Annotated in this window: 57 protein-coding genes, 1 tRNA gene and 1 pseudogene (1 of these 59 running past the window's edge); 25 read left to right on the top strand and 34 right to left on the bottom strand. The window is 68.0% G+C overall.

Going from position 1 to position 55,751, the window contains the following annotated elements:
- The 4 genes from VF592_RS02085 to VF592_RS02070 all read right to left on the bottom strand — a co-directional run.
- Positions 1-184: the start of a zinc-dependent alcohol dehydrogenase gene (locus VF592_RS02085; protein WP_331003940.1), read on the bottom strand. Its footprint begins 1,004 nt before the window's first position; the window shows 184 of its 1,188 coding nt (coding positions 1-184); the start codon lies at positions 182-184; its stop codon lies off the left edge, out of view.
- Positions 184-768: an SRPBCC family protein gene (locus tag VF592_RS02080; protein ID WP_331003939.1), complete on the bottom strand. Its 585-nt coding sequence runs from the start codon at positions 766-768 to the stop codon at positions 184-186. Before VF592_RS02080 ends, VF592_RS02085 begins: the two co-directional genes overlap by 1 nt.
- 91 nt (positions 769-859) lie before the next feature.
- Positions 860-1,240: an HIRAN domain-containing protein gene (locus tag VF592_RS02075; protein WP_331003938.1), complete on the bottom strand. Its 381-nt coding sequence runs from the start codon at positions 1,238-1,240 to the stop codon at positions 860-862.
- A 147-nt stretch (positions 1,241-1,387) separates the two neighbouring features.
- Positions 1,388-1,474: transfer RNA gene (locus tag VF592_RS02070), tRNA-Tyr, on the bottom strand.
- Between the two features lie 142 nt (positions 1,475-1,616).
- On the opposite strand from VF592_RS02070, the gene VF592_RS02065 reads away from it, so the two are divergent.
- Together VF592_RS02065 and rlmB are read left to right on the top strand one after the other, a co-directional pair.
- Positions 1,617-3,209, top strand: a complete 1,593-nt coding sequence (locus VF592_RS02065) for a M20/M25/M40 family metallo-hydrolase (protein ID WP_414714135.1) — start codon at positions 1,617-1,619, stop codon at positions 3,207-3,209.
- Positions 3,209-3,955: a 23S rRNA (guanosine(2251)-2'-O)-methyltransferase RlmB gene (gene rlmB / locus VF592_RS02060; protein WP_331003937.1), complete on the top strand. Its 747-nt coding sequence runs from the start codon at positions 3,209-3,211 to the stop codon at positions 3,953-3,955. The genes VF592_RS02065 and rlmB overlap by 1 nt, the downstream gene beginning before the upstream one ends.
- Positions 3,956-4,164: 209 nt before the next feature.
- Here rlmB and VF592_RS02055 read toward each other — a convergent pair whose 3' ends face one another.
- A complete protein-coding gene (locus VF592_RS02055) occupies positions 4,165-4,482 on the bottom strand; it encodes a 2Fe-2S iron-sulfur cluster-binding protein (RefSeq protein ID WP_331003936.1) in 318 nt (105 codons plus the stop codon).
- Between the two features lie 60 nt (positions 4,483-4,542).
- On the opposite strand from VF592_RS02055, the gene VF592_RS02050 reads away from it, so the two are divergent.
- A complete protein-coding gene (locus tag VF592_RS02050; RefSeq protein ID WP_331003935.1) occupies positions 4,543-5,172 on the top strand; it encodes a DNA-3-methyladenine glycosylase 2 family protein in 630 nt (209 codons plus the stop codon).
- A gap of 103 nt (positions 5,173-5,275) precedes the next feature.
- On the opposite strand, the gene VF592_RS02045 is transcribed toward VF592_RS02050, so the two are convergent.
- Together VF592_RS02045 and VF592_RS02040 are read right to left on the bottom strand one after the other, a co-directional pair.
- The gene (locus VF592_RS02045; protein ID WP_331003934.1) at positions 5,276-6,058 is read right to left on the bottom strand and encodes a helix-turn-helix domain-containing protein; all 783 of its coding nucleotides are present in this window, start codon (positions 6,056-6,058) and stop codon (positions 5,276-5,278) included.
- 240 nt (positions 6,059-6,298) lie between these two features.
- On the bottom strand, positions 6,299-6,718 hold the full coding sequence (locus tag VF592_RS02040) for a DUF2147 domain-containing protein (protein WP_331003933.1): 420 nt from the start codon (positions 6,716-6,718) through the stop codon (positions 6,299-6,301).
- A 78-nt stretch (positions 6,719-6,796) separates the two neighbouring features.
- Here VF592_RS02040 and VF592_RS02035 point away from each other — a divergent pair, with 78 nt between their 5' ends.
- From VF592_RS02035 to VF592_RS02025, 3 genes are read left to right on the top strand one after another with little or no spacing between them, the layout of a single operon-like run.
- On the top strand, positions 6,797-8,122 hold the full coding sequence (locus VF592_RS02035) for an Nramp family divalent metal transporter (protein WP_331003932.1): 1,326 nt from the start codon (positions 6,797-6,799) through the stop codon (positions 8,120-8,122).
- A complete protein-coding gene (locus VF592_RS02030; protein ID WP_331003931.1) occupies positions 8,119-9,747 on the top strand; it encodes an alpha-D-glucose phosphate-specific phosphoglucomutase in 1,629 nt (542 codons plus the stop codon). Before VF592_RS02035 ends, VF592_RS02030 begins: the two co-directional genes overlap by 4 nt.
- Positions 9,744-11,024 carry a dicarboxylate/amino acid:cation symporter gene (locus VF592_RS02025; protein ID WP_331003930.1) on the top strand — a complete coding sequence of 427 codons (1,281 nt, stop codon included), beginning with the start codon at positions 9,744-9,746 and terminating at the stop codon, positions 11,022-11,024. Before VF592_RS02030 ends, VF592_RS02025 begins: the two co-directional genes overlap by 4 nt.
- Here VF592_RS02025 and VF592_RS02020 read toward each other — a convergent pair.
- Positions 11,021-12,586: an acyl-CoA synthetase gene (locus VF592_RS02020; protein ID WP_331003929.1), complete on the bottom strand. Its 1,566-nt coding sequence runs from the start codon at positions 12,584-12,586 to the stop codon at positions 11,021-11,023. The two genes, VF592_RS02025 and VF592_RS02020, sit on opposite strands and share 4 nt — an antisense overlap.
- A 64-nt stretch (positions 12,587-12,650) precedes the next feature.
- Between VF592_RS02020 and VF592_RS02015 the strand changes: the two genes are divergently transcribed.
- Genes VF592_RS02015 through VF592_RS02005 form a run of 3 tightly spaced genes read left to right on the top strand, consistent with a single transcriptional unit; the run spans position 12,651 to position 15,810 of the window.
- Complete coding sequence (locus tag VF592_RS02015; protein WP_331003928.1) at positions 12,651-13,217, top strand: TetR/AcrR family transcriptional regulator; 567 nt, start codon at positions 12,651-12,653, stop codon at positions 13,215-13,217.
- Positions 13,214-14,182, top strand: coding sequence for an NADPH:quinone oxidoreductase family protein (locus VF592_RS02010; RefSeq protein ID WP_331003927.1), 969 nt, complete (start codon positions 13,214-13,216; stop codon positions 14,180-14,182). The genes VF592_RS02015 and VF592_RS02010 overlap by 4 nt, the downstream gene beginning before the upstream one ends.
- Before the next feature lie 11 nt (positions 14,183-14,193).
- Positions 14,194-15,810 (top strand): choline dehydrogenase, encoded by a 1,617-nt coding sequence (locus VF592_RS02005; protein ID WP_331003926.1) that lies wholly within the window; start codon positions 14,194-14,196, stop codon positions 15,808-15,810.
- Here the strand turns inward: VF592_RS02005 and VF592_RS02000 are convergent.
- Positions 15,807-17,507, bottom strand: a complete 1,701-nt coding sequence (locus VF592_RS02000; RefSeq protein ID WP_331003925.1) for a class I adenylate-forming enzyme family protein — start codon at positions 17,505-17,507, stop codon at positions 15,807-15,809. The two genes, VF592_RS02005 and VF592_RS02000, sit on opposite strands and share 4 nt — an antisense overlap.
- A 68-nt stretch (positions 17,508-17,575) precedes the next feature.
- On the opposite strand from VF592_RS02000, the gene lgt reads away from it, so the two are divergent.
- The 6 genes from lgt (at position 17,576) to VF592_RS01970 (ending at position 23,526) form a co-directional block, all read left to right on the top strand.
- Positions 17,576-18,454: a prolipoprotein diacylglyceryl transferase gene (gene lgt / locus VF592_RS01995; protein WP_331003924.1), complete on the top strand. Its 879-nt coding sequence runs from the start codon at positions 17,576-17,578 to the stop codon at positions 18,452-18,454.
- A 94-nt stretch (positions 18,455-18,548) separates the two neighbouring features.
- On the top strand, positions 18,549-19,514 hold the full coding sequence (locus VF592_RS01990) for a class I SAM-dependent methyltransferase (protein WP_331003945.1): 966 nt from the start codon (positions 18,549-18,551) through the stop codon (positions 19,512-19,514).
- A complete protein-coding gene (locus VF592_RS01985) occupies positions 19,511-20,020 on the top strand; it encodes a GNAT family N-acetyltransferase (RefSeq protein WP_331003923.1) in 510 nt (169 codons plus the stop codon). Before VF592_RS01990 ends, VF592_RS01985 begins: the two co-directional genes overlap by 4 nt.
- A complete protein-coding gene (gene pgeF / locus VF592_RS01980; RefSeq protein WP_331003922.1) occupies positions 20,017-20,778 on the top strand; it encodes a peptidoglycan editing factor PgeF in 762 nt (253 codons plus the stop codon). Before VF592_RS01985 ends, pgeF begins: the two co-directional genes overlap by 4 nt.
- Positions 20,779-20,996: 218 nt before the next feature.
- Positions 20,997-22,349, top strand: a complete 1,353-nt coding sequence (locus VF592_RS01975) for a cystathionine gamma-synthase family protein (RefSeq protein WP_331003921.1) — start codon at positions 20,997-20,999, stop codon at positions 22,347-22,349.
- Between the two features lie 4 nt (positions 22,350-22,353).
- Positions 22,354-23,526: an NAD(P)/FAD-dependent oxidoreductase gene (locus VF592_RS01970; RefSeq protein WP_331003944.1), complete on the top strand. Its 1,173-nt coding sequence runs from the start codon at positions 22,354-22,356 to the stop codon at positions 23,524-23,526.
- A gap of 1 nt (position 23,527) precedes the next feature.
- On the opposite strand, the gene VF592_RS01965 is transcribed toward VF592_RS01970, so the two are convergent.
- Together VF592_RS01965 and murA are read right to left on the bottom strand one after the other, a co-directional pair.
- Complete coding sequence (locus VF592_RS01965) at positions 23,528-23,734, bottom strand: hypothetical protein (RefSeq protein WP_331003920.1); 207 nt, start codon at positions 23,732-23,734, stop codon at positions 23,528-23,530.
- Between the two features lie 95 nt (positions 23,735-23,829).
- Positions 23,830-25,113, bottom strand: coding sequence for a UDP-N-acetylglucosamine 1-carboxyvinyltransferase (murA, locus tag VF592_RS01960; protein WP_331003919.1), 1,284 nt, complete (start codon positions 25,111-25,113; stop codon positions 23,830-23,832).
- 169 nt (positions 25,114-25,282) lie between these two features.
- Between murA and VF592_RS01955 the strand changes: the two genes are divergently transcribed.
- Complete coding sequence (locus tag VF592_RS01955) at positions 25,283-25,972, top strand: Crp/Fnr family transcriptional regulator (protein WP_331003918.1); 690 nt, start codon at positions 25,283-25,285, stop codon at positions 25,970-25,972.
- 118 nt (positions 25,973-26,090) lie between these two features.
- Here VF592_RS01955 and clpS read toward each other — a convergent pair whose 3' ends face one another.
- From clpS to VF592_RS01930, 5 genes are all read right to left on the bottom strand, one after another.
- The gene (gene clpS, locus VF592_RS01950; RefSeq protein WP_331003943.1) at positions 26,091-26,423 is read right to left on the bottom strand and encodes an ATP-dependent Clp protease adapter ClpS; all 333 of its coding nucleotides are present in this window, start codon (positions 26,421-26,423) and stop codon (positions 26,091-26,093) included.
- A gap of 137 nt (positions 26,424-26,560) precedes the next feature.
- The gene (locus VF592_RS01945; protein WP_331003917.1) at positions 26,561-27,247 is read right to left on the bottom strand and encodes a phasin family protein; all 687 of its coding nucleotides are present in this window, start codon (positions 27,245-27,247) and stop codon (positions 26,561-26,563) included.
- Positions 27,248-27,379: 132 nt separating this feature from the next.
- Positions 27,380-28,354 (bottom strand): glycosyltransferase family 2 protein, encoded by a 975-nt coding sequence (locus VF592_RS01940; RefSeq protein ID WP_331003916.1) that lies wholly within the window; start codon positions 28,352-28,354, stop codon positions 27,380-27,382.
- A gap of 1 nt (position 28,355) precedes the next feature.
- Entirely contained in the window at positions 28,356-29,132 is a 777-nt protein-coding gene (locus VF592_RS01935) for a hypothetical protein (protein WP_331003915.1), read from the bottom strand.
- 34 nt (positions 29,133-29,166) lie between these two features.
- A complete protein-coding gene (locus VF592_RS01930; RefSeq protein WP_331003914.1) occupies positions 29,167-30,894 on the bottom strand; it encodes a class I poly(R)-hydroxyalkanoic acid synthase in 1,728 nt (575 codons plus the stop codon).
- A gap of 117 nt (positions 30,895-31,011) precedes the next feature.
- Between VF592_RS01930 and VF592_RS01925 the strand changes: the two genes are divergently transcribed.
- On the top strand, positions 31,012-32,229 hold the full coding sequence (locus VF592_RS01925) for an LL-diaminopimelate aminotransferase (RefSeq protein WP_331003913.1): 1,218 nt from the start codon (positions 31,012-31,014) through the stop codon (positions 32,227-32,229).
- Between the two features lie 254 nt (positions 32,230-32,483).
- Here the strand turns inward: VF592_RS01925 and VF592_RS01920 are convergent, their stop codons facing one another.
- Positions 32,484-33,785 carry a cation:proton antiporter gene (locus VF592_RS01920; RefSeq protein ID WP_331003912.1) on the bottom strand — a complete coding sequence of 434 codons (1,302 nt, stop codon included), beginning with the start codon at positions 33,783-33,785 and terminating at the stop codon, positions 32,484-32,486.
- Positions 33,786-34,141: 356 nt separating this feature from the next.
- On the opposite strand from VF592_RS01920, the gene VF592_RS01915 reads away from it, so the two are divergent.
- Entirely contained in the window at positions 34,142-34,585 is a 444-nt protein-coding gene (locus VF592_RS01915; protein WP_331003911.1) for a thioesterase family protein, read from the top strand.
- Between the two features lie 254 nt (positions 34,586-34,839).
- Here the strand turns inward: VF592_RS01915 and VF592_RS01910 are convergent, their stop codons facing one another.
- Positions 34,840-35,307 carry a helix-turn-helix domain-containing protein gene (locus VF592_RS01910; protein WP_331003910.1) on the bottom strand — a complete coding sequence of 156 codons (468 nt, stop codon included), beginning with the start codon at positions 35,305-35,307 and terminating at the stop codon, positions 34,840-34,842.
- A gap of 135 nt (positions 35,308-35,442) precedes the next feature.
- Between VF592_RS01910 and VF592_RS01905 the strand changes: the two genes are divergently transcribed.
- Positions 35,443-35,799, top strand: a complete 357-nt coding sequence (locus VF592_RS01905; protein ID WP_331003909.1) for a CC_3452 family protein — start codon at positions 35,443-35,445, stop codon at positions 35,797-35,799.
- A gap of 49 nt (positions 35,800-35,848) precedes the next feature.
- A complete protein-coding gene (locus VF592_RS01900; protein ID WP_331003908.1) occupies positions 35,849-37,963 on the top strand; it encodes a bifunctional (p)ppGpp synthetase/guanosine-3',5'-bis(diphosphate) 3'-pyrophosphohydrolase in 2,115 nt (704 codons plus the stop codon).
- Positions 37,964-38,010: 47 nt separating this feature from the next.
- Here the strand turns inward: VF592_RS01900 and VF592_RS01895 are convergent, their stop codons facing one another.
- The 4 genes from VF592_RS01895 to VF592_RS01880 form a co-directional block, all read right to left on the bottom strand.
- Positions 38,011-38,244 (bottom strand): hypothetical protein, encoded by a 234-nt coding sequence (locus tag VF592_RS01895; RefSeq protein ID WP_331003907.1) that lies wholly within the window; start codon positions 38,242-38,244, stop codon positions 38,011-38,013.
- A 180-nt stretch (positions 38,245-38,424) separates the two neighbouring features.
- On the bottom strand, positions 38,425-39,036 hold the full coding sequence (locus VF592_RS01890; RefSeq protein WP_331003906.1) for an OmpA family protein: 612 nt from the start codon (positions 39,034-39,036) through the stop codon (positions 38,425-38,427).
- A complete protein-coding gene (locus tag VF592_RS01885) occupies positions 39,033-39,641 on the bottom strand; it encodes a hypothetical protein (protein WP_331003905.1) in 609 nt (202 codons plus the stop codon). Before VF592_RS01885 ends, VF592_RS01890 begins: the two co-directional genes overlap by 4 nt.
- Before the next feature lie 155 nt (positions 39,642-39,796).
- On the bottom strand, positions 39,797-40,222 hold the full coding sequence (locus VF592_RS01880; RefSeq protein ID WP_331003904.1) for a DUF805 domain-containing protein: 426 nt from the start codon (positions 40,220-40,222) through the stop codon (positions 39,797-39,799).
- A gap of 354 nt (positions 40,223-40,576) precedes the next feature.
- Between VF592_RS01880 and VF592_RS01875 the strand changes: the two genes are divergently transcribed.
- The gene (locus VF592_RS01875) at positions 40,577-40,978 is read left to right on the top strand and encodes a BLUF domain-containing protein (protein ID WP_331003903.1); all 402 of its coding nucleotides are present in this window, start codon (positions 40,577-40,579) and stop codon (positions 40,976-40,978) included.
- A gap of 83 nt (positions 40,979-41,061) precedes the next feature.
- Positions 41,062-42,123: an NAD(P)H-binding protein gene (locus VF592_RS01870; protein WP_331003902.1), complete on the top strand. Its 1,062-nt coding sequence runs from the start codon at positions 41,062-41,064 to the stop codon at positions 42,121-42,123.
- A 117-nt stretch (positions 42,124-42,240) separates the two neighbouring features.
- Here the strand turns inward: VF592_RS01870 and VF592_RS14320 are convergent.
- The 4 genes and pseudogenes from VF592_RS14320 to VF592_RS01845 all read right to left on the bottom strand — a co-directional run bounded on the left by VF592_RS14320 (position 42,241) and on the right by VF592_RS01845 (position 47,445).
- Positions 42,241-42,956: pseudogene (locus VF592_RS14320) on the bottom strand (IS6 family transposase).
- A 228-nt stretch (positions 42,957-43,184) separates the two neighbouring features.
- A complete protein-coding gene (locus tag VF592_RS01855) occupies positions 43,185-43,427 on the bottom strand; it encodes a hypothetical protein (RefSeq protein ID WP_331003899.1) in 243 nt (80 codons plus the stop codon).
- A gap of 14 nt (positions 43,428-43,441) precedes the next feature.
- The gene (locus VF592_RS01850) at positions 43,442-45,349 is read right to left on the bottom strand and encodes a peptidase M61 (RefSeq protein ID WP_331003898.1); all 1,908 of its coding nucleotides are present in this window, start codon (positions 45,347-45,349) and stop codon (positions 43,442-43,444) included.
- Complete coding sequence (locus VF592_RS01845) at positions 45,346-47,445, bottom strand: family 1 glycosylhydrolase (protein WP_331003897.1); 2,100 nt, start codon at positions 47,443-47,445, stop codon at positions 45,346-45,348. Before VF592_RS01845 ends, VF592_RS01850 begins: the two co-directional genes overlap by 4 nt.
- 192 nt (positions 47,446-47,637) lie before the next feature.
- Here VF592_RS01845 and VF592_RS01840 point away from each other — a divergent pair, with 192 nt between their 5' ends.
- On the top strand, positions 47,638-48,393 hold the full coding sequence (locus VF592_RS01840; protein ID WP_331003896.1) for a Crp/Fnr family transcriptional regulator: 756 nt from the start codon (positions 47,638-47,640) through the stop codon (positions 48,391-48,393).
- A 621-nt stretch (positions 48,394-49,014) separates the two neighbouring features.
- A complete protein-coding gene (locus tag VF592_RS01835; RefSeq protein WP_331003895.1) occupies positions 49,015-49,239 on the top strand; it encodes a hypothetical protein in 225 nt (74 codons plus the stop codon).
- Positions 49,240-49,296: 57 nt separating this feature from the next.
- On the opposite strand, the gene VF592_RS01830 is transcribed toward VF592_RS01835, so the two are convergent.
- Positions 49,297-49,437, bottom strand: a complete 141-nt coding sequence (locus VF592_RS01830; protein WP_331003894.1) for a hypothetical protein — start codon at positions 49,435-49,437, stop codon at positions 49,297-49,299.
- Complete coding sequence (locus tag VF592_RS01825; protein WP_331003893.1) at positions 49,434-49,688, bottom strand: helix-turn-helix domain-containing protein; 255 nt, start codon at positions 49,686-49,688, stop codon at positions 49,434-49,436. The genes VF592_RS01830 and VF592_RS01825 overlap by 4 nt, the downstream gene beginning before the upstream one ends.
- Before the next feature lie 549 nt (positions 49,689-50,237).
- Here VF592_RS01825 and VF592_RS01820 point away from each other — a divergent pair.
- On the top strand, positions 50,238-51,068 hold the full coding sequence (locus tag VF592_RS01820) for a ferredoxin--NADP reductase (RefSeq protein WP_414714130.1): 831 nt from the start codon (positions 50,238-50,240) through the stop codon (positions 51,066-51,068).
- A 231-nt stretch (positions 51,069-51,299) separates the two neighbouring features.
- Here the strand turns inward: VF592_RS01820 and VF592_RS01815 are convergent, their stop codons facing one another.
- The 6 genes from VF592_RS01815 to VF592_RS01790 all read right to left on the bottom strand — a co-directional run bounded on the left by VF592_RS01815 (position 51,300) and on the right by VF592_RS01790 (position 55,671).
- Positions 51,300-52,298, bottom strand: a complete 999-nt coding sequence (locus VF592_RS01815; protein WP_331003891.1) for a sensor domain-containing diguanylate cyclase — start codon at positions 52,296-52,298, stop codon at positions 51,300-51,302.
- Positions 52,291-52,530 carry a hypothetical protein gene (locus tag VF592_RS01810; protein WP_331003890.1) on the bottom strand — a complete coding sequence of 80 codons (240 nt, stop codon included), beginning with the start codon at positions 52,528-52,530 and terminating at the stop codon, positions 52,291-52,293. Before VF592_RS01810 ends, VF592_RS01815 begins: the two co-directional genes overlap by 8 nt.
- A 436-nt stretch (positions 52,531-52,966) precedes the next feature.
- Entirely contained in the window at positions 52,967-53,710 is a 744-nt protein-coding gene (locus VF592_RS01805) for a TorF family putative porin (RefSeq protein WP_331003889.1), read from the bottom strand.
- Positions 53,707-54,159, bottom strand: a complete 453-nt coding sequence (locus VF592_RS01800) for a hypothetical protein (RefSeq protein ID WP_331003888.1) — start codon at positions 54,157-54,159, stop codon at positions 53,707-53,709. The genes VF592_RS01805 and VF592_RS01800 overlap by 4 nt, the downstream gene beginning before the upstream one ends.
- A 460-nt stretch (positions 54,160-54,619) precedes the next feature.
- Entirely contained in the window at positions 54,620-54,874 is a 255-nt protein-coding gene (locus VF592_RS01795; RefSeq protein ID WP_331003887.1) for a hypothetical protein, read from the bottom strand.
- Between the two features lie 45 nt (positions 54,875-54,919).
- Positions 54,920-55,671, bottom strand: a protein-coding gene (locus VF592_RS01790) for an IS5 family transposase (RefSeq protein ID WP_414714128.1) whose coding sequence is annotated in 2 segments (ribosomal slippage) — positions 54,920-55,351 and positions 55,354-55,671 — 750 coding nt in all. Because the reading frame shifts where the segments join, the coding sequence is not laid out codon by codon here.
- Between the last annotated feature and the right edge of the window lie 80 nt (positions 55,672-55,751).

Below are 55,751 nucleotides of genomic sequence, written 5' to 3'. Positions count from 1 at the left end.
ACTCATGGCCCAATATGTCGCCGGCCTGCATGGAAGGGATATAATGGTCGTACAGGTGCAGGTCCGACCCGCAGATCGCGGTCGAGGTGACCTTGATGACGCAGTCCCGGGGGTTGACGATCCCGGGATCGTCCACCGTCTCCATGCGGACGTCGTGCTTGCCGTGCCAGGTTAGAGCGCGCATCAGGCCATCTCCTCTTCGTGCTGCGCCATGTTCATCGCGGAGGTGGCGATCTCGCCCGTCTCCATCAGCTGCTTGAAGCGGTTGAGGTCACGCCGCGACTGGATCGCCGGCTCGCGCTGGTAGAGCTTGGCGACCAGCTTGCCGATGATGCCGCCGGCCGGATCGTAGAGGATCGTCGCCGACACCACCGTGCCGCGCCGGCCGGCGTCGCGGAACTCGACCCGGCCCGAATTGGCGACATCGGCCCCCGGCTCGCTGGTCCATTCGATGAACCGGTCCGGCTGCTCGGCGGTGACGCGCGCGTCCCACTCCACGGTCGTGCCGCCGGGCGCCTTGACGACCCAGTGCGACAGCCTGTCGTCCTTCAGGTCGATGCGGACCACATTCTCCATGAAGCTGGGCAGGTTCGCGAAGTTGCGAAAATATCCGTACACCTCGCTCACCGGCTTGTTGATCGTGACCGCCTGGGCGGTGACGCTCTTGCCCTTCGCGCCGCTGACACTGGCCCCGGTCTCGCCGGCGGCGTCGCGCTTGGACGCGCTCGCCGGAGCGTCGTCGGCCTGATGGGGGGACAGCTCACTCATCTTCGCGCTCCCGTTAAGCATGCGGGAGGGCAAACCACCCGACCGAGTCAGGCGTTCCCATTGTTCGGGAAAGAAAGTTAACGGCCCGCGGTCAGTCCTCGTCCGCCGCGCCGCGCTGGTCGAACGCGTCGGTCGGCTCGGCTTCCACTCGCTCGGGCAGGGTCGGCGCCCCGCCGCCGAAGCGCGCGCGGATCACCGCGCGGTGGTGCCCCGCCTCCTGGAACACCGCCCGATAGTCGCGGCCTTCGCGCAACCATTTGCCGATCAGGCCGCAGCGTTCGGCGGTGACGTAACCGAGTTGCGTCCCGCGCTCGCTATGCACCGCCACGGCGCGCGGATCGGCGGGGTTCCTGGGCTCGGGGCGCAGCTCGACCGGGTCGCCGGGGCGGCACAGCGCCATCTCGAAACGGCGGTTCGACCGGTCGCGATTGGGGAAGTCGAGGCCGACCACGGCGAGGGAAAGCTCGGTCATGGATGATATGTAAGGATGGAGGGCGCCGCGACGAGGCCTGTCCTGAGCGCCTGCCTTGCAGGCAGTCGAAGGGCCGCGTCGTCGGACGCGGCCCGGGCCGCGCCGGCCGGCTCGCCGCTTCTTGCTCGCTGCGCTCGCGCGGCGAGCTGGTGGACAGGGTAGGGTTCGAACCTACGTAGGAGAAACTCCGGCAGATTTACAGTCTGCTGCCTTTAACCACTCGGCCACCTGTCCAGCCCGGCCGCTCGCAAGCGAGGCGGCTCCATGCCGAAGCGTCCCCCGCCTGTCAACGCGCCCCGGATCGACATGCGCGGCGGTTGCGCGCGCGCGGCGCACCGCATAGCAGGCGGTGAACGCCGTCGAAGGAACCGAACGCTTGCGCCACCTGCTGCTCGCCACCGCCATGCTGACCGCCGCGCCCGCTATCGCGCAGGACGCGACCACCAATCGCATCATCGACCAGGGCACCAACCACAGCCAGGTCATGACGACCGCGCAGCACCTGACTGACGTGATCGGCCCACGCCTGCCCAACTCGCCCCAGATGCGCGCGGCCGAGGCATGGACGCAGGCCAAGTTCCGCGAATGGGGCCTCTCCAACGTGCGCAAGGAAGGCTTTCCCTTCGGCCGCGGCTGGTCGATCGACCGGTCCAGCGTCCGCATGACCGCGCCGCGCCCGATCCAGCTCACCGCCATCCCCATCGCCTGGACCCCCGCCGCCCGCGTCACCGCGCCCGTGATCGTCGCGCCGATGCGCCGCGAGCGCGACTTCGCGAGATGGCGCGGCCAGCTGCGCGGGAAAGTCGTCATGGTCACCCGCCCGACCGATCTGCGCGACCCCACCGATCCCGTCGTCCAGCGCCTCTCGGGCGAGGAGATTTCGAAGCTCGACACCTTCGAACAGCCCCGCTTCGACCCTACCGCGCTGCCCCGCAACCTGCGTCGCTCGGACTTCCCGCAAAAGCTCGACGCCTTTCTCAAGGCCGAGGGCGCGGTCGCCTATGCCACCATGTCGCGGAACGACGGCAAGCTCGTCCACGGCGAGGGCTGGGCGTTCGAGGTCGGCAGCCCCGCCGCCATCCCCGGTGTCGAGATCGCGGCGGAGGATTATCGCCGCCTCGCCCGCCTCGCCAAAATGAGTCCCGCCCCGACGCTTGAGATCGAGAATGCGGTGCGCTTCCACGACGACGACACCCAGGCGTACAACATCCTCGCCGACATCCCCGGCAGCGATCCCAAGGCCGGATACGTCATGGCCGGCGCGCATCTCGACAGCTGGGTCGCGGGCGACGGCGCCGCCGACAATGCCGCGGGCTCCGCGGTGGTGATGGAGGCCGCGCGCATCCTGCGCGCCTCGGGCGTCCGCCCCAAGCGCGCCATCCGCTTCGCGCTGTGGAACGCCGAGGAGGAAGGGCTGCTCGGCTCGATCGCCTATATCCAGCGTCACATCGCGACGCGCGGGCCCGCGGGCGCGGCGCCGCTCAACGGCGATAAGCTCTATTACAGCTTCTCCAACCAATGGCCGATCACGCCCCTGCCCGGCCACCGCGACCTCGCCGCCTATTTCAACATCGACAACGGGTCGGGCAAGATCCGCGGCATCTATGCCGAACGCAACCCGGCCGCGGCGCCGATGCTGCGCGAATGGCTCAGCCCCTTTGCCGCGATGGGCGCATCGTCGGTCGTGGTCAGCCCGACCACGGGCACCGACCATGTGTTCATGCAGTCGGTCGGCATCCCCGGCTTCCAGTTCATCCAGGACCCGCTCGATTACGACAGCCGCGTCCACCACACCTCCGTGGACACCTTCGACCATCTGAAGGGCGAGGACATGCGCCAGGCGTCGATCGTCCTCGCCTCCGTGCTGCTCAGCGCCGCCGATGCCGACCAGCCGCTGCCCCGCCCGCCCCTGCCGACGCAGCCGGTCGTCACCGATCCCTTCGCCTACCCGCAAGACGAGGACGAATAATGGCCAAACGCGGTCACCGCCCCTCGACCGGCGTCGGCAACCGCCCGCGCTTCTGGGGCCGTCACGCCGTCAGCGCGGCGCTCGCCAACCCCGAGAGGAACGTCCGCAAGCTCTGGGGCACGCGCGAGGCGCTGGCGGGGTTCGACCTGCCCGCCTCGCTCCCCATCGTCTTCGCCCACGTGGCCGATCTCGGCCGCCTCGTCCCCGCCGACGCGCCTCATCAGGGCCTGGTCGCCGAGGTCGATCCGCTGGAGGACATGTGGCTGGGCGACCTGCTGATGCAGGGTGCCGAGGACCAGCGCCCGCTGGTGATCCTCGACCAGGTCACCGATCCGCACAATGTCGGCGCCGTCCTGCGCTCGGCGGCCGCCTTCGACGCGCTCGGCATCGTCACCCAGGACCGCCACGCCCCTCCCGAATCGGGCACCGTCGCCCGCGCGGCGTCGGGCGCGCTGGAGAGCGTTCCCTGGGTCCGCGTCGTCAACCTCGCCCGCGCGCTGGACGAGATACGCGACGCCGACTTCTGGCGCATCGGCCTGACCGGCGAGGCTCCCCGCACCCTGGCCGAGACGATGAACACCCAGCGCATCGCCCTGGTCCTCGGCGCCGAGGGCGAGGGGATGCGCCAGAACACCGAAGCCCATTGCGACGAACTCGCCCGCCTCCCCATCGGCGACAAGGTGGAAAGCCTGAACGTGTCCAACGCGGCGGCGATCGCGCTCTACGCGGTGGCGACGCGGGCCTGAACCTGATCCTCCCCGAGGTCGTCTCGGGGAGGGGGACCGTCCGGCTAAGCCGGATGGTGCAGGGGCTCTCGCTGAACTTCTACTGCAACAACGCCGGCAAAGCCGCCGTTCCCACGTCGAACGGGATCGGCGTGCGCCGCCGCGTCGGCCGGGTTTGGCGCTGCGCCGTCGGCGCATCGGCGCGGGCGCGGCCGCGCCTGCGCGCGCGCCTAATCCTCCTCCGCGATCTTCACCCGCATTCCGTCCAGCGCCGGGCCGAACTGCACCTGGCAGGACAGCCGCGAAAATTCCGTCCGGTAGCTGGTCGACTCCAGGAGGTCGTTCTCGTCCTCGCTCATGGGTTTCAGCAACGGGAAGAACGCCGGGTCGATCTGCACATGGCAGGTCGCGCACGAACAATTGCCGCCGCACAGCGCCAGAATCTCGTCGATCCCGCCGTCGCGGATCACCTCCATGACCGACAGCCCGGTCTCGCCGTTCAGTTCGCGTTCTTCCCCGTCGCGCAACTCGACGATAAGCTTGGGCATGTTCCACTCCACCAATGCGACGCCGCGCCATGCCGCTCCCGAGCGGCCGGATCAAGCGCCATGGGCCTGAGCGCCGACCGCCTGCGCGCCGACCTGAACGCGCTCGGCCGGGTCGAGCCCGCCTTCGCCCGCGCGCTCGAACGGGTCGGCCACCCCGCCCCGCGCATCCGCGCGCGCGGCTACGCCACCTTGCTGCGCACCATCGTCGGCCAGCAGGTGTCGGTGAAGGCCGCCGACGCCGTCTGGCGCAAGCTGGAGGCGACCGTCGGCGATTCGGCCGACCCCCACGCCATCGCCGCCGCGAGCGACGAGGCGATGCGCGCCGCCGGCTTTTCCCGCCAGAAGACCGGCTATGCCCGCAGCCTGGCCGAGGAGGTGACCACCGGCCGCCTCGACCTCGACCACCTCCCCGCCGACGACGAGGCGGCGATCGCCGCCCTAACCCGCGTCAGGGGCATCGGCCGCTGGTCGGCCGAAGTGTATCTGTTGTTCGCGGAGGGCCGCCCCGACATCTGGCCCGCCGGCGACCTTGCGGTCCAGATCGAGGTCGGCCGCATCCTCGGCCACGACACCCGACCGACCGAGCGCGCCACCCGGGCGCTCGCGGAGCCGTGGCGCCCCTACCGAGGCGCGGCGGCGATCTTCACCTGGCACCATTACGGCGTGGGCGCGGACGCGGCGCCGGTTTGAAAACACGGCTTTGGGCCCGAACTTCCCACGGCGAAGCCGTCGAGAAGGGCTGGCGTGCGGGCTGGCCTGTCTACAAGGGCTACCCCGCACGCCGGCCTCGCAATTACCCGATCGTCACGCCCACGACACGCCAACCGCCGTCCTCGCGATCGAGGGTGACCGTCTCCACCGCCTCGGGCGTGTTGGCGAACCGGGTACGGAACTTCACCACCTCGTAACCGGCCGGCGGGGCAGGAAGATTCTCCTGGCTCACGAACGTGCGCGAGATCACCGCGCCGAGCGGCAGGCGCACCTTTTCCGACACGGCGGCCCAGACCTGGGCGGTGTTCAGCTTGCGGAACGATGTGCCGGTCGCCCGGTAACTGTCGTCCCAACGTCCTTCATCCACCAGGGCAAGCCATCGACGCGCCGAGCCCACCACCTCCGACTCCGGTGCCGGGCGGGAAGCGGTCGGCGTCTGCGCGGGGGCGAAAGCGAGATGAGGCGATCCGAGCAGCGCCACCAGGCCGAGGGCAAGCGTCATGAGGAGAACTCCGATGATGATCCAGGAAGGGCGGTAGGCCCGCCCCACGCCGCTGGTCGGCGCTGTTTCCTGATCCATCCGGGACAGACCCGCGTCTCTCCTGATTTCCGCGTCCCCGAATAAATCGGGGGTCGGTGAACCCGGTTCATCACCTTCGACTTCCAGCAACAGGCGTGCTGCCTCGCGGCTGCTCGACACCGCCAGTTTCCGCCGGGCGTCGCGAAGCCGCTCGTTGATCGTGTAGACCGACAGGCCGAGACTACGCGCGACCGATTTGGCGTCGTGGCCCCGGACGATCAGGCGAAGGGTCTGCTTCTCCTTTTCGGTCAGCGCCCGGAAACCGTCTTTCGCCCGTGTGCTCATATCTTCCGGGACCTAGGTCACGCCCAATGTCGCAGCCACCCCGAAAAATTTGTCTCTCGAGAACCGAATGATCGCGTGCCGACGGGGCCAAGCGGAGTGGACGATTTCGCGGCGGGAGCCGAACCGCCGCCGTGGACGCGTCCCGCATCCGCGCCCGGCCCCGTTCACGCCTACCCTTCCCCGAAGTCGTTCAGCTTCGCGGGCCCGCGCGAACACGCGTTTACGCTTGAACTTCCGCGGCTACCGCGTCGGGCGCCACAGCTGCGTCTGGCACAGGAAGGCGATGCAGCCCTGCACCTTGAGCGTGCCGTCCGGGTTCCGGCTCAGGATCGACTTGTAGCTCTTGCCCGATCGCGGATCGTAGATGCGGCCGCGCCAGTCCTTGCCCTTGTCCGCGAAACCGCTCAGCACCGCCATCCCCAGGATCGGGCGCCGGCGTAGCGCGGGGTCGGGATTGTTCACGTCGAGCGGGTTGGGCGTCGACGGCCGCCGGAGAAAAGTCGTGATCCGACCGCATATCGTCGCGCCGCACGGCCCGATCGTCACCACCGAATCGCCTTCCACCGTGACCCATCGCCCCGCGATCGGCGCGGCGGCGAAGGCCGGGGCGGCAAGGGCGGGGGCGGCGAGGGCCAGGGCGGCGAGGAGCGAAGCGCGCATGGCTTCCTATAGCCCCGACCGCCCCGGGTCGCGCAAGCGTCTTGCCGCCCGCGCCCGCTTCCGCCACACCGCCGGGCCATGAACGCCGCCGCGCCCGCCGCTCCCGCTCCGCATTCGCCCTCGCTGCCCGAATCCTTCCGCACCGTCGCCGTGCCGACCACGGGGTCGTGGTGGCGGCGGATCGGGGCGTTCGCGGGGCCGGGCTATCTGGTCGCGGTCGGTTACATGGACCCCGGCAATTGGGCCACCGACATCGCGGGCGGCTCCGCCTTCGGCTATGCCCTCTTGTCGGTCATCCTGCTGTCGAACCTGATGGCGATGCTGCTCCAGGCCCTGTCCGCGCGGCTCGGCATCGCGGCGGGGCTCGACCTCGCCCAGGCGTGCCGCGCCCGATATTCGCGGCCCGTGTCGCTGGTGCTGTGGGTCCTGTGCGAGATCGCGATCATCGCGTGCGATCTGGCGGAGGTGCTCGGCACCGCCATCGCGCTGAAATTGCTCTTCGGCCTGCCGCTCACCTATGGCGTCGTCATCACCGCGCTCGACGTGTTCCTGATCCTCGCGCTCCAGCGCTTCGGGTTCAGGAAGCTCGAAGCGTTCATCATCGCGCTGCTCGCGATCATCGCGGGATGCTTCGCGTTCGAGCTGATCCTGGCCCAGCCCTATATGCCCGACGTACTGCGCGGGCTGGTGCCCACGACCGAGATCGTCACCGACCCCGCCCGGCTTTACCTGGCCATCGGCATCCTCGGCGCGACGGTGATGCCGCACAACCTGTATCTCCATTCGTCGATCGTCCAGACCCGCGCCTTCGACCGCGACGAGGCGGGCAAGGCCAATGCGATCCGCTGGGCGACCGTCGACTCCACGATCGCGCTGGGGCTCGCCTTCTTCATCAATGCCGCGATCCTGATCCTCGCCGCCTCCGCCTTCCATGTCGCGGGGAACACCGACGTGACCGACATCGACGAGGCGTACCGCCTGCTCTCCCCCGCGCTCGGCATGGGCGCGGCCTCCGTCGTCTTCGCGGTGGCGCTGCTCGCGGCCGGGCAGAACTCGACGGTCACCGGCACGCTCGCCGGGCAGATCGTGATGGAGGGGTTCCTGCGCCTCAAATTGCCCTTCTGGGCGCGGCGCGTGATCACCCGCGCGCTGGCGATCGTCCCCGCGGTGATCGTCGTCGGCGCGACCGGCGACGCGGGCGCGACGCAGCTGCTGATCCTCAGCCAGGTGGTGCTCTCGCTCCAGCTTCCCTTCGCGATCGTGCCGCTGGTGCGCTTCACCAGCGACCCCGCGCTCATGGGGCGCTTCGCCAGCCCCTGGTGGATCAGGCTCGTCGCCTGGGGCGTCGCGGCGGTGATCATCGGGCTCAACGTCACCCTTCTCGCAGGACTGGCCTTCGGATGATCCGCACCGTCTCGACCAAACCCTTTCCCGACCAGAAGCCCGGCACGTCGGGGCTGCGCAAGAAGGTCCGCGTCTTCCAGCAGCCGGGCTATGCCGAGAATTTCATCCAGGCGACCTTCGACGTGGTGGCGGACCGCGCCGGCACCACGCTCGTGATCGGCGGCGACGGGCGCTTCCTCAACCGCGAGGTGATCGGGGTCGCGATCCGCATGGCGGCGGCGAACGGCTATGCGCGCGCGGTGGTCGGCCGGGGCGGCATCCTGTCGACCCCCGCCGCCAGCCACCTGATCCGCCTGCGCGGCGCGTCGGGCGGGCTGATCCTCTCCGCCAGCCACAATCCCGGTGGCCCCGATGAGGATTTCGGGATCAAGTACAACATCGCCAATGGCGGCCCCGCACCGGAAATGGTCACGGAGGCGATCCACGCCCGCACCTTGGCGATCGACGCATACCGCATCGTCGACGCGCCCGATATCGACCTTGACCACCTCGGCGAGGTCGCCGTCGGCGACTTGATCGTCGAGATCGTCGACCCCGTGGCCGATTACGCCGCACTGATGGAGCAGCTGTTCGACTTCCCCGCCATCGCCCGTGCTGTCCGGGGCGGCCTCACCATGGCCTTCGACGCGATGAACGCGGTCACCGGCCCCTATGCGACCGAGATCCTCGAGCGTCGGCTCGGCTTTTCCGCCGGCACCGTCCGCAACGGCGTGCCGCTTCCCGATTTCGGCGGCCATCACCCCGACCCCAACCTCGTCCACGCCGCCGATCTGTACCGGCTGATGATGGGCGACGACGCCCCCGATTTCGGCGCCGCGTCGGACGGCGACGGCGACCGCAACCTCGTCATCGGGCGCGGCCGTTTCGTGACCCCCTCGGACAGCCTCGCCATGCTCGCGGCCAACGCGCATCTCGCGCCCGGCTATGCGGGCGGGCTGAAGGGCATCGCCCGCTCCATGCCCACCAGCGCCGCCGCCGACCGGGTCGCCGACGCGCTGGGCATCCCCGCCTTCGAGACGCCGACCGGCTGGAAGTTCTTCGGCAACCTGCTCGACGCCGGCAGGGCCACGATCTGCGGGGAGGAGAGCGCGGGCACCGGTTCCGACCATGTCCGCGAGAAGGACGGGCTGTGGGCGGTGCTGCTCTGGCTCAACATCCTGGCCGCGACCGGCAAGAGCGTCGACGCGATCGCCCGCGACCATTGGGCACGATTCGGCCGCAACTATTATGCCCGCCACGATTATGAGGGCGTCGATGCCGCCCATGCCGACGCGCTGATGGCGGAACTGCGCGGCAGGCTCGACACCCTGCCTGGCCGCCGCTTCGGCACGCTCGCGGTCGAGGCGGCGGACGATTTCGCCTATCACGACCCGACCGACGCGTCGATCAGCCGCAACCAGGGCGTGCGCGTGCTGTTCGCGGGCGGCAGCCGCGTCGTCTTCCGCCTGTCGGGCACCGGCACCAGCGGCGCGACCCTGCGCGTCTATCTCGAACGCTACGAGCCCGTCGGCGGCGACCTCGACCGCGACACCCCCGCCATGCTCGGCGACATCATCGCCGCCGCCGAGGAGATCGCCGGCATCGCCCGCCACACCGGCCGCACCGCGCCCGACGTCGTGACGTGACCCCCGCCTCCCCTGTATCCGGGGAGGACCGCCGTACCCCGCTCTGGCGGCACCTGTACGTCCAGGTGCTCGCCGCGATCGTGCTCGGCGCGCTGCTCGGCCATTTCGCGCCCGCGACCGGCCGGGCGCTCAAGCCGCTCGGCGACGGGTTCATCAAGCTGGTCAAGATGGTCATCGCCCCCGTTATCTTCCTGACGCTGGCGGGCGGCATCGCCGGGATGCGCGAGCTGGGCGCGGTCGGCCGCGTCGCGGGCAAGGCGCTGGGCTATTTCCTCGTCGTATCGACGCTGGCGCTGCTCGTCGGGCTGGCCGTCGCCAACATCGTCCGGCCCGGCGCGGGGATGAACATCGATCCCGCCACGCTCGACCGCGGCGCCGTCGCCGGCTATGCGGCGAAAGCGCATGACGCGAGCCTCACCGACTTCCTCCTCGGCGTGATCCCCGAGACGCTCGTCTCCGCGCTCACCTCGGGCTCGATCCTCCAGACGCTGTTCGTCGGCATCCTGTTCGGCATCGCGCTGATGCTCGTCGGCGAGCCCGCGCGGCCGCTCCTCGCCACGATCGATCGGCTGACCGCCGTGGTGTTCCGCATCGTCGGGATGCTGATGCGCCTGGCGCCGATCGGCGCGTTCGGCGCGATCGCCTTCACCGTCGGCGCGTACGGTGCCGGATCGCTGGTGCGGCTGGGTGGGCTGGTCGCCACCTTCTACCTGACGTCGCTGCTGTTCATCCTCGTCGTGCTGGGCGCGGTCGCGCGCGCGCACGGCTTTTCGATCCTCCGCCTCATCGCCTATCTCAAGTCGGAGCTGCTGCTGGTGCTCGGCACCTCCTCGTCCGAATCGGCGCTGCCCGCGCTGATGACCCGGCTGGAGGAGGCGGGCTGCGACAAGGCCGTGGTCGGGCTGGTCGTCCCCACCGGCTATTCGTTCAACCTGGACGGCACCAACATCTACATGACGCTGGCGGCCCTGTTCATCGCCCAGGCCTGCGGCGTCGAGCTGAGCTGGGGCGAGCAGTTCGCGCTGCTCGGCGTCGCGATGATCAGCTCCAAGGGCGCGGCGGGCGTCACCGGCGCGGGGTTCATCACGCTGGCCGCCACCCTGTCGATCGTGCCCAGCGTCCCCGTCGCGGGCATGGCGCTGATCCTCGGCGTCGACCGCTTCATGAGCGAATGCCGCAGCCTGACCAACTTCATCGGCAACGCCGTCGCCGCGATCGTCGTCGCCCGCTGGGAAGGCAAGCTCGACCGCGAACGACTGACGGAAGCGCTGGGCTAGGCCGGCACCTTGCCCCAATATTCGTCCCGCAGCAGCCGCTTGTAGAGCTTGCCCGTGTCGTGCCGGGGCAGCTCGTGGCGGAAATCGACGCGGCGCGGCGCCTTGACGTGGCTCAGATTGGCGCGAACAAAGGCGATCAGTTCGGCCGCGAGCTCCGGTCCGGCGGCGTCGGGGTCGCGCGGCTGGACGATGGCGACGACCTCCTCGCCCATCTCCTCGTGCGGCGCCCCGATCACCGCCACGTCCACCACATCGGGATGGGTGACCAGCAGGCTCTCGATCTCGGCCGGATAAATGTTCACCCCGCCCGAGATGATCATGAAGCTCTTGCGGTCGGTCAGGTACAGATAGCCGTCCTCGTCGACCCAGCCGACATCGCCCAGCGTCGTCCAGCCATGCCGGTTCGCCGCCTCAGCGGTCTTGGCCGGATCGTTGTGATAGGTGAATTCGCCCCCGCCCGCGAAATACACCGTCCCCTCGGCGCGGGGCGGCAGCGGCTCGCCGTCGTCGCCGCAGATCATCGTCCGCGCGGTCAGGTTGCGCCCGACCGATCCCGGCCGCGCCAGCCATTCCGCCGCGGAGATGGCGCAGAACCCGTTGCCCTCGGTGCCCGCATAATATTCCCCGACGATTGGACCCCACCAGTCGATCATCGCGCGCTTGACCGGCTGCGGACAGGGCGCCGCCGCGTGCCAGACGGCCTGGAGCGACGACAGGTCGTGGCGCGCGCGCACCGTCTCAGGCAGCTTCAATAGTCGCACGAAATGTGTCGGCACCCACTGGGCATGGGTGACGCGGAAGCGTTCGATCGCGGCCAGCGCCGCCTCGGGATCGAAGCGGTCCATCACCACCACCGTGCCGCCGAGCTGCTGGACCGCCATCGACCAGCGCAGCGGCGCGGCATGGTAGAGCGGGGCCGGCGACAGATAGACCATGTCGGGGGTGAAGCCGTACAGCGCCCGCCCCAGCATCACGAGCGGCGAGACATTGGTCCCGAACGGCTCGACGGGCAGCGGGAACTTGACGCCCTTGGGCTTGCCCGTCGTGCCCGACGAATAAAGCATGATCTGCCCCGCCACGGGATCGTCGATCGGCCCCGCCGGCTGCGCGTCGCGCGCCTCTTCATAGGATCGGTAGCCCTCGGCCGTGCCGTCGCATAGGAACAGGGGCATGTCGCCCAGCGCGGGCCTGAGCGCCTCGGCCAGCCCGGCCACCCCCGCGCTCGCGATCAGCATCCCGCACCCGGCGTCGCGGATGATGTACTCCGCCTCGGCGGGCGCCAGCTTGGACGACAGGCAAGTGCAATAGACCCCCGTCCGCTCCGCCGCCCACATCACCTCCAGAAAACGGGGGCTGTTGTCCATCAGCACCGCGACGCCGTCGCCCAGCCCCAACCCCATCGACCGGATCAGCCGCGCGCCCCGGTCGGCGCGCGCGTCGAGCTCGGCATAGGTCACCACCTCGCCCGTCGCCGCCATGACATAGGCCGGCTTGTCCGGGGTCGCGCGGGCATGGCCCACCGGGTGCGGCAACGGCTCCTCGGGATGGGGCTCTGCGCTCATCGGCTCTCCTGACGGGCTGGACGCCCAGCTCTTTATCGACATAAGTTTCGTTATGGAGGAGGGCTTGTCAAGCGAACCCGCGCGCAGGGCACCGTGGAAGCAGCCCGACCTGCGCCCGCGCGACTGGCTCGACGCGGGCCAGTCGCTGCTCAAGCGCGGCGGGCTCAAGGCGCTCAAGCTTCGCCCCCTTGCCGATGAGCTGCGCGTCTCGACGGGCAGCTTCTATCACCACTTCCCCGACTTCGACGCCTATCAGGGCCGCTTGGCCGACTATTTCGCCGAACAGCAAATCGAGGATCTGATCGCGGCGGTGTCGCGCGCGGAGGGCGATCCGATCGGGCGCATCCGCCTGCTCTCCGGCCTGGTCGTCCGCCACCGGCTCGCGCGGCTCGGGCTGGCGATGCGTGCCTGGGGAGAAAGCGACCCGCGCGCCAAGGCGGCGGTCGACCGGCATGACGACATCGTGCTCGGTTTCCTGACGCGATGCCTCAAGGAGGCGGGCTTCGCGGAGCATGAGGCGAGCTTGCGCGCCTATGCGCTGATCGCCTGCGGGCTGGGCCGCATCCACGCCCCGCATCTGCGCCGGGGCGACCTGACCGAGGACCTGCTGCGCCTGTTGTGCACGCGGTGAGGGCGCTGACCGTCTCCGCACTGTCGGACGATCTGTCGGGCGTCGCGCTGCGCGACCGGCCCGATCCCGATCGGCGCCCCGGCCAGCTCCTCGTCCGCGTCCGCGCCGCGTCGCTCAACTATCCCGACCTGCTGATGACGCGCGGCGCCTATCAGCTTAAGCCGCCCGTCCCCTTTACGCTGGGGATGGAGGTCGCGGGCGAGGTGCTGGCCTGCGACCCGGATAGCGGCTTCGCGCCCGGCGAGCGTGTCGCGGCGGGCACGCGGCTGGGCGGGTTCGCCGATCTGGTCGCGGTCGACGCCCGCACAGCGCGGCGCATCCCCGCCGCGATCGACGACGCGCGCGCCGCCGCGCTCGGCGCCGCCTATCTCACCGCCTATGTGGCGCTCGTCCGGCTCGGCCGCCTGGAGGCGGGCGAGTGGGTGCTCGTCCACGGCGCGACCGGCGGCGTCGGTCTGGCCGCGCTCGACCTCGCCCGCGCGCTCGGCGCCCGGACGATCGCCACCTCGCGCTCGCCGGACAAACTCGCGCTCGTCGAACGGGAATACCGCCCCGACCTCGCCCTTCCCGCCCCCGGTTTCCGCGAGGGGGTGAAACAAGCGACCGGCGGCGGCGCGGACTTGGTGTTCGATCCCGTCGGCGGCGGCGTGTTCGACGAATCCACCCGCTGCACCGCCTTCGGCGGCCGGTTGCTGGTGGTCGGCTTCACCTCGGGGCGGATCGCCAGCGTTCCGGCCAACATCCCGCTCATCAAGGGCTTCTCCGTCGTCGGCGTGCGCGCGGGCGAATATGGCCGCCGCTTCCCCGAACGGGGCGCCGAGGATGTCGACGCGATCTGGTCGCTCGCCGCCGCCGGCCGCATCCGCCCGCGCGTCCACGCCACCTATCCCCTCGCCGACTGGCGCGCGGCGTTCGACGCGATGGCGCGCGCCGAGCATGTCGGCAAGCTCGTCATGATCCCCTGAAGGAATTCCGCGTGGCCGGTTACGATTACATCATCATCGGCGCGGGTTCGGCCGGCTGCGTGCTCGCCAACCGGCTGAGCGCCGACCCGGCGGCGCGCGTCCTGCTGCTCGAGGCGGGGGGCAGGAACGGCTCGGTGCTGGTGCGGATGCCCGCCGGCGTGGGCGAGCTCATCAAGGCCAAGTCCAAGCATAATTGGGGGTTCGAGACCGCGTCCGAACCCCATCTCGACGGTCGCCGCCTGTGGTGGCCGCGCGGCAAGGGACTGGGCGGCAGCTCGGCGATCAACGGCATGGTCTATATGCGCGGCCACCCCCAGGATTATGACGAGTGGCGGCAGATGGGCCTGTCCGGCTGGGGCTGGGACGAGGTGCTGCCCTATTTCCGCCGGCTCGAACGCCACCACCGGGGCGGCGAGCTCCACGGCGCGGACGGCCCGCTCCACATCTCGGCGGGCGAGAATGACAGCCCCTTCCACGACGCGCTGATCGCGGCGGGGCGGCAGGCGGGCTATCCCGTCACCGACGATTTCAACGGCGCCGCGTTCGAAGGCTTCGGCCGCTACGACCTGACCATCTCGAACGGCCGGCGCTGGAGCACGGCGGAAGCCTATCTGCGCCCCGTCCTCGCCCGCCCGAACCTGACGGTCGTCACCGGCGCGCGCACCACGCGCATCCTGGTCGAGGGTGGCCGCGCCGTCGGCGTCGACTATGTCCGCGGCCGCCGCGCGCCCGAGACCGCGCGCGCCGACGCCGAGGTGCTGCTCGCGGCCGGGGCGGTGCAGTCGCCGCACATCCTCCAGCTCTCGGGCATCGGCGCCGCCGACGCGCTGCGAGCGGCGGGGGTCACCCCGGTCCACGACCTGCCCGGCGTCGGCGAGAACCTCCAGGACCATCTCGACATCATCATGCAGTGGCGCAGCCGGGGGTTGGTCACCGGCTATTCCGCGTCGCGCGGGCTGCGCCGGCTTACTACCGGGCTCCAATATCTGCTGCGTGGCACCGGACTGGGACGGCAACAATTCCTCGAATCGGGCGCGTTTGTGCCCTCGCGCTCCGGCCTGTCGCGCCCCGATATCCAGATCCACGCGGTGCTCGCGATCATGACCGAGCATGGCCGCGTCAAGGCGACCGAGGACGGCTTCTCGCTCCATTTCTGCCAGCTCCGCCCCGAAAGCCGGGGCAGCATCGGGCTCGCCTCCGCCGATCCGCTGGCCGATCCGCTGATCCGCGCCAATTATCTGTCCTCGCCAGAGGACCGCCGCGTGATGCGCGAGTCGGTCAGGATCGGGCGCGCGGTCGTCGGGCAAGCCGCGCTCGATCCCTACCGCGCGGAGGAACTGCGCCCCGGCCCCGATATCGACAGCGACGCAGCGATCGACGCCTGGGTCCGCCGCACCGCCGAGACGATCTACCACCCCATCGGCACCTGCCGCATGGGCGCCGCGGACGATCCGCGCGCGGTGGTCGACGCGGAGCTGCGCGTGTGCGGCATCGCCGGCCTGCGCGTGATCGACGCCTCGGTCATGCCCAGCCTGGTCAGCTCGAACACCAACGCCCCCACCATCATGATCGCCGAACGCGCCGCCGACCTGATCCGCGGCCGGGGAGCGCTGGCCAGGGTAGCCTAGACGCGCCGTTCCCCCTCCCACACCGCCTGATATCTCGCCTTCAGCCCCACCTTGTCGATCTTCTCCGTCCCTAGTCGGGGGAGCGGTTCGGTGACGATCCAGATGCGCGGGGGCACCTTGAACGCGGCGATGCGGGTATGGAGGAACGCCTGGAGCTCCTCGGCGCCCATATCCGCGCCCTCGCGCGGCTCGACCACCGCGCCGGGCACCTCACCGAAGCGTTCGTCGGGGAGCGCGAACACCGCCGCCTCGGCGACGTCGGCATGTTCGTACAACGCCGCCTCGACCTCCTGGCACGAGATGTTCTCGCCGCCGCGGATGATGATGTCCTTCTTGCGGTCGACGATGAACAGATAGCCGTCCTCGTCCAGATAGCCGATATCGCCCGTGCGGAAATAGCGGTCGGGGGTGAAGGCGGCGGCGGTCGCCTCCGGGTTATTCCAATATTCGCGGAAATTGGCAATCGAGCGGATGCACACCTCGCCCCGCTCGCCGGCCCCGCGCTTGTGACCCGCATCGTCGATGATCGCGATGTCGACGAGCGGCAGCGACGGACGCCCCGCCGAACTCGGCTTTGCGAGATAGTTGGTGCGCCAATTGCCCGTGCCGACCCCATTGGTCTCGGTCAGGCCGTATCCGATCAGCGGCGCCCCCCCGCCCATCTCGTCGTTCAACCGCTTGACGTGTTCGACCGGACGCGGGGCGCCCCCGGCCGCGAAGTCGGTCACGCTCGACAGGTCGTACCGCCCGCGCGCGGGGTGGTTGAGGATCTCGAAGCTCATCAGCGGCACGCCGACGAAATAGGTCACCTTCTCCCGCTCGATCAGCCGCATCGCCTCCTCGGCTTCCCATTTGGGCATGAGCACCAGCTTGCGCCCCATGGCGAAGCTCTGGAGGAACATCGGCACCTCGGCGGTGACGTGGAACAGCGGCAGGTTGAGCAGCGTCGCGGGCTGGCCCGTCGGCGGCGACCCCGCCTCGGTCGCGATGCCCAGCATCACCAGCGCCTGCGCCAGATAGTTGAACACTCCCTGCACCACCGCGCGGTGATCCGACAATGCCCCCTTGGACCGGCCCGTCGAGCCCGAGGTGAACAGGATCGTCGCGTGATCCTCCGGCCCCAGGTCGGGCAGGGTCGCGCCGTCGTGCCGCCCCAGCACCGCCAGTGCCCCGGCCAGCGGCAACGTGTCGTCGATCGTCACCACCGGGGGCTTCAACCCGTCGATCGCCGCCAGCCGCCTGGCGCGCGGCGGGTCCGCGAAGATCAGCGCGCATTCGACATCGGTCACCGCGGCGGCGAGCTCGTGACTCTGCCACCAGCCGTTGAGCAGCGTCGCCACCCCGCCTGCCAGCACCACACCCATATACAGCGCGATCCAGCTCGGGCTGTTGCGCATCGCGATCCCGACCCGGTCGCCCTTGTTCAGGCCGTGCCCGCCGATCAGCGCGCGCGCGACCGCCTCGGCCTCCGCGAACACCGCCGCGAAGCTCAGCCGCTCCTCGCCCGCGACCAGGAAGGTCGTGGCCGCATGAGCGGTGCAATAATGCCGCATATAGGCGCCCAGCGTCGGCGGCGCGGTGGCGATGAACGGATAGGTCAGCCCGTCATGCTCGATCGTCGTGGTGGCGGCCGGGCCGCCCTCGCCGATCATCCGCGCCAGCCCGGCGTCCATCAGGCGGTCCAGTTCGGTCGGCATTCCTCTCTCTCCGCTTGGTCTTGGCTTTGCACCACCTTATGCAGACCCGTCGCCAAGGGGGAAGTTATTTGATCGCGCCCATCATCGCCGCCGCCGGCGCCGTCCGGTTCAGCGACCTGGGGCTCACGCCCGAGGTCTTCTCGGTCGGCTTCTTCACGCTACGCTGGTACAGCCTGGCCTATATCGCGGGCATCGTGCTGGGCTGGTGGTATCTGCTGCGGCTGCTGCGCCAGCCGGGGGCGCCCATGGCCCGGCGCCATGCCGACGACCTGGTCTTCTACGCGACACTCGGCATCATCCTGGGCGGGCGGCTGGGCTATGTGCTGTTCTACGCCCCCGATATGCTGCTCAACCCCTTGCGCGTGCTGCGGCTGTGGGACGGGGGCATGTCCTTCCACGGCGGGGTGATCGGCACCTCGCTCGGGCTGATCCTGTTCGCGCGCAACCACAAGCTCGCCTGGCTGCGCGTCCACGACTATGTCGCGTGCTGCGTCCCGTTCGGGTTGTTCTTCGGACGCCTCGCCAACTTCATCAACGGCGAGCTCTGGGGCCGCCCGACCGGCGGCGACTGGGGCGTCATCTTCGACCGCACGGTGCCGTTCGGCATCCTCGAACCCGCGCGCCACCCCAGCCAGCTCTACGAGGCGGGGCTGGAAGGCGTGGCGCTCGGCCTGCTCCTGTGGTTCGCCTTTTGGCGCACCAGGGCCCGCTACGAACCCGGCAAGCTCGTCGGGCTGTTCCTGCTCGGCTACGGCCTGGCGCGCTTCTTCGTCGAATTCTTCCGCGAGCCCGACAACCATCTGCGCGCCTTCGCCGAGGCGACCGGGCTCCATATGGGCCAGTGGCTGTGCGTGCCGATGATCCTGGGCGGCGCCTATCTGATCGCCACCGCCAAGAACCGCCGCCAGCGCGTCGAGTCGATCGCGGGCACGGAAAGTGTGGCGTGATCCCCCTCCCGCGAGCGGGAGGGAAGACGCCGCGCTGCCCGAACGCCTCGCCCGCGCCATAACGCTCGCCGGGCCGATCCCGGTCGCGCAGTTCATGGCCGCGGCCAACGCGCATTACTACGCCACGCGCGATCCGCTGGGCAAAGCCGGCGATTTCATCACCGCGCCCGAGATCAGCCAGATGTTCGGCGAGCTGATCGGGCTGTGGTGCGCCGATCTGTGGGACCGCGCCGGACGTCCCGACAGCCACTGGGTCGAGCTCGGCCCCGGCCGGGGCACGCTAGCCGGCGACGCGCTGCGCTCGATGGCCAAGGCCGGGCTCGCTCCGCCCGTCCACCTGGTCGAGACCAGCCCCGTGCTGCGCGCCGCGCAAGGCGAACGCGTCCCCCACGCCACCTGGCACGACGCCGTCGACACGCTCCCGACCGATCGCCCGCTGCTGATCGTCGCCAACGAGTTCTTCGACGCGCTGCCCATCCGCCAGCTCGTCAGGCGCGGCGCCGACTGGCACGAACGCTTCGTCGCCGCGCAGGACACGCTCTTCCTCCCGATCGCGGGCAAGCCCGTCCCGGCCGCGGTGATTCCCGAGGAACTGCGCGACGCGGCCCCCGGCGCGATCATCGAGACCTGCCCCGCCGCCGTGGCGATCGTCCGCGCGCTGTCGGCGCGCATCGCCGCCCAGGGCGGCGCGCTGCTGGTGATCGATTACGGCTATGACGGCCCGGCGATCGGCGACACGCTCCAGGCGGTGCGCGGCCACGCCCCCGCCAACCCGTTCGAGGCGCCGGGCGAGCAGGACCTGACCGCCCATGTCGACTTCGCGACCCTCGCCGCCGCCGCCCAGGTCGCGGGCGCGACGGCCTGGGGGCCGGTCGCGCAGGGCGATTTCCTGGTCGCGCTCGGCATCGATACCCGCGCCGCCGCGCTCGCCCGCGCCGCGCCCGACCGGAGGGACGAGATCGCCGCCGCCCGCACCCGGCTGGTCGGGGACATGGGCCGGCTGTTCCGCGCGATGGCGCTCACCGGCCGCGACTGGCCTTTGCCGGCAGGATTCGCATGACGCCTCTTCTCCGCGACGCCGCTCCGGCCGACGCCGCGGCCTGCGCCGCGCTCGCGCGCCGGACCTTCACCGAGACGTTCGGCCATCTCTACCGGCCCGAGGACCTCGCCGCTTTTCTCGCCGGCCATAGCGAGGAGGGCTGGCGCGGCGACCTGACGGATCCCGATTACGCGATCCGCGTCGCCGAGACGTCGGACGGGCTGGTCGCCTATGCCAAGCTCGGGCCGCCCTCGCTTCCTTTCGAACCGCGCGGGGCCGCCGTCGAGCTTCGCAATTTCTATGTGCTGGCGCCCTGGCACGGCACGGGTCTGGCGCGCGCGCTGATGGACTGGGTCCTCGCCGCCGCCCGCGCGCGCGGCGCGGCCGACCTGTACCTGTCGGTGTTCGTCGACAATCACCGCGCCCAGGCATTCTATGCACGTTACGGGTTCGAGCGGATCGGGCGCTACGACTTCAGGGTCGGCGATCATGTCGACGAGGATCATGTGATGCGGCTCGCGCTATGAGTGTCGAGGTGATCCGCGCCCACGCGCTGGAAGGCGTGCGGCATGGCTTTCTCGGCCGGCGCGGCGGCGTGTCGACCGGGGTCGCCGCCGGGCTCGACCTGGGCCGGCGCGGGCAGGACGAGATCGGCCCCGACCTCGCCGAGAACCGCCGCCGCGCGGTTGCGGCGGTCGCACCCGGCGCCGTGCTCCAGACCTCCTACCAGATCCACTCGGCCGAGGTCGTAACCCTTCGCGAGCCGCTCGACGACCAGGCCCGTCCCCGCGCCGATGCCATGGTGACCGACCGGCCCGGCCTGCTGCTCGGCATCCTCACCGCCGATTGCGCGCCAGTCCTTCTCGCCGACCGAAAGGCGGGCGTGATCGGCGCCGCCCATGCCGGGTGGAAGGGCGCGCTGGCGGGCATCACCGACCGTACGCTGGACGCGATGGAGGCACTCGGCGCCGACCGCTCCCGCATCGTCGCCGCGATCGGTCCGTGCATCGCGCGCGCCAGCTACGAGGTCGACGGGGCGTTTCGCGCCCGCTTCGCGACCGACGACCCAGCCAACGCCCGCTTCTTCGCCGACGCCCGCCCCGGCCATCACCGCTTCGATCTGGAAGGCTATGTCGCGCATCGTCTGGGTCAGGCCGGCGTCCGCAGGGTCGAGGCGCTGGGCCTCGACACCTATGCCGACGAAGCGCGCTTCTACAGCTATCGCCGCGCGACCCACCGGAACGAGCCCGATTACGGCCGCCAGATCGCTGTTATCGGCCTGTGATCTCGGCCCTGTCCTACGGATCGCCCACCAGCTAGGTTCCCGACTCGCTCTTTGACATCGCTGACGCCACCGCGCCCGCGACCCGGATGAGCTTCCGGCCCGGCCGTCGAACGCGTTTATGCCTGAACTTCCATTGAACTTCCGCGCTCCGCCCGCGAGCGGGGCCAAGGTGGACACTCCATCGCCACCGTCCTAACGGCACGGCCAAGGAGAGCCCCATGAGCGATTTCACCAACGAGACCGAAGCCGACCTGTCCGGCGTCGCCCCGCCCTCTTCCATCCAGCCCGCGCGCATCAAGCCCAAGGCCGAGGTGCACGAGATCGGCGGCCGCAAGCTCAAGGCGTCGACGCTGATGATGGGTCACGGCTACGATCCGATGCTGTCGGAAGGCTCGCTCAAGCCGCCCATCTTCCTCACCTCGACCTTCGTCTTCCCCAATGCGGCTGCGGGCAAGCGCCATTTCGAGGGTGTGACCGGCAAGCGTCCCGGCGGCGCCGAGGGCCTGGTCTATTCGCGCTTCAACGGTCCCAATCAGGAAATCCTGGAGGACCGCCTCGCCGTCTGGGAGGAGGCGGAGGACGCGCTCGCCTTTTCGTCGGGCATGTCGGCGATCGCCACCCTGTTCCTGGCGATGGTCAAGCCCGGCGACACCATCGTCCATTCCGGCCCGCTCTACGCCGCGACCGAGACGCTGATCGGCCGGGTGCTCGGCAAGTTCGGGGTCAAATGGCTCGACTTCCCCGCCGGCGCGACCCGCGCGGAGATCGACGCGGTCATGACCGAGGCCGCGACCGGCGACGTCGCGCTCATCTATCTCGAATCGCCCGCCAACCCGACCAACGCGCTCGTCGATGTCGAGGCGGTCGCCGCCAGCCGCGACGCGATCTTCGCCGATCGCGCGGAAAAGCCCCCGATCGCGATCGACAACACTTTTCTGGGTCCGCTCTGGCACCAGCCGCTCAAGCACGGCGCCGATCTCGTCGTCTATTCGCTGACCAAATATGCCGGCGGACATTCCGATCTGGTCGCGGGCGGCGTGCTCGGATCGAACGAGCACATCAACGTCATCCGTTCGATGCGCAACACGATCGGCACGATCACCGATCCCAACACCGCCTGGATGCTCCTGCGCAGTCTCGAGACGCTGGAGCTGCGCATGACCCGCGCCGGCGAGAACGCGGCCAAGGTCTGCGCCTATCTCCGCGATCATCCCAAGGTCGAGCGCGTCGGCTATCTGGGCTTCCTGGAAGGCACGGCGGGCGATGAGCGCCAGGCCGATATCTATCGCCGCCACTGCACCGGGGGCGGGTCGACCTTCTCGCTCTATCTCAAGGGCGGCGAGAAGGAAGCGTTCGCGTTCCTCGACGCGCTCAAGATCGCCAAGCTCGCGGTGTCGCTCGGCGGCACCGAGACCCTGGCCTCGCACCCGGCGGGGATGACCCACTTGTCGGTCCCCGACGCGCGCAAGCAGGCGCTGGGCATCACCGACAATCTGGTGCGCATCTCGATCGGCGTCGAGGACGCCGACGACCTGATCGCCGATTGCGAGCAGGCGCTGGCGGCGGTCTGACGCTCTGAGCGCCGACACCTACGACGCGATCGTCCTCGGCGCGGGCGGGGCGGGACTGATGTGCGCCGCCGTCGCCGGCCGGCGCGGGCGACGCGTGCTCGTCGTCGACCATGCCGACGCGCCCGGCAAAAAGATCCTGATCTCGGGCGGCGGGCGGTGCAACTTCACCAATCTGGGCGCCGCACCCGACCGCTATCTGTCGAACAATCCCCATTTCGCCAAGTCGGCGCTCGGCCGCTACACCGCGACCGACTTTCTCGACCTCGTCGAACGCCACCGCATCGCTTGGCACGAGAAGACCCTGGGCCAGCTCTTCTGCGACGGCTCCGCCCGCCAGATCGTCGACATGCTACTCGACGAATGCGAAGCGGGCGAGGTGACGATCCGCCTCCACTCGCCGATCCGCGACGTGGCCCATGCCGATGGCCGTTTCACCGTCGCGCATGGCGACCGCGTCGCGACCGCGCCCAAGCTGGTCGTCGCCACGGGCGGGCCGTCCATCCCCAAGCTGGGCGCCACCGGCTTCGCCTATGATCTCGCCCGTCGCTTCGGCCTGAAAGTGGTCGAGCCCCGGCCAGCCCTCGTGCCCCTCACCCTGTCGGGCGACGAGGCGCTGTTCCGCTCGCTCGCGGGCGTCGCCGCCCCCGTGGTCGCGCGCTGCGGCACGGCCGCCTTTGCCGAGGCGGCTTTGTTCACGCATCGCGGCCTGTCGGGCCCCGCCATTCTCCAGGTCTCCTCCTATTGGCGCCACGGCGAGGAGATCGCGATCGACTTCCTGCCCGGCCGGGAACGCGGCTGGCTGCTCGCCGCCAAACGCGCGCGGCCGCGCTCGACGCTCAAATCGGTCTTGCCCCTGCCCGACCGCCTCGCGACGACGCTCGTGGAGAGGATCGGCCTGGACGGTGAACTGGGCCGCCGCTCCGACGCGGTGCTCGCCGAAGCGGAACGGCGGCTGGCCGGCTGGCGGATGCGCCCCAATGGCTCAGAGGGGTTCGCCAAGGCGGAGGTGACGGTCGGCGGCATCGCCACCGACGCGCTCTCGTCCAAGACTTTGGAGGCGCGGACCATGCCGGGCCTCCACGCGATCGGCGAGGCCGTCGACGTCACCGGCTGGCTCGGCGGCTACAATTTCCAATGGGCCTGGGCGAGCGGTTGGGCGGCGGCGCAGGCGCTCTGAATCAGGTCGACTCTTCTTCGGCGGTCGGCTTGGCGGCATCGACACGGCCCCGATCGATGATCGCCTCGACCGCCTTGTCGCCCAGGCGCTGTGCGGTCTGCAGCGCGGCCTCGGGGGTGAATACCGCATCCTCGCCCTCGGGACATTTGACGACGACATCGCCGTCGCTCACCTTGACCTCGGCCGCCTTGTTCAGACGCTTGACCATGGCAGGTCTCCTGCCGGGATTTGGTGCCTCGTTCGCCCGGAGGACGGCGACATAGTCCAGATCGGCCCGATCCGCCAGATGCCGGCCGACAGGGGTCAGCCGTCGCCCATTCGCTCGATATCCGCACCCACCGCCTGCAATTTCTCCTCCAACCGCTCATAGCCGCGGTCGAGATGATAGACGCGGGCGACCTGAGTCTCACCCTCGGCGACGAGGCCGGCGAGGATCAGGCTCATCGACGCGCGCAGATCGGTCGCCATCACGGGGGCGCCGACCAGCCGGTCGACCCCGCGCACCACGGCGGTGCGCCCGCGAACCTGGATGTCCGCCCCCATGCGCGCCAGCTCGGGGACGTGCATGTAGCGGTTCTCGAAGATCGTCTCCTCCAGCACGCTGGTGCCGTCCGCCATCAGCAGCATCGCCATGAACTGCGCCTGCATGTCGGTCGCGAAACCCGGATAGGGCGCGGTCGACAGTTCGAGCGGGCGAAGTCGGCCGTCGCTCCTGATCCGCACGGTGCCGCGCCCTTCCTCCACCGTCACCCCCGCCTCGACCAGAGCCGACAGCGTGGCGCGCATCGCGTCCGCGTCCGCACCGACCAGCGTCAGGTCGCCCCCGGTGATCGCGGCCGCGCAGGCATAGCTGCCGGCCTCGATCCGGTCGGGCATCACGGCATAGGTGGCGCCGTGGAGCCGGTCGACACCCTCGATCTCCAGCCGCTCGGTCCCGACGCCCTCGATCCGCGCGCCCATCGCGATCAGGCAGCGGCACAGATCGACGATCTCCGGCTCGCGGGCCGCGTTCTCGATCAGGCTGGATCCCCGCGCGACGGCCGCCGCCATCAGCACATTCTCGGTCGCGCCGACCGACACGACGGGGAAGCGGTAGCGCCCGCCCGACAGCCGCCCGCCCGGCGCGGTCGCCTTGACGTAGCCGGCGGCGACCTCGATCTCGGCGCCGATCGCCTCGAGCGCCTTTAGATGAAGATCGATCGGGCGGTTGCCGATCGCGCAGCCGCCGGGCAACGACACCGTCGCCTCGCCGCCGCGCCCGACCAGCGGGCCGAGCACCAGGATCGACGCGCGCATCTTGCGGACGATGTCATAGGGCGCCTGGGAGGAGGTGAGCCGCCCCGCGCGGATGGTCATCACCCGCCCGAAATCCTCGGGTCGCGAGCCTTCGGTCTTGGTCGAGGCGCCGAGCTGGTTGAGCAGATGCCCGAAACCGTCGACATCGGCGAGGCGCGGCAGGTTGCGCAGCACCAGCGGCTCGTCGGTCAGCAGCGCGCAGGGCATGAGCGTCAGCGCCGCGTTCTTGGCGCCGGAAATGGGCAGGCGGCCTTCGAGCCGGCGGCCGCCGCGGATGATGATACGGTCCATCCCCGTTCCCTACGCCGCGCCGTCGCTCGCGCAAGTGCGACGGGGGTGTAACGACCCTTGATCGACTTTAATGCGGCGGCCCCAAGGCTTTGCGAGAGATGGTGAAACGGGGGAATGGAAAAAAGTGGCCGCCAGTTGTTTCGCCGAGCGCCTCGGCGATCTCACGACGTTGACCGATGCCGAGCAGCGGTCGCTGGCGCGGCTCGAAGTTCGCGAACGCGGCCTTCGCCGAGGCGCGGTGCTGGTGCGTGAGAACGAGCCGACGGGCGAGCTGTTCATCCTGAAGCGTGGCATGATGATGAGCTATGTGCTGCTCGACGACGGCAGCCGTCAGATCCTGCGCTTCCTGTTCCCGGGCGACATGCTGGGCGTGTCGGGGCTGGTCTATCGGCGCTCGCCCGAGACGGTGGTGGCGTTGACCGACAGTGCCGTCTGCCCGTTCGATCGGTCGGAAATGACCGGGATCGTCACCATGCACCCGCGCCTCGCCGCAATCATCATGGCGGTGAACCAGATGGAACGCGTGGCGCTGACTGACCGGCTGGCCGCACTGGGGCGGACATCGGCAAAGGGGCGCGTCGCCGCGCTGCTGCTGGAAATCCGCAACCGGATGCGCGCGCTCGACAAGGGGATCGTCGACACCTTCACCCTCGGGCTGACCCAGGAGGAGATCGGCGATGCAACCGGGCTGACCGCGGTTCACGTCAACCGGATGCTGCGGCAGATCGAGGATGACGGCCTGATCGCGCGCGAGGCGGGACGGGTCACGTTCCTGAACGAAGGCGCGCTGGCCCAGGCGGCGAACTACACCGACCGGTTCAGCGGCATCGACCTGAGCTGGTTGCCAGAGGCCCGGTAGAATTCGAAAGTGTGGGATGCGCCGCGGCGAAGCCGCGTCGTCGAACGGGGCCTAGCCCTCGCCGGCCGGGCTTGGGCGAGTCCTATGCCCGCTGCGCGGACTTAGGCAGCTCGTCGCCTCACGCCTTTTCCAGCGTGCATTGCAGCGGGTGCTGGTTCTGGCGGGCGAAGTCGGTGACCTGGCCGACTTTGGTCTCGGCGACCTCGTAGGAGAACACGCCGCATACGCCCACGCCCTTCTGGTGGACGTGGAGCATGACGCGGGTCGCGGCCTCCATGTCCATCCGGAAGAAGCGCTGGAGGCACAGGACGACGAATTCCATCGGCGTGTAATCGTCGTTGAGCATCAGCACGCGATAGGGCGTGGGCTGCTTGGTCTTGGAACGCGTGCGGGTCGCGACGCCGGTGCCGGTTCCGTCCTCGTCCCCGCCGCCGTCGCGGCGCTCGGCCATGGTCACCAGGGGTAAATGCATGGGGGTCAAGATAAGGCAGCGCCCCCCGGCGCGGCAAGGGGTCCCGAACACGGAAAAGGGCGACCATCCGCTGGATGGCCGCCCTTTTCGTTCACGTCGGATCGACGCGGCTGCGATTACGCGGCCGTCTTGATCCGGTCGGCGACCACCGCGTAGCGGCTGGAGATCGGCTGGGCGACCTCGCCGACGAGCTTCAGCATCGTCTCGGTCGTGCGCGAGGTCTCGGCGACCATCTGGTCGAAGGCGGCGCGGGCGAGCTCGGCCTGAACGCGCATCAGCTCGGTCGGCGACTTGACGGCGGTCATCTGGCGGAAGGCGGCGGTGCCGGCCTCGAACGAGCGACGCGCATAGTCGGCGGCGTGCTGGCCCATGGCCTCCATGCCCTTGGCGGCGATGCGGCCGGACTCGACCAGCGCCTCGACATTGCCTTTGTTCAGCTCGCTCATGTCCTGAACGAGCTTGGGCGCGCGCTCCATCATGTTCTTGGCGCGGTCGTTCATGTCGGCGAAGATCTGGGCGCCCTTGGTCTGGGCGGTCTCGGCGGCGGCGGTCATGGTGTCGGTGGTCATGGCGATTTCCTTCTGGATGCGTTCCGCCGGAGCCGCGGCGGTCGGGTGAACGATGGCCACCGGCTCGGGAGCCGGCGGGGTGGCGAGCGTAACGGCCGCGATATCGGCGTCGAGCGCGACGAGGATCGGCTCCGGTGCGGAGCGACCTGGGCGGGCGCGTTTGGTCGGACGGGCGGCGAGCGCGGCCGGGATCGAGTCGATGATGTCAGCTTCCGTCCGGTCCGAATCAGCCACGCCGCGCTCCTTTATTGCAGTGCAACATAGGACGGGTTACGCGAACGTCAAGCGGATTTGCTGCGGTGCACAATCAGCGACGGCTCGGCGCCCCGCATCCGGAAGCGATCCGCGATCCGCGATCCAGGCCGTTTAGAATCCACGGCACAACGCGCGCAGCGTCCACAGCAACAACGGCCGGTCGCGTACGACGCGTATCCCCAACATCCGACCGACCTGCGCCGGCGTGACCGGCACCCGGTAGAAGCCGCTCATCGCGACGACCTGGCGTGCGGTCAGCAGCGGCAGGAGCCTGGCCCACCAACGCGGCACACCGGCCGCGATGCACGCGGACCGGATCTCGTGGTTGCGCCGCGCCAAAGCAAAGTGCGTTTCAGGAGCAAGAAGGGAGTTGTCGGCGATCCGGATGGAGACGAGCGTTTTCTTGAACTGCAGCAGCCGAAAGCGCTTGCCGAAGCGGAGATAGAAGAAATGGTCCGCGCTGGGGTGTTCGTCGGCCCGGAAACCGCCCACAGCCTGGAGGTCGCGCTTGCGGCACACGAACCCCACCGTGTTGCCGGGGCATTCCCAAAACAGCTTGCGCGCGTCGATCCGCCGCGTTTGGCCGAACCCGAACCGCAGGAACCGCACGGCGCGACGGGCGATCGACTTCAGCCGGCCTTCGCCGACCGGCGTCGCGCGCTGATCGAGATTGGCCCTGTCGCAGATCAGCCCGTCGATGCTCGGCCGCGTGCCCAGCACGGCGAACATCTCGCGCGCCCATGACGGGTGAAGCAGGTCGTCGTCGTGCAGGATCGTGACCCACTCGCCCCGCGCTTCCTCCACGCAGCGGTTGAAGTTCGGGAACTCGCCGATATTGCGCCGGTTGCGAAGATAACGGAACGGTGCCGAAAGCAAGTTCGGTACAGCGTCCAGCAGCAGCCGATGCCCGTTCGACGCGGGATCATTGTCCACCACGATCACTTCAAACGGATAGTCGAACTTCTGTCCCAAGGCGGAAACCACCGCCTCCAGCAAAAATTCCGGGCGACGAAAAGTTGGAATAGCAATAGAGAGCAACGGCCTGTCGACAGGGCAGTCGCCCAGCAGCTCCTCCGCTCCGTCCACGTCACGCCCCAAGATACGGGAAATACTCGAAGATCAGGACGCCCTCCGACCACTCGCCGGTAGCAGCTTTGGTAATCTCGACGAATATTTCACCGTTGGTGATATTGTTGGGCTGAGTTGAAAACTGGTGGACGAAGTAGAGACCCCTATACCCTGCAGGTATATCAGCTGCCGGCCCGAGCGGGGTTGCGAAAGTACCGTCCGAGAATTGCTGCACCCTCGTCGTGGCGTTCTCGGTGAGCGTCGGATTCTCTATCCATACCGACAAGCCCAATTGGGCGACCGTCGCCCTGCCCGTCCCACCCATGTAGTTGGCATTGCGGCCTGTTTGGGGAAGCGGAATGACGAACCGTTTGCCGACGCGTGTGCCGATCGCCTGCCCATAGCCTGCCGAACGCGTGTCGATCAGGTACTGGCCCTGCGTCGGAACCGCGAACGCCTTGCGAGCGTCGAAGCTGTAATTGCCGGCCTGTCCGCCACGGACCTGATCCAGCTTGACGTTCTCGCAGGCGGACCAGGACAGCGCGGGATGCTGCCCCTCGCCGAGGAAGCTGACCAGATCGGGCCTGGGGGCCAGCATCATCTTCGCGAACGACCACGCGACCGTATCATGTCCGTGGATATAGGTCTTGTTGGAGCCGACCTCGATGATGCCGGGTATGCTGCCGCCATCGCAGTGGAGCCGGATGTTGTGCGCACCTTCCGTGCCGTTGCCGACCTTGATGAAGTTGCCCGAAATTCGCCGCGGACGGTTCCGCCGATCCGAAACGTACCGCATGATGAAAATCGATAATTGCCGTACCCGATTCCACCTAACGCATCCTTACATACCGCCCAGGCGCATTTTCGAGGGCGGGGAGGCTTCCCTGCCCCGGCACGCGCGCACCGTCCGCCGGAACCTCCGCCGCGTCGCGGTCGCGTAGCCAGCCGATCCAGTCGGGCCACCAGCTGCCCTTGATCTCGGTCGCCCCGGCGACGAAATCGTCGAGCGTCTCGACCCGCGCGTCGTTGGTCCAATATTGGTATTTGCCGGCCGCCGGCGGATTGACGACGCCGGCGATATGACCCGACCCGGCGAGCACGAAGCGCAGCGGTCCCTTGAACAGGTGGGTCAGCCGCCAGACGCTGGCGGCGGGCGCGATATGATCCTCGCGGCCCGCCTGGACATAGGTGGGTGTTTCGACGCGGGTGAGGTCGAGCGGCACGCCCGCGATCGACAGCCGCCCCGGTTCGACGAGCAGATTGTCACGGTAAAGGTCGGTCAGATAGCTCTGATGCCATTTGGCGGGGAGGTTGGTCGTGTCGCCGTTCCAGTGGAGCAGGTCGAAGGGGGTGTAATCCTCACCGAGCAGGTAATTGTTGGTGACGTAGTTCCAGATCAGGTCGCGCCCGCGCAGCAGATTGAAGGTCAGCGCCATGTAGCGGCCGTCGAGAAAGCCTTCGGGCGAGAGCGACGCGATGGTCTCCAGCTGGTCGTCGTCGATGAAGTGACCCAGCTCCCCCGAGCCCGCGAAATCGACCTGGGCGGTGAAGAAGGTCGCGCTCGCCACCTTGTCGGCTTCGCCCCTGGCGGCCAGCACCGCCAGCGTCGCCGCGAGCGTGGTGCCCGCGACGCAATAGCCGATGGTGTGGACCGCCGGCATGTCGAGCGCCGCGCGGACGGTGTCGATCGCCTCCACCTGCGCGGCGACGTAATCGTCCCAGACGATATCCTTCATGGTTGCGTCGGCGGACTTCCACGACACCATGAACACGGTCAGGCCTTGGTCGACCGCCCAGCGGATGAAGCTCTTTTCCGGCGTCAGATCTAGGATGTAGAAGCGGTTGATCCAGGGCGGGAAGATGACCAGCGGGGTCGCGAGCACCGTGTCGGTCGTGGGCGTGTACTGGATCAGCTCGTAGAGCGGGGTGCGGTGCACGACCTTGCCCGGCGTCATCGCCAGGTTGCGGCCGAGCTCGAACGCGGTCTTGTCGGTATGGGTGAGTTGCCCGGCCTTGAGGTCGCCCAGCATGTTCCTCATGCCTTTGAGCAGGTTCTCGCCGCCGGTCGCGATCGTGCGGTCGATCACCTGCGGGTTTGTCAGCGCGAAGTTGGACGGGCTCATCGCGTCGACGAAGCCGCGCGTCATGAAGCGCAGCTGTTCGCGGCGCTTGGGGTCGATGCCGTCGAGCGCGTCGACCTGGGCGAGCAGATGGTCGCTCATGAGCTGATAGCCGCGGCGGATCTGATCGAACACGGGCTGCTGCCACGCGGGGGCCTTGAAGCGCTTGTCCGCCACCGGCTCGGGTGCCGAGGCGGGCGCATTGGCCGGGTCGAGCGCCCGCTGCCACAGCCGCATCGTGTCGCGCCAGAAATCGCCCGCGCGCGCCAGCGTCGCCGGGTCGTTGAGGCCGGGCACGACGGGCACTCCCGGCGCGGCCGCGGCGGCGAGAGTCGCGTCGAGCATCGCCTGCTGGGCCTGGGTCAGGACCGTGGCCCAATGCTGGGCGATCTCCGTCGTCGGAGTCTCGGGGGCGGGGAGTGTCGGGTCGTCGGCCATGAAGTCCTCTCGATCGCCCAACGCCTAGCACCGCCGGACTTCTCCGTCATGCCGGACGTGATCCGGGGTGACGGGAGGAAAGCGCTAGGATAGGCTCCCGCGCGAAAGGCCAGCCCCATGACCGCCGCTCCCGACGATTTCTACCGCATCCGCCGGCTGCCGCCCTATGTGATCGCGGAAGTCAACGCGATGCGGGCGACGGCGCGCGCCGGGGGTGAGGACATCATCGACCTGGGGATGGGCAACCCCGACCTGCCCCCGCCCGCGCACGTCATCGACAAGCTGGCCGAGGTGGCGCGCAAGCCGGGGGCGCATGGCTATTCGGCGTCCAAGGGCATTCCGGGGCTGCGCAAGGCGCAGGCGGGCTATTATGCCCGGCGCTTCGGGGTGGAGGTCGATGCCGAGAGCGAGGTCGTCGTCACCTTGGGGTCGAAGGAAGGGCTCGCCAATCTGGCCCAGGCGATCACCGCGCCGGGCGACGTGGTGCTGGCGCCCAACCCCTCCTACCCCATCCATACGTTCGGCTTCATCATCGCGGGGGCGACGATCCGGTCGGTGCCGACCACACCCGACGAGCGCTATTTTGAGAGCCTGGAGCGCGCCATGGCGTTCACCGTGCCCAAGCCGTCGGTGCTGGTCATGGGCTATCCGTCCAACCCGACCGCCGAGGTGGTCGACCTGGCATTCTACGAGCGCGTCGTCGCCTTCGCGAAGGAGCATGGATTGTGGGTGCTGAGCGACCTCGCCTATTCCGAGCTTTACTATGACGGCCGCCCCACCCCCTCGATCCTGCAGGTGCCGGGCGCCAAGGACGTGGCGATCGAGTTCACCTCGCTGTCGAAGACCTATTCGATGGCGGGGTGGCGGATCGGCTTCGCGGTCGGCAACCGGCGGCTGATCGCGGCGCTGACGCGGGTGAAGTCGTACCTCGATTACGGCGCGTTCACGCCGATCCAGGCGGCGGCGGTGGCGGCGATCAACGGGCCGCAGGACATCGTGGAGAAGAATCGCGAACTGTACCGGTGCCGCCGCGACGTGCTGGTCGAGAGCTTCGGGCGCGCGGGGTGGGAGATCCCCTCCCCTAAGGCATCGATGTTCGCCTGGGCCCCGCTGCCCCCCGCGCTCGCGCATCTGGGGTCGCTGGAATTCTCCAAGCAGCTTCTGACCCACGCCCATGTCGCGGTCGCGCCGGGGGTCGGTTACGGCGAGAATGGCGAGGGCTATGTGCGGATCGCCATGGTCGAGAATGAGCAAAGGCTGCGCCAGGCGGCGCGCAACGTGAAGCGCTATCTGACGAGCATGGGGGTCAACACGCCGGCGCGGGGCGCGGGATGAGGACGCGCGCCGCGGAAGTTCAATGGAGGTTCAGGCATGAACGTGGTCTTGCTGCGCGGGTAGCCGGCCGGCTGCGCGCTCGGCGACTTGCGGGAAGGTCGACGAGGTGACGGAGCGGACGCCCGGTCGGCCCGGCTCGACGAGAAGCGTGGTATCGTCGCCATGCCGTAGGACAGCGCTTCTTTCCGGCCGCTCCCAACCTGTCTCCTGTGACCGTGTCGGCACCGGGGGCGTGCCGGTGCCGGCGCCAGCCCTCACGACGACGAAGTCGCCGTGGCGCGCTCGGCATCGTCGGCGTCGGGATCCCGGCCCTGGCCCCGGTCGAGCATCCGCATGACGGGCGTCACGGTCAGTCCGTGCATCAGGATGGAGAGCAGGACGACGAGACCCATCAGCGCCCATAACCGCTCGCGACCGGCCATCTCCATGTGGTTCAGGCCATAAGCCAGATAATAGAACGAGCCCATGCCGCGAATGCCGAAAAAGGCGAGCGTCAGCTTCTCGCTCAGATCCGCCCGAAACCCCTTGAGCCCGATCAGCCCCGCGACCGGGCGGACGACGAGCAGGATCAGGGCGGCCGCCGTTATCTCGGGCCAACCGAGCGGCGCCAGCAGACCGCTCACCAGGGCGCCCCCGAACAGCAGCAGCCCCGCCATCATCGCGATACGCTCGATCTGTTCGGTGAAGTCGTGCATTTCGCGCTGGAAGTCATGGCTTCGATGCGCATGCCGGATGGCGAGCGCGGCCACGAACACGCCCAGGAAGCCGTAGCATTGCGCGATCTCACACACGCCATAGGTGATGAGCGTGGCGGCGATCGCGATCACGCCGTCGCCCGTTTGGGCGAGCTTGCTCTCGGCGGGAATATGGAAGGTGATCCACCCAAAGACGCGCCCGACCAACCAGCCGATCGCAATGGCCGCCGCGATCTCCCACAGAACGCTGTGCAGCATCCATTTCACGGCCCAGGGCTCCCCCGTCGCGGCCGCCGCCGCAAGGACCACGGCAAGGTTCACGAACGGAAAGGCGAGCCCGTCGTTGAGCCCGGCCTCGGAGGTGAGGCCGAAACGCACCTCGTCCTCCTCGCCCGTCTTGGGCGGGCCCACCTGGACGTCGGCGGCCAGCACCGGATCGGTGGGCGCCAGGGCCCCGCCGAGCAGGATCGCGAGCGGCAGCGGCAATCCGAGCACCCACACGCCCAGCGCCGTGATCGCCGCGATGGTGAGCAGCATGGTCGGGCCGAGCAGTCGCCAGGTGATGTTCCACTGTTTCCAGCCGAACACCCGGTCGAGCTTCAACCCCGCGCCCATCAGCGCGATGATGACCACGAATTCGGTGAAACGCTCCACGAAATCCGGGTGAAGCACCGGCGACGGCACGACCGGCATCGGCACGAACCGGAACAACGCCGCGCCGATCGCGATGCAGACGATCGGCAGCGACAGCGGCAGCTTCTTGAGCGCGAGGGGAAGCCAGGCGACCAACGCGATCAGCAGACCCGCTCCCGTCAGGGCGAGGATATAGGGATCAGGTGGCCAAGTGAAGACGTCGGACATCGCTGCCCAACGCCCGACGCGTCCTGTCGTTCACGTCCGACTTCACCGACAGCGCACGTCCCGGTCGGCAGACCAATCGCTCCATGGGGCGGGCGATTCGGCCGTCGTCCTCGGCTCCGGGCAAATCGTCCAGGCGAGGCCCGCGCAGGTGAGCGCCTTTACCCCCTTTGGCCGGCCGCAACGTCATCCTGGCGGCAGTGCGGGTGCGGCCGGTGCTGTCGCCGGGAAGATCAAGGGCGAGCCGGCCGGGCGAGCCGCGCCGGTGCGACCTCCCATTGCGCCGCGATGCCCGTTGCACCGATTCCCGCCCTCGCAGCCGAGTTGCTCCGCTACTTCGCAGACGCCATAGCGTCCCTATGCACCCCGGTTTCGCCTTTTCCACCCGCTTCGCCGTCCGTTATGCCGAGATCGACGGGCAGAAGGTGGTCTTCAACTCGCGCTACCTGGAATATGCCGATGTCGCGGTTTCCGAATGGTGGGCGTGGACGGGGATCGGCGCAGCGCTAGGGGCGGTGTGGGACGAGACCGAATTCCATGTGCGCCGCGCCGAGGTGGATTATCTCAAGCCCTTCGTGCTGGGCGATACCGTCGAGGCGTGGGTCAGGATCGACCGGATCGGGGGTTCGAGCATGGTGCAGCAGTTCGAGCTGCGCCACGGCGGGACGGGCGCACTTCATGCGACGGTGGCGCTGGTGGTGGTCAACGTCCACCTGCCGACGGGGCGGCCGGTCGCGATCAAGGGCGATGTGCGAGCGTTTCTCGAGGGGCTTTTAAACGGGCAGCCCGAGCGGGTGGCGTGAGGAGTTTTCGGTTCACGCAAAGGCGCTAAGTCGCGAAGAAGATTTGTCCACGCGGAGACCGGAGACAAAGAGAGAGTCTGAGGCTGCGCGCATATTCCGCCGCGTAAGCGGCCTTGCTTCAAGAAATCTCGATCCATTGCTGCTGCTTGCGCAGCGAAGGGTGCCGCCGCCGACATACCCTCCCCGCGCCTCCGCGCCTCCGCATGAACCGACTTCCTTGGACTTCTTCGCGGCTTCGCGCCTTCGCGTGACCCCTATTCGGCCGCCTGTTGAAGGCCGATCTCCCCAGGCAGCGCCCAGATCAGGTCCTGCTTTCCCAGTACCCGTCCGTCGTGACTCAGCACGGACACCTGCTGGATCGGCAGGCGGTCGCGCTCGTCGACCAGCACGGGAAAGGCAGGCTCGCCCGTTTCCCATTGCTCGCCCCATTGCCGGAGCGCGATCATCGTCGGGAGCAGCGCGAAGCCTTTTTCGGTCAGGCGGTATTCGACCTTGCGGCGGTCGTCGGGACAGGGCTCGCGTCCCAGGATGCCGTGGCGGACCAAGCGACCCAATCGATCGGAGAGGATGTTGCGGGCGATGCCGAGCTCGCTGAGGAACTCCTCGAAATGGTGAAGGCCGTTGAACGACGCGCGCAGGATCAGGAACGACCAGCGCTCGCCCACCGCCTCCAGCGCGGCGGGAAGGCTGCATTCCGAGAGTTTCTCGCGCAGCTTGTCCATCGAACATCCTCTCTCTTTCAGCGACTTGTACCCGAAGGCGCCCAGTCACGCCATGGACATGTAGGTTTTAGGTTGCAACTGGAAACCTAGTGAGATAGGTAGTGATCCGCAACCTGATCGCGAAGGAACCGCATCATGAACCGCCTGCCCATCCTCGCCGCCTCCCTCGCCGCCACGCTGACCCTGGTCGTCGGCGCCAGCGACGCCCGCGCGCAAGCCGCCGTGCCGGGCGCCTATTATGTCGCGGTGCCCGAGACGCCGGCGGGCAAGGCGAGCGTCATGACCCGCTCCACCCCCTGGGCGCTGCGCGGCGATGCCTATGTCGCCGCCCGCGCACCCGAGCGCGAGATGGTGCTGTGCCAGACGCTCGCGCGGAGCGTCGGCCGGCTCCGGAGCTTCTCCGCAGGCGGCACCGCGCTCGACGGCGCGGCGCTGGAAAAGTGCAACGCGCGCGCCAAGGCGATGCCGGCCACCGCGATGGCGGCGCGCTGAACGCAACAAAGCATTGCAAATCATCGACACGCAGGCCCAAGTGGCCCGCGTGTTGAGACAATATGAACTCGTCGATCGGGTCCTGGACTACGACCCGCAAGCCGACGAGGCGCTGCTCAACCGCGCTTATGTGTTCTCGATGAAGGCCCATGGGTCGCAGAAGCGCGCCTCGGGCGATCCTTATTTCAGCCATCCGATCGAGGTGGCGGGCATCCTGACCGACCTGCGGCTCGACGACGAGACGATCGCCACCGCGATCCTCCACGACACGATCGAGGACACGGTCGCGACACCCGAGGAGATCGTGCGGCTGTTCGGCCCCTCGGTCGCGCGGCTGGTCGACGGCGTCACCAAGCTCAGCAAGATCGAGGCGCAGACCGAGAACGAGCGCGCGGCGGAGAATCTGCGCAAGTTCCTGCTCGCCATGTCGGACGATATCCGCGTGCTGCTGGTCAAGCTGGCCGACCGGCTGCACAACATGCGCACGCTCCACCACATCGCCAAGCCCGAGAAGCGCCGGCGGATCGCGCGCGAGACGATGGACATCTATGCGCCGCTCGCCGAGCGGGTGGGCATGTACGAGTTCATGAAGGAGATGCAGACGCTCGCCTTCGAACAGCTCGAACCCGAGGCGTACCAGTCGGTCAACCGGCGGCTGGAGCAGCTGAAAGAGGGTGGCGGCGATCGTATCGTCAAGATCGCGTCGGGGCTGAAACTGGTGCTCGGGCGCGCGGGGATCGAGGCGGAGGTATCGGGACGCGAGAAGCACCCCTTCTCCATTTGGAAGAAGATGGCCGAGCGGCACATCAGCTTCGAGCAATTGTCCGACGTCATGGCGTTCCGCGCGATCGTGCCGACCGTCGAGGATTGCTACCGCGCGCTGGGCGTCATCCATCGCCGCTGGCCGATGGTGCCGGGGCGGTTCAAGGATTATGTCTCGACCCCCAAGCGCAACGGCTATCGCTCGCTCCACACCACCGTCATCCATGCGGAGAACGCCCGCATCGAGGTGCAGATCCGCACGCCCGAGATGCATGCCGAGGCCGAGTACGGGCTGGCCGCGCATTGGGCGTACAAGACCGGGGAGGGTGGCGGCAAGGTCCGCGCGGATTCGAACCATAGCTGGATCCGCGATCTCGTCGAAATCCTCGATACGGCGGGAAGTCCCGAGGAACTGCTCGAACATACGCGCATGGCGATGTACGCCGACCGCATCTTCGCCTTCACGCCGCGGGGCGAACTGATCCAGCTGCCCAAGGGCGCGACGCCGATCGACTTCGCCTATGCGGTCCATACCGATCTGGGGGACCAGGCGGTGGGCGCCAAGGTGAATGGCCGCGTGGTGTCGCTGAAGACGGTGATCGAGAATGGCGATCAGGTGCAGATCCTGCGCTCCAAGGCGCAATCGCCGCAAGCCGCGTGGCTGAACATCGCCACCACCGGCAAGGCGCTGGCCGCGATCCGGCGCCACCTGCGCCATGCCGAGCGCGACGAGGGGGTGAAGCTGGGGCGCAAGATCTATGACGACATCGTCCAGCGCCTGCCCGCCCCGATCGGCGCGGACGCGGTGCCGCTGGCGCTGAAAAGGCTGAAGCTCGCCGACGAGGCCGGGCTGATGCACGCCATCGCGCGGCGATCGCTGTCCGACGCGGCGGTGATGGAGGCGCTGATGCCCGGATCGACCGGGGCCGATGTCGGCGACATGGGGCGCCAGGCGGGGGCGATCTCGATCAAGGGGCTGACGCCGGGCGTCGCGTTCGACCTGGGCGATTGCTGCCGCCCGGTGCCAGGCGACCGGATCGTCGGCTTGCGGCGCCCCGATGCGGGGATCGAGGTCCATCGCATCGATTGCGGGGTGCTGGGCGAACTCGCCGAGCGCGCCGAGGGCGAGACCGACTGGGTGGACGTGTCCTGGGGCGACAAGGCGGACGGCGGCGTCGCGCGCATCCAGGTGGAGGTGAAGAACGAGCCGGGCGCGCTGGGGATGCTCGCGACCATCATGGGCCAGCACAAGGCCAACATCATCAACCTGCGCCTCGACGCGCGCGACGCGCTCTACCACACCAATACGATCGACGTGGAGGTGCACGACCTCCACCAGCTCATGCGCCTCCTGGCGGCGCTGCGCGCGGTCGAGGCGGTCCACGCGGCGGACCGGGTTTAGGAAGTCCATATAACCGGCGCGGCTGAGCGGGCAGCGCACATACGTCATCACCACCAGACGGATGGAACACCGGCATTGGCGCTCGCGTAAACGAAACGGTTACCGCCGCCGATTGCGTCTTGCGGCGGAGCAGATGTCACTCCGCCGATCACCGGCATCGGACCGTAGGTGAAGCTGCCGGATGTGCCGAACTCGAGATAATCCATCTTGCCGCGCGCCCCGGCGAACAGATGGACCGTCGCGGCAGGGCGAAGCCGTACGGCTCCCAAGTCCCACTCCATACCGAGTAAGATCCGCCACCGCATCGGCGTTGCCGTGTCACGTAGGCCCGCGGAGCGTCACAAGGCGGGCCGACACGTCGACCAACCCTGATCTCACGGACACATCCGCCGACGCAACAGCACCGACGTGCCACCTCGACCGTCCATTCGAGCACCGGTCTGACCTTCTGGCCAACCGCCCTAACGCGGTATGGCGATGGTCACCCGCCGGTTCCTCGCCCGGCCCGCCTCGTCGTCCGTGCCGTCAGGCGCGGTGTTCGCGGCGACCGGTTCGGACTCGCCAAGACCCTCCGACTTGAGCCGTTCGCCGGGCACGCGGCCGGGGCCCGACAGCCAGGTCACGACGGCCCTCGCCCGGTCGCGCGACAGCTTGTCGTTGTACGCCTCGTCGCCCTTCGCGTCCGTATGACCCGCCACCGTCACGGTGCCGGTGCCGCCTTGAAGGATCAGCTCAGCCGCGGTGGCGAGCTTGCCGGGCGCTTCGGTCGACAAGGAAGCGGAGTCGAAGTCGAACAGGACATCGGCCGCGATATCGACGATCGTCTCCGTGTCGGTCCGTCGCACGTCGAACCCGGAGATGCTGCCTCGAAGCCCGCTGACCGATCCGGAAAGCGCCTGGCCGCCGGACGTCATCTGTGGGGCGATGCTCGAAGCGACCGGTCGATCCCGGTCGGACCGGGCGCCCGAAGCCGGCATCCGGGCCTGGTCGGCACCGTTCTCCGCCCGGCCGGTCGCGCCGTCCGAGCAGGCGACCAGGGCCAGCCCGCAGAACGGGACCAGGCGCCCCTTCATTGTTGCCGGCTCACCGGAACCCCGTCGAACGGCCCGACCTTGGGGATGTTCACCGACACCGTCGGGCTGGTCGCGGGCGGCGCTGGGAACTTCATCCAGACGATCGCGGTCTCGCCCTTCTGCGCCGAAGGCCGGATGTTCTTGGTCACGAACAGCGGGGCGGCGAGCCAGGCGCCGGACTGATCCTTGAGAATGCCGTATCGCTGCGACGTGGCATCGTCGATGACGCTCACCTCCTCGGCGGGGAAATAGTCGCTGAACGACTCGTCGCCCGGCGCGATATAGGCGAGTTGCACGGTGAGGATGTCGCCGGTCACGGCCGCGCGGGTCAGGTCCACACGCACTCCATCCGGCCCTTGCTGGGTCTGGATCGGTGGCGCGACGGGTGCGGGTGCCGAAGCGGGCTGCGCGGTGTCGCGGACCACCGATCCGGTTGTCGAAGCCGGATCGACGGCGATCGGCGTCGCGTCGCCCGTCGCTGCGTCGGAGTTCTCGTTCGGCCCGGCTTGCCCGCACGAGGCCAGCAGCACCGATGCGACAAGCATCGGTGTGAGGCTCAATCCGGGGCGAGCGGAAGTGACGAGGTCTAGAGCGCGAGTGCGCATCGGTGAAGTCCTTTCAGAAGGGTTCGTGGACTGGGTGCGCGTCAGGCTTCGAGCCGAGAATGTCCTGGGTTGACCGTTTAGGCGAGTGCGAAGCCCCGCGCCACGGGTGCGCGATGAGGCGGCCTTGGATCCGACGGGGGAAGCCACCAACATCATCACCCTTGAAGCCGCGGGGCAGCCGAGGCCGCCTTGGGATCGCCCCCGAAGCGGTTGACCCCCTTTTTGCCGGGGAGAGCCATCACGACCAGATGCGCCAGCGCGACGATCGTGTCGATGGCCGGTATCGCCGCGCCGATCACGAGGGCGAGCACCCACCAGCCGCTCAGCCCGAGGTCGTGCAACCGCCGCGTCGTGACGGCCATCAGGGGAACGACGAGCGGGAGAAGGGCGAACCCCGCCCAGATCGTAAACCTCGACGCCATTTCCCCCTGGGACCGGAATGACCCCGATGCGGCGATCATCGCGATCCCGGCCGTCGCGATCGCGATCAAGCACAGAACCACGAACCACCAATATTCGCGACGTCGGGAACGGCCCTGGAAGTCGGCATAGCGGCGCAGCGGCAGCAGCATCCAGCTCATCACATTCCCTCAACGCACTTACCCAACCAGCTAGAGCCTGCTTATCGGGCCGCGCAAGCGCTTACATGGCACGAGGAGCGGAAGATCGGATCAGGGCCTCACGCGAGTACGTCATGCGCTCACGTCGCTCCTCTCGGTCGAGCCGATGACGCACTGGCCATGCTGATGTACCCGGCGATCGGCAGATAGCCGACTTCCCCCGCCCCTCGAAAGCGACGTCCCGCCTCCGGACGTCAGGGTCAAGCGGCGCATTACCGGTTGGGGGGCCGGCATCATCCGAGAAGAGCCCCACAGAGGAGTGCTGGCCCGTGCTCTCCGAATGGCCTAGCGTCCGGGCCGAACGGAGCCGCGACCATGATCACGCAATTGATTTATATGTCGGAGCCGTTCGGCTACGACAGCGCCGTACTTTCAGCGATCCTGGCGACCGCGCGCCGTAACAACGCGCGTCACGGGATCACCGGCGCGCTGATCTGCCGCCACGATGTCTATCTCCAGCTGATTGAAGGCGACGCGGCGGCGATCGACCAGCTGTTCGCGCGCATTTCGGTCGACGACCGGCACCTTGCGGTGACCCTGCTCAATCGCGCGGAGGTTGCCGGCCGCGTCCTTCCCGATTGGGCGATGCTGCATGACCCCGCGCGCTCCTGGCTCTGGTCATCCGCTGAGGTCGGCCGTGGCGCGATACGGCAGGCAACCCCGGCGGCGCTCCAGCAGGTGTTCGCACGCGCCGCCGTCGAGGCATCGACCGCCTGATCGGCCCCGCTAAACAAGCTCTTGCGCGCGACTGTCGGGTTGGCGAGGCTGGCGGTCACACGGTCGAGGGCAGATCGGACTTTATGACGGGCAACCACATAGTCGGTCCAGACGCGATTGCCCCGGCGGCACCCGACCTGCTCACTGCGAAGTCGCGCAGACGACGGATATGCGTGCTGGGAGCCACAGGCACCATTGGTCGTGCGACGACCGCCGCACTCGTGGGGCGTGGCTACGAAGTCGTCTGTTTCGTCCGACCTCGCGCCGGAGTCGGTGGCTCCCTGACCCCGGCCGGCGCCCGGCGGCTGCTCGATGGTGCTACCGTCAAGCTGGTGCATATCGCCGATCCGGTGTCGCTCGCCCGCGACGGGTTCGACGGCGAACGCTTCGATGCGGTGATATCCTGCATGGCCTCGCGGACCGGTGCGCCGAAAGACACCTGGGCGATCGATTATCGCGCCCATCTGAACGCGCTGCGAGCGACGCAGCAGGCAGGCGTCAGCCACTTCGTCATGTTGTCCGCCATCTGCGTCCAGAAACCTTTGCTCGCTTTTCAAAGCGCCAAACTGGCGTTCGAGGCGGCGCTGATCGGCTCGGGCCTGCGCTACTCGATCGTGCGCCCCACCGCATTCTTCAAATCTCTGTCCGGTCAGATCGAACGCGTGAGCAAGGGCCGCCCCTTCTTGGTGTTCGGGGATGGAACGCTGACGGCCTGCAAGCCCATCAGCGACCGCGATCTGGCCGAGTTCATCGCCTGTTGCCTGGAGGACGAGAGCAGATGGGATCGGATCCTGCCGATCGGCGGGCCGGGAGAAGCGATCACCCCTCGTCAGCAGGGGGAAATGCTGTTCGCCTTATCGGGCCGCCCCGCCCGTTTCCGCTCCGTCCCGGTGGCGCTGTTGGATGTCATCGCCCAAAGCTTGGGAACGCTTGGGCGGATCGCCCCATCGCTGGCGGAAAAGGCCGAACTTGCCCGCATCGGCCGCTATTACGCGACGGAGTCCATGCTGGCGATCAACCCGTGCACAGGACGGTACGACGCGGCCGCCACGCCCTCGACGGGCACGGATACCCTGTTCGACTTCTACCGATCCGTCCTTGCCGGGGCCCTCGCGCCGGAACGGGGTGACCATGCAATATTCTGAAGCGCCAGTTGCGATCAAAATCAGGCTTTCATCAGGTGAAATCTCGCGGTTCAGGCGCTGTCAGTCTAACGCGAGTCGCTCTCTGCAGGATGCACTCAGGTCTTTCAGCGCGGCGGCCTAGCTCGCGAGGATCTGCCACTTAGTCAGGGCGGCGGAGGGTCGTTCTCGGTAGATCTGGCGGTCGGTGAGGTGGCGTTCGAGGTTGAAGTGGTTGTGGACGTTGGCATGGACGGAGGCGAGCTTCTGTAGAGAGTTCATCCGCCTGAACCGCTGCATGGCCCGCTCTCGTCGTCGAAACGGCAGGTGCGAGTTCTCCACCCGGTTGTCGGCCCAGCGGCCCACCTCCTGCTTCTCCCGGTTGCCTAACTCGTTCATGGCAGCGCCATAGGAGCGCAGCCCGTCGGTGGTGATCGCCTCAGGGCTGCCATGGCGCTTCAGCGCCTTCTTCATGACCGGAGTGCCGCGTCCTTGTCCCGGGTCTTCGTGACGTAGCTCTCGAGCACCTCGCCCTCGTGGTCGACTGCTCGCCACAGGTAGACCATCTCGCCACCGAGCTTCACGTACATCTCGTCCAGGTGCCACCGCCGATGCCGGAAGCCTCGCATGCGGCTAACCCGCTGGCGGCGTACCTCGCCTGCGAACATGGGCCCGAACCTGTTCCACCACAGCCTGACCGTCTCGTGGCAGATGTCGATCCCGCGCTCGAACAGCAGGTCCTCGACGTTCCTGAGCGACAGCAGGAAGCGTACGTACATCATCACCACGAGCCGGATCACCTCCGGCGACGAGTTGAAATAGCGGAACGGACTGGCAGGCTTGCGCGGGCGAGGCATGCCGACCCCCTACCCTGCCCGGCCCCGATCGCCATCCGGTGCGTTTGGTCTGATAGTGCCGTCCGCTTTCGTAGCTGCGGCTGCGGCTTCGACCCCGAGCCGGCCGCTCGGGATCTTAGACTCAGGCCTCGCTAATCACCGCCGCTACAACCCGCTCTCGCAGGTCCATCGAATAAGGTCGCGCCATGGCTGACCTCCAAGCGGCCGGGTGTCCGCCCGGCCCTGCGACTACCGCCCCAGGTCCGACACCCCGCGTGTCGCCAGCTCCCATTTGCACCGGTCGCCCAACCCCGGCGTGGCGTCCATGCCCGCCAACCCGTGCACGGGGCTGACCGAGCACGGCACGGCGGGGATGTAGATCGCGCGCCCGCACCAGTCGCACATCGTGTGGCCGTCATCGGTCGGGGGCGTCGTCCGGGGCAGGGGAACGACCGACGCGGTGTTCCGATCTTGTGCAAGATCACGATTCATCGGTGTGAGGACGTTCATGCCGCGAGCGGAGCCAGGATCGCACCCAGATAGTCAGGCTCGGCCGCTACCCGCTCCAGATGCGGATGGCGTAGCCCGTCATGATAGGGGATCGCGACCGTCCGAACGCTCCGGCCCTTGGCGACCGTCAGTTCGACGGGCTCGCCGTCCACGGCCGCCGCGACCGCGTGCTCGACCTCGCCAGGGGCGAACGCCCTGCCGTTCACCGCGACGATCCTCGTGCCCACGGTCAGCGCGGCGTGAAAGGCGGGGCCGTCCCACATCACGTCGGTCAGCACACCCTCGGGATCGAAGGTCAGCCCGACCGAATAGCTGAGATCGGTGCGGGCGAAGGCCGATTGCGAGCCGATCTCGAACGCGCTGGGATGATCGCGGTAGATGAGCCGGTATCCGCCCCGCTCGATCCCTGCGAGCGGCGCCCCCCGATGGGTGTCGGTCAGCCGTTCGTGGAACATCGCGGCCCAGTCGAACGGCGCGATCACCGCGAGGGCGTCTACCACGTCGTCGAAGACATAGGTCCGGGTCGCCCAGCCGCCGTCATGATGTCCGAAGAAGTCGCGCGCGAAATCGTCCAGCGACCGCGCCCCGTCCGTCAGCTGACGCAGCCGCGTATCGACGTCGAGCCAGACCAGGGCGCCTTCCGAATAATAATCCTCGCTGCGCTGCCAGCTGGCCCAGGGCAGTGGCGCGCGCGCGGCGATGATCGGATCGCGCGTGGTGTCGATGGTCGGGCGCCAGCGGCTGCCGGGGCGCACGTCGTAGCGCGCGGCGGTCTGCGCTAGAGCGCCCAAGGTCTGCTCCACGCTCCACAGCTCTGCGCGGGCGCACAGGACCTGGCTCCAATATTGGGTCTGGCCTTCATAGACCCACATCAGGCTGTTGCGGATCGGCTTCTCGAAACAGGGCGTCCAGGAGTCCGCGCCGCGCCGGTGCTTGCCGTTCCAACTATGGACATATTCATGGGGAATGGTGTCGCGCCGGACGAAGCTGGCGTCCCAGTCCGCGAAATAAGCGGGCGTACTGACCGCGTCGCAGGACCGGTGATGCTCGACGCCGATGCTGGTCATCTCATCGCTGAGCGCCAGCAATATCTCGTAACGGTCGAAGTGCCGCGCGCGGAACAGCCGGTCGGCTTGCACGACCAGCGCGCGGTGCGGCTCGATCTGCTCGGGCGTGGCCTCCAGCAGGCGCGGCTGGTCGGCGACGATGTTGAGGCTCACCGTCCCGCTCTCGTCCAGCGCGACGCGGCGGAGATGGCGCCCCGCCAGGACGGGCGAGTCGACCAGCACGTCGAGCGGTGTCGTCGCGAACCGCCAGCACGCGCCGTCCCGCCCGGCCCCTTCCAGCGCGCAGGCCATCTCCCAATCGTCCGGCAGCGTCACGCTGGCGTCGACCGCGATCCGACGCGCGAAGTGACCCGCCGGATAGAGCAGCACCGTGTTCCATTGCAGCGCCAGCATGTCCGGCGTGGCGATCACCCGGCCCTGCGCCGGATCGGTCGGCGACAGGAACTGGAACTCCAGCTCGATCCGGTCCGCACCGTCCGGCACGTCGACATGAAAGGCGTTGACCGTGACGGGGTGGCGCTTCCACGTCAGCGTCTCGCCGCGCGCGCGGACCACCAGCCCGGCGAACAGCTCGATCGGCGCCTGCGGCGCGTGAAAGCCGGGCAGCCATTTCGGATAAAGCAACATGATCGGCCCGGCGCGTTCGACGGGAATGACCTCGCGCACGCGGTAGATGCCACGCAGCACGTCCGTGGCGTCGACCGCGAGCGAGATCGTTCCGGGATAGTCCTCGTCGCGCGGCTCGGGCACCCCGGCCGGTTCGGGCAGGGGCTGCGGCGCGACCGCGTCGGGATCGCCGCGACCGGCCATAGCGCCATCATCGTTCCTGGGGGTCATTCCGCCGCCTCCAGCATATAAGCGTGATCGGCATTGGCACGGTCGGCGCGGCACCGGCGGCGATCATGGACAAACCGCTCGATCATCGACACCAGCGGCGGCAGATAGGACTGGACCGGGCGGCCCGCCCCGATCCTGATGAAACTGCCCTTGTCGACGATGGCGCAGGGTTGGTGTCCCGCCACGGTCGCTATCAGCCGCGCGACATCGGCCAGCGACCAATCCTCCTCCGCCACGAAATGGACGGTGCCGGTCAGGCCGTCGAGCAGCAGGTCGAGCACCCCGTCGACCAGGGTGGGCGCATAGACGCCCGTCCAGCGGGGCCAGGCTTCCACGCGAAGCCGGTCGCCGCGACGCAACAGGTCGAGCTCGTCGAGCAGCCGTACCGCCCTGGCCTCCTCGTCGGCGGCGTCGAAGACCGGCCCGGTCTCGACGACGAGCATATCGCGCGGGCTGTCGGGGACCGGCACGCGCTCCGTCTCGGGGTCGTGGGGGTGCAGGATCGCACCGACGATGCCGAGCGTACGGCACGACCGGGCCAGCGCTTCCTGCGTCACATCACCGGCTGCCAGACGAAGGTCGAGAACCGCCCAGGGGTGAAGCGCCGCCAATTGGCCTTCTCCGCCATCGACCAGCGCGTGATGGAGCCCGCGCGCCTCGCACGCCGCGACCGCCACCCGCGTCAGCAGCGGATCGCCATCGACGATCGCCAGCGGACGTGGCTGCGGCTTCAATCCGGGCCCGGCCGTCACCGCGAAACCATGAGCGGGCTCATGCCAGGCGTGCCGTTCGGGATGCCACCAGCCGGGAACGTCCAGGCCGGGCCCGCTCGGCCGCTCGCCCCGCGCCAGATCGGCCAGCACCCGCGCCATCAGCGTCGGCCGTGGCACGCCGCCGCGGATGTCGAACACGCCGGGCTCGTAATGGCCGGCGGCTTCGGTCACCATCCGGTTCCAGTCATGCGCTCCCAGCAGCGACCAGGCAGTGACCGACCGCACGTCCACCCCCTCGCGCCGCAGCGCCTCCGCCTTGTCCCAGACATCGATGAACCAGCGCGCCTGCTCCTCGCGGGTGGAGCCGTTATGGCATTCGGTGATGGCGATGGGCAGGCGATAGCGCTCCCAGGTCTGTTGAACGAGCTCGCTCAGGCCCAGCACCTGGCCGGGCAGGTTGCGCGCGGCGTCGACATCGACATGCGCGATGCCCTCGCACTCGCCGAGCTCGCGATCCGCCAAGCCGCGCGCGCCGTGCAGCTCGATCCGGTGGTCCAGCAGCCGCTCGCTCGAGAGATAATGGTTGATACCGATCACGTCGGGCGGACACGGATCGTCGGCGATCGCGCGGAGCCGGGCTTCGAGCCCGAAGTCGACCAGCCGGTCCCACAGCGCGTGGCCGGGCGTCACCGTCCCGCACAACAGGTCCCACCCCATCCACCGCCGCTCGTTCTGATACGCCGCTTCGCGCAGCAGCGGCGCGGTGGCGTGGCAATAGCCCAGATCGTCGGTCTGGATCAGCCGCGCCTGCGGGTTGATCCGGCGGATCGCCCGCATCGCCAGCCGCGTCGCGTCGGTCTCGTTCAGCAGCGCGCGCCAGAACGCTTCCTCGTCGCGGTGATGCGGATACCAGAAGCCGTACAGCGCGCTGAACCGGGCGGTCGTGAGCGGCTCGTTGACCGGGGTATAATCGGTCACCCAGGGGTAGCGCTCCGCCACGGCGGCGGCATGGCGCGCGAGTCCGGGAGCGAAGCCGTCGTCGAGCAACGAGGTGTAATGCGGCCCGCTGCCGTGGTGGCACAGGGTCAGGATCGGCTCCATGCCGAGCCGGGCGATCTCGGCCAGCCGCTCGTCGGTCCAGGCGAAGTCGCGCTGATCCGCGCGACCGGGCGAGATACGCTCCCACAGCGCCGGATAACGGAGCCGCCGGATGCCGAGATCGGCGAAGAGCTTCAGGTCTTCCGGCCGTTCGTCATGACCGCTGCGTTGCGTCTGATCGAACCAGGCGCCGTGGACGCGGTTCACCGTGCATTCGTGCCCGCCCCAAAGCTCCATGAGCCCTACGCGCGGGTCGAGGTCGGCGAAAGGCTCGGCGAGCGACACTTCTATTCTCCTCCGTCGAAGCACATGCTTGAGGGGCGATGAACAGCGCGCGGCACCCATAGTTGCGGACCGGAGGACGTTGTAAACATGCGTTAATACGAATTTCCGCGGGCCGCGCGGGCGGCAATCGTCGGAGAGGTCGCGGCGTCGATCCGGGCGGGCGCCGGTTGCGGGCGATCATGCCCGTGGCGTATGGCCGACCTCTCCACCCGCAGCACGGACCGCAGCATGATCGAACGCCATCTGGCCAAGCTCCGCGCCCGCGACGAAGTGAGCCTGGACGAGGAGGCGGCGATCCGCGCCGCCATCGCCGAGTATCGCGACTATCCCGCCGATTACCGCTTCATCCGCGCGCGCGCGGAACTGGACCACAGCACGCTGATCATCGAGGGCTGGGCGTGCCGATACAAGGACGTGCGCAGCGGGCAGCGGCAGATTACCGAACTGCACGTCGCAGGTGACTTTGCGGACCTGCACAGCTTCACGCTCAAGCACCTGGACCACGACGTGATGACGCTCACGCCGACGCGCGTCGCGATCGTGCCACACGACGCGCTGCGCACGATCACCGAACGCTTCCCGCACCTGACGCGGCTCTACTGGTTCAACACCAATCTGGATGCGGCTATCCACCGGGAATGGGAATTGTCGCTGGGCCGCCGCACCGCATTGGCGCGATTGGCGAACCTGATCTGCGAGCTTGGCGTCCGGCTCGGGATTGTCGGGCTGACGGATGAGGACGGGTTCGATCTGCCGCTGACCCAGACCGATCTCGCGGACTGTCTCGGGCTGACGAACATTCATGTCAACCGCATGTTGAAGGAGCTGCGCGAGCAGGGCATGGTCGAGGTCCAGGCGGGCCGGGTGACTATCTTCGACACCGCGAAGCTGCGTCACGTCGCCGAGTTCGACCCGACCTATCTCTATCTAGACCGACGAAGCCGCTGAGCGTCGCTTCGATTCAGGCCGAGGCCGCGCCGTGTACCATGTCGGACCTGCCGCGGGAATATTCCGAAGCGCACGATTTCGGGAGCGAGCAGCCCGAAGTGGCGCCGTCGACGCAAATGCACCGGGCGAAATTCCCTGTTCATCAATGTCACGCTCAGCACGATGACCTTCCACGAATATCGCCAAGCCGTTACCGGGCACGACAAATCCGATGCTGGTCGCATCTATGCGCCGCCGGTACGTGCTCCGGGCGAGAAACCGCAGGGGTGATAGAATTTACGGGCGACATCTTGCCGCGGGACCGCACCGAATGAAGTAGAGGGTGGCGGCTAGCACGGGGGGCGATAGCTTGGAAACCGACAGCCTGGAGTCCGCTCGGAAAAGGCCTAACTCATGTTCTAAACAGGGCTGTGGCATTCACCTATCGAGGGTTCGAACAGGACCAAGAAACGAGATGTCGGGATTGAACGAACGCCCATTGGCGGCACTGATCAGGAAGCTGCAGGCACTATCCCCGCTGGACGACGACGACATCTCAGCCATCAATGCCCTGCCCGTCAGGCAGGAACCCGCACGCTCCGGCATGCATCTGGTCAGGGACGGCGCGCGCGTACTGGACTGGTGCCTGATGACTGCGACGCCCGGCTGGTCTTCCGGGGCGATCGCCTGGCAGCCATCATTTCGCAACTTGGCGACCTGCACAATGGGCTCACGGAGCGGTGGTTTGTGGAAGCGGTGTTCGAGGACGTTCCGATGCCGAAACCGGGGCCTTTCAGCGCGTTGGCGGAGATCGAAGCCTGGATCGGTCCAGCGCGCAGGACAGCCGCGAACAACAACGAACGCTGAGCCGCAGCACCGCTGTCCTTATTGTCGCGGCTTGTCTTGGTCGCTCGAGTGCCGAGCCTATGGCTCGCCGGCCATCTTCAAGTAGCCCTCGGCGAGCACATAATGCGCCTTGACGGCATTCGGGTGGCACGCGCGCTGCGCAAGCTCCAACTGCGCCGCGGCACGTTGCTCGAAATAGGTCGGGTCATGATCGCTCATCGTGCAGAAACCTTCATGGTTTGGCTTTGGTAGGAGTGGGACCCGGCTGCGCGCCGCTCGCCTAAGTGACCGAAGTTGAAGTCCTCGGCCGCGATTGTTTGTTGCCAGTCGGATATGGCAACGCGCCGTCCGCGACGCGTCACTGTGCCATGGGCCTTCAGGATCTGGAGCATGCGACTGACGTGGACGGGCGTCAGCCCGGTCGCGTCCGCGCTGGACGTCGTGCTAGCCGACGCCGACCTTGCCCGCATTGACGAGGTGCTGCCGCCCGGCGCAGGGCACCCGCTACCCGCAGGCCTCGATGGCGAGCATCGACCGACGGGCTGCCGGAGACCTGATCGAAAACCGCCCGGCGCTGTCGCGATGGCATCCCGACTGGAAGGATGCGTTCGCGCACTTCATGCAAGAACGATCGGACGCTGCTCGCCGGAGCAGCCGAATTTCAACGGCGGACCAGACCCAGAGTCGGTCATCCAGCGCGGCTCGGCTAGATTTCTGAACCGGAAACTCGTTCATCAACTCAGCGGCGGGTGCTGGGCAACTATCTTGGTCATGAAACAACATTCGCGGCATTCAGGTGTCGGCGGCTGCCCCGACCGCCTCAGTTAACCGGGTCAGATCATCGTCGCCCGTGCACCAAGAGGAGACGCGATTCCGGAACGCGGACCGTCACCTCAGGCGACAAGTTGGAGTAGCGGAACGATGAAGCAGGGTTTCGCAGGCGGGGCATCCGATCGCCCCACTGCGGATGACAGCCGGTGGGTTTGATTTGACAGCACCCGCCCTACACCGGATGCCCTATGCGAGCGCGAAAGGGCCGTCTTCTGACTGACCAAAGCATCGAGACGGTAGCCCAGGCCAAAGGCCTGTACGTCGCGCGCGTGACCTGGGTCCATCACTGGACGGCCGAGCTGTTCAGCTTCCGCGTGGAGCGCCCGCAGAGCTTCCGCTTCCAGTCGGGCGAGTTCGTCATGATCGGGCTGGTCGGCCCGGACGGCCGCCCCGTGATGCGCGCCTACTCGCTCGCCAGCCCGGCCTGGGAGGAGCATCTGGAGTTCTTCTCGGTCAAAGTGGCGGACGGCGCGCTCACCTCGCGGCTTCAGCATCTGGAGGTCGGCGACAGCATCCTCCTCGGCCGCAAGCCGACTGGCACGCTGATGGTGGACGCGCTGGAGCCGGGCGAGCGGCTGATCATGGTCGGCACCGGCACAGGTCTCGCGCCCTTCCTGTCGGTGCTGCGCGATCCCGACACGCACGAGCGCTTCGCCCATATCGTCGTCAGCCACACCGTGCGCCACCAGCAGGAGCTCGCCTACCGGGCATTCCTGGAGGAGGAGATCAGGACCGACGAGATCTTCGGCGAGCTGCTCCGCGACCGCTTTACCTACTATCCCACCGTCACGCGCGGCGAGTTCCACCGCAAGGGCCGGATCACCGACCGCATCCGCGAAGGCCTGTTCCGCGATGACCTAGGCCTGGCGATCGAGGCGCGGGCGACCTCGCGCTTCATGATCTGCGGCTCGATCGCCTTCAACAAGGAGATGGTGGATATCCTGTCCGGCTGGGGCCTGACCGAGGGCACCCGGTCGCATCCCGGCCAGTACGTCGTCGAGCGGGCGTTCGTCAGTTAGGACCCACAATCCGCCATTCGCGTCGATCATTTTACTGGCGGGAACCAGACATCCGTTCATTTCGCTTGGTTCACGGTTCGGACGCACGTGACTGGCGAGTCGTACAGCGCAGAATGGTTAAAGCGGAGCTAGGCGTCCTCAGACGCATGCAAAATCAGCCGTCAGCCGAGCTGTCCGCTCGCCCGCGTTACGGCTAGCCCATTTGAATCGATACGGGCGGCGCTTGCCCCGTCAGGCTGACCGTAAGACCGGCTCTGCCAAGCGCGTGCAGTTCCTGCCATTTGCCTTCGCCGCGTAGAGCATCGTGTCGGCGGCCTCGAGCCAAGCGGGAACCGAACTGATGAGCGGCGTCAGCAACGCGATCCCGAAGCTGGCGGTCACATGCAGCGCGCTGCCGTCGGGCAGGTGCATCGGCTGATCGGCGATGGCCTGGCGCAACCGCTCCGCCACGACCAGCGCCTCATCACCGCCCGTTTCGGGAAGAAGAATTGCGAACTCCTCACCGCCCAGCCGACCCAACACGTCACTTGGCCGCAGCGTGGCCCCAGCGATCTCCGAGATCTTGTGGAGCACCTGATCGCCGACACCGTGGCCGTGGGCGTCGTTGACCGACTTGAAATGATCCACGTCGAGCATTACCAGCGAACTCGTCCGGCCATAGCGCTGGGATCGGGCGAGCTCGCGCTCTGCTTGCTCGACGAAGCCTCGCCGGGTCAGCGCGCCCGTTAGATGATCCACCTGAGCAATTATCCGCAGCTCGAGTTCGTCGCAGACGATATTGGCAAAGTTGCTGAGGATCGCGATGTCGGCGGGGCTAAACCGCCGGGCGCGCGTATCCATCGCGCATAGAGACCCTATATTGTAACCCTCTGGCGTGCGCAGCGGGACGCCAGCGTAGCTGCGAATGTGCGGCGGGCCGACGACGAGCGGGCTGGCGGCGAAGCGGGGATCGCTGTGCGCGTCTTCGACGATCAGCGGTTCGCGTTGTCTAATGGTGTGCGTACAGAACGAGATCGCACGCGGCGTTTCTGACGCGTCGACCCCGCGTCGCGCCTTGAACCATTGACGGTCGCGGTCGACTAGCGTCACCGTTGCGATCGGTACCGCCAGTACGGTTCGAACCAGCGTCACGATCTTTTCGAACGGCTCCTCGACCGCGGTGTCGAGCACGTTCAGCCGGCGCAATGCGGATATTCGTCCTTCGTCGTCATGCAACAGAATATCATCCATGACGCGGATCCTTCCCCATTGCGCGAATTGCAGTGGTCAACTCGTCTGCATAGCTATCCACAAGCATGCGAACGCTGGTCTCGATCATGTCCTCCTGGAGTCCCGCGGCCTGCAAGCTTGCGATCAGCGCCGCTAGATGGGCCTGATGGCGGTTCACGCTGCCCAGCAGCTCGGCCGGGATCTCGAGCGGTGCGGCGGCGGTGGGGAGAGGACGCAATTGGTCGATACGCACGGGTGATCCTTTGCGACGCCGGTAAAACGCAGAGCGTAGGGCTCAACGGTTAAGATGGAGAAAACTCCTGGCCAAGTGCTCGCGCAGAACACACCGGCATTGATGTCCCTCGAGCCGTCTACCGACCGAGCCATTGCGAAGGCGGCTTGGGCGGCGCTTCTAGGCGGACCAAGCTTCAGGAGTCTCCGAAAGCTCTAATCCTTGGCCGCTCGGCCCGCAGTTCCCCTTATTCCGCGAGCTACAATTCGGCATCTCAGCCTGACCGCTTACGAACGGCAAGACTCACAAACAGCCACTCTCCAACCCTCGGTCGCTTCCCAAAAATGGTTGTCTGTTCATCTGGATTTCGAAGCAGATTTTCAAGACCATCCCTACACGTTTGGGCCACGCCCAGTGATGCCGACCCGTTCTGCTTTTGACGAGCGCGCGGTCTGAGCTACAGCTCCAGCCTTGCCCGGCCTATGATCCGATCGCCCGCATGGCGCGCGTCGGCGAAAGGTACCTCGGTATCAGTGCGGCTTACGTCGGTGCCGATATAATCGACAGCGAGCGTGAGCGGGCCGCGTCGCCGTTCGACGCCAATTCGCCAGTTCGCATAGGCGCCGCCGGGCCGCAGACGCTGCGAGCGAAGCGGGTCGTCTACGCTGCCCGACGAGTGGCCTAGATCGGCAATAACGGTGAGAGGCGTACCTGGAATGCCAGCGTTAGCGCTCGCATGGATAAAAAGGTTACTGCCGCCGATCGCATCTTGCGGCGGAGCAAACGTCACTCCGCCGATCAACTGCACTGGACCGTAAGTGAAGCTGCCGGATGTGCCGAGCTCGAAATAGTCCATCTTGCCGCGCGCGCCGGTAAACAGATGGACCGTCGCGGCAGGGCGGAGCCGCATGGCTCCCAGGTCCCACTCCGCGCCGATCGCAACGTCCGCCACCGCATCGGCGTTGCCGTGTCGCGTGGACCCGCGGAGCGTCACGAGGCGGGCCGACGCGTCGACTGGCCCTGATCTCACGGCCACATCCGCCGACCCCACAGCACGCCCGCGACTCCAGCTAAGTCCGCGCCGCGCCTCCTCACTTGCCGCCTCAACCCCTGCGGCCATTGAGCTTTGCGCGAGCACCGGCGTGACCACGGCCGCGGTGCTCAGAAGCGTTATTGCGATGCTCCAAGCGGAGAGGGTCATCCGGCGCGGGTCACACCGTGGAGCCGATCGAGTTCTGCACGTAGAACATCGTGGTCCTCCCGCGCGACAGCCACGATGTGACGGTTCAGATCCTGCACCCGAGCGGCGACTTCCTTGGCGATGGCGGAGCGCTGCGTACCGCACCACCCTGCCCGGCTGCCGGACGCGATCCCATCGCGAGCTATCGTACGCGTCATCATTGCCCCAGACGTAGCCTGCGCCTGCCGGTCGACGATCACGTTGGCTGACCATAAGCAGCGCAGCGTTGTAGGCTTACCGGCCGGTGCCGCCGTCCCGACCTGCCTATGACTGACCGCGACGGCCCCGCGATAACGGACGTCGACCGATCCACTATGGTGATCCAGGCGCGTCGAATGTTTGATCTCCGCTGCGGGCGCCGCCGCGGTGTTGAGGCCTAGGATCAGTCCGGCCGCGAGGATATAGCTCATCATCATCTCCTTTCTGCACTCCGGTCTATGCTGACCGGTGACACTCCCGCTAGCACCGCGGCCGTACCTATGAACGTCGTAGGATCAATCCCTTAGTCGCGATCAGCCCTGGCGCTTGCACGTCCGCATTGCTCGTATTTCAACGCGCAAACGGCGCAGATGGTGTCACGCGATGTTAGCGTCGCGTAGCTCACGAGAGGCGCACCGGTGCGAGCGGCCGGAGCGCTCAGCATGTTGGCGTGAACCGACGGCCCACAAGCGGTCGTTCAGCGCAGCCCATTTGGCTCCCCAACTTCGGCCGTTGGTTCATATATACCGTGCGACCAAAATTGAGCCCTTCGATCCGCCAATCAGACAGCGCCGCAGAGCGGCAAGCGAGCCGACGGTTTCTGGAAGAGGCAACGCGCGAGAGCCGCCGCCGGGCGTCAGCACCGTTCGGCTGTGACGCTTGGGAGCCGCTTCAGGGCACGACCGCATAGAACAAGAACGCGGCGAACACGCTTAGGTGGACAACACCCTGGAGCACGGTCGTACGTCCCGTGCCGAGCGTGATCACCGACACGAGCAGCGTAAGCGCGAGCAGGACGCTCTCTTTCGGCCCCAGCCCGAGCTGGAGCGGTTGACCGAACAGGATCGACACGACTGCAACCGTAGGGACGGTGAGCCCGATGCTGGCGAGTGCCGAGCCGAGCGCCAGGTTCATGCTCGTCTGCAAGCGGTCAAGCTGCGCGGCCCGGTACGGATTAGGCTCCAGACTCGTTCACAGCCAGAACGCGAGCGCGGTGGCGAGCGCCACGCCTGACAGGAAGTTGGCCGCGAGCTTGTCGTAGCGGGTCGCGACGCGGCGGAAGTCCTTGAGGCGGCAGAACGCGTTCTCGATCAGGTGCCGGCCTTTGTAGCGTTCATGGTCGTAGCGGACTTTACGCTTGCGGCTGGAGCGGCCCGGGATGACGGGCACGGCTCCGGCCTGGCGTAGCGCGCGGCGGAGCGGGTCGGCGTCGTAGCCCTTGTCCCCAAGCACGTAGCGAGCCCTGCCCATGCGGGCCAGCAGCTCGGGCGCGGCGGTCACGTCGGCGACGTTGCCGGGTGTGAGCATCAGCGCGAACGGACGGCCGACGACGTCGGTGAGGGCGTGGATCTTGGTTGTCCAGCCGCCGCGCGAGCGACCGATCGCCTGCGCTTTAGCCCCCTTTTACCCCCGAACGCGGCCCGCTGGGCCTTCACGTACGTGCTGTCGATCGCGGTGCTCTTCGTGACCGCGCCCGCGTCGACCAAGGCGTCGAGCAGCCTCAGCCAAAAGCCGCGCGCCGACCACCTGTTGAACCGATTATAGACCGTGGTCGCCGGGCCGTAGTCGGCCGGGCAGTCGCACCAGCGGCCCCCGCTCTTGAGCATGTGGAAGATGCCCGAGATCACGCGGCGGTCGTCGACCCGCCTCGCTCCGGGCTGGTTCTTGGGCAGATGCGGCTCGATCGCCGCCCAGGCCTCGTCCGACAACCAGAACAGCGCCATGCTCACCTCCGTCGCCCCCGCGTCCGTGGTGAATCAGAAAACCGCGCCCGCCTCAACCCGCTGATTGGGTTTTGACCCTA

It is taken from the genome of Sphingomonas sp. (assembly GCF_036388435.1).
Lineage (GTDB): Bacteria > Pseudomonadota > Alphaproteobacteria > Sphingomonadales > Sphingomonadaceae > Sphingomonas.
Note: the sequence above shows the minus strand (reverse complement) of the source record. Positions and strands in the feature narration are given on the sequence as shown.

Excerpts from the sequence above, each read along its gene's own strand:
- VF592_RS02020 (WP_331003929.1), bottom strand. The coding sequence starts at position 12,586 with ATGAGCGCAGAGCCCCATCCCGAGGAGCCGTTGCCGCACCCGGTGGGC.
- VF592_RS01840 (WP_331003896.1), top strand. The coding sequence starts at position 47,638 with ATGGCCGACCTCTCCACCCGCAGCACGGACCGCAGCATGATCGAACGC.
- pgeF (WP_331003922.1), top strand. The coding sequence starts at position 20,017 with ATGAGTGTCGAGGTGATCCGCGCCCACGCGCTGGAAGGCGTGCGGCAT.
- VF592_RS02030 (WP_331003931.1), top strand. The coding sequence starts at position 8,119 with ATGATCCGCACCGTCTCGACCAAACCCTTTCCCGACCAGAAGCCCGGC.
- VF592_RS02035 (WP_331003932.1), top strand. The coding sequence starts at position 6,797 with ATGAACGCCGCCGCGCCCGCCGCTCCCGCTCCGCATTCGCCCTCGCTG.
- VF592_RS02075 (WP_331003938.1), bottom strand. The coding sequence starts at position 1,240 with ATGACCGAGCTTTCCCTCGCCGTGGTCGGCCTCGACTTCCCCAATCGC.
- VF592_RS02080 (WP_331003939.1), bottom strand. The coding sequence starts at position 768 with ATGAGTGAGCTGTCCCCCCATCAGGCCGACGACGCTCCGGCGAGCGCG.
- VF592_RS01800 (WP_331003888.1), bottom strand. The coding sequence starts at position 54,159 with ATGAGCTATATCCTCGCGGCCGGACTGATCCTAGGCCTCAACACCGCG.
- VF592_RS02045 (WP_331003934.1), bottom strand. The coding sequence starts at position 6,058 with ATGAGCACACGGGCGAAAGACGGTTTCCGGGCGCTGACCGAAAAGGAG.
- VF592_RS02040 (WP_331003933.1), bottom strand. The coding sequence starts at position 6,718 with ATGCGCGCTTCGCTCCTCGCCGCCCTGGCCCTCGCCGCCCCCGCCCTT.
- VF592_RS01895 (WP_331003907.1), bottom strand. The coding sequence starts at position 38,244 with ATGGAGTGGGACTTGGGAGCCGTACGGCTTCGCCCTGCCGCGACGGTC.
- VF592_RS01905 (WP_331003909.1), top strand. The coding sequence starts at position 35,443 with ATGAACCGCCTGCCCATCCTCGCCGCCTCCCTCGCCGCCACGCTGACC.
- VF592_RS01885 (WP_331003905.1), bottom strand. The coding sequence starts at position 39,641 with ATGCGCACTCGCGCTCTAGACCTCGTCACTTCCGCTCGCCCCGGATTG.
- VF592_RS01990 (WP_331003945.1), top strand. The coding sequence starts at position 18,549 with ATGGCCGCGGCCAACGCGCATTACTACGCCACGCGCGATCCGCTGGGC.
- VF592_RS01935 (WP_331003915.1), bottom strand. The coding sequence starts at position 29,132 with ATGCGGTACGTTTCGGATCGGCGGAACCGTCCGCGGCGAATTTCGGGC.
- VF592_RS01880 (WP_331003904.1), bottom strand. The coding sequence starts at position 40,222 with ATGAGCTGGATGCTGCTGCCGCTGCGCCGCTATGCCGACTTCCAGGGC.
- VF592_RS01930 (WP_331003914.1), bottom strand. The coding sequence starts at position 30,894 with ATGGCCGACGACCCGACACTCCCCGCCCCCGAGACTCCGACGACGGAG.
- VF592_RS01815 (WP_331003891.1), bottom strand. The coding sequence starts at position 52,298 with ATGGATGATATTCTGTTGCATGACGACGAAGGACGAATATCCGCATTG.
- VF592_RS01825 (WP_331003893.1), bottom strand. The coding sequence starts at position 49,688 with ATGCGGGCAAGGTCGGCGTCGGCTAGCACGACGTCCAGCGCGGACGCG.
- VF592_RS01920 (WP_331003912.1), bottom strand. The coding sequence starts at position 33,785 with ATGTCCGACGTCTTCACTTGGCCACCTGATCCCTATATCCTCGCCCTG.
- rlmB (WP_331003937.1), top strand. The coding sequence starts at position 3,209 with ATGGCCAAACGCGGTCACCGCCCCTCGACCGGCGTCGGCAACCGCCCG.
- VF592_RS01890 (WP_331003906.1), bottom strand. The coding sequence starts at position 39,036 with ATGAAGGGGCGCCTGGTCCCGTTCTGCGGGCTGGCCCTGGTCGCCTGC.
- VF592_RS02000 (WP_331003925.1), bottom strand. The coding sequence starts at position 17,507 with ATGCCGACCGAACTGGACCGCCTGATGGACGCCGGGCTGGCGCGGATG.
- VF592_RS01915 (WP_331003911.1), top strand. The coding sequence starts at position 34,142 with ATGCACCCCGGTTTCGCCTTTTCCACCCGCTTCGCCGTCCGTTATGCC.
- VF592_RS01805 (WP_331003889.1), bottom strand. The coding sequence starts at position 53,710 with ATGACCCTCTCCGCTTGGAGCATCGCAATAACGCTTCTGAGCACCGCG.
- clpS (WP_331003943.1), bottom strand. The coding sequence starts at position 26,423 with ATGGCCGAGCGCCGCGACGGCGGCGGGGACGAGGACGGAACCGGCACC.
- VF592_RS01830 (WP_331003894.1), bottom strand. The coding sequence starts at position 49,437 with ATGAGCGATCATGACCCGACCTATTTCGAGCAACGTGCCGCGGCGCAG.
- VF592_RS02050 (WP_331003935.1), top strand. The coding sequence starts at position 4,543 with ATGGGCCTGAGCGCCGACCGCCTGCGCGCCGACCTGAACGCGCTCGGC.
- VF592_RS01855 (WP_331003899.1), bottom strand. The coding sequence starts at position 43,427 with ATGAATCGTGATCTTGCACAAGATCGGAACACCGCGTCGGTCGTTCCC.
- VF592_RS01875 (WP_331003903.1), top strand. The coding sequence starts at position 40,577 with ATGATCACGCAATTGATTTATATGTCGGAGCCGTTCGGCTACGACAGC.
- VF592_RS01820 (WP_414714130.1), top strand. The coding sequence starts at position 50,238 with ATGCGAGCGCGAAAGGGCCGTCTTCTGACTGACCAAAGCATCGAGACG.
- VF592_RS01925 (WP_331003913.1), top strand. The coding sequence starts at position 31,012 with ATGACCGCCGCTCCCGACGATTTCTACCGCATCCGCCGGCTGCCGCCC.
- VF592_RS01975 (WP_331003921.1), top strand. The coding sequence starts at position 20,997 with ATGAGCGATTTCACCAACGAGACCGAAGCCGACCTGTCCGGCGTCGCC.
- VF592_RS01870 (WP_331003902.1), top strand. The coding sequence starts at position 41,062 with ATGACGGGCAACCACATAGTCGGTCCAGACGCGATTGCCCCGGCGGCA.
- VF592_RS01910 (WP_331003910.1), bottom strand. The coding sequence starts at position 35,307 with ATGGACAAGCTGCGCGAGAAACTCTCGGAATGCAGCCTTCCCGCCGCG.
- VF592_RS01850 (WP_331003898.1), bottom strand. The coding sequence starts at position 45,349 with ATGACCCCCAGGAACGATGATGGCGCTATGGCCGGTCGCGGCGATCCC.
- VF592_RS02055 (WP_331003936.1), bottom strand. The coding sequence starts at position 4,482 with ATGCCCAAGCTTATCGTCGAGTTGCGCGACGGGGAAGAACGCGAACTG.
- VF592_RS01965 (WP_331003920.1), bottom strand. The coding sequence starts at position 23,734 with ATGGTCAAGCGTCTGAACAAGGCGGCCGAGGTCAAGGTGAGCGACGGC.
- VF592_RS01985 (WP_331003923.1), top strand. The coding sequence starts at position 19,511 with ATGACGCCTCTTCTCCGCGACGCCGCTCCGGCCGACGCCGCGGCCTGC.
- murA (WP_331003919.1), bottom strand. The coding sequence starts at position 25,113 with ATGGACCGTATCATCATCCGCGGCGGCCGCCGGCTCGAAGGCCGCCTG.